52 protein-coding genes (1 of these 52 running past the window's edge) are annotated in these 57,671 nt (G+C 68.7%); 32 read left to right on the top strand and 20 right to left on the bottom strand.

Annotation, left to right across the window (positions count from 1 at the left end; genetic code table 11):
- From IPV09_RS02775 to IPV09_RS02755, 5 genes are all read left to right on the top strand, one after another.
- Positions 1–1,212, top strand: the 3' portion of a protein-coding gene (locus IPV09_RS02775; RefSeq protein WP_207473536.1) for a multicopper oxidase family protein. 255 nt of this gene lie to the left of the window's left edge; the window shows 1,212 of its 1,467 coding nt (coding positions 256–1,467); its start codon lies off the left edge, out of view; its stop codon occupies positions 1,210–1,212.
- Between the two features lie 278 nt (positions 1,213–1,490).
- Positions 1,491–2,084 (top strand): DUF305 domain-containing protein, encoded by a 594-nt coding sequence (locus tag IPV09_RS02770; RefSeq protein WP_242681154.1) that lies wholly within the window; start codon positions 1,491–1,493, stop codon positions 2,082–2,084.
- A 678-nt stretch (positions 2,085–2,762) separates the two neighbouring features.
- Complete coding sequence (locus IPV09_RS02765; protein WP_207473535.1) at positions 2,763–3,086, top strand: hypothetical protein; 324 nt, start codon at positions 2,763–2,765, stop codon at positions 3,084–3,086.
- A gap of 104 nt (positions 3,087–3,190) precedes the next feature.
- Positions 3,191–3,604: a helix-turn-helix transcriptional regulator gene (locus tag IPV09_RS02760; protein ID WP_207473534.1), complete on the top strand. Its 414-nt coding sequence runs from the start codon at positions 3,191–3,193 to the stop codon at positions 3,602–3,604.
- A gap of 29 nt (positions 3,605–3,633) precedes the next feature.
- The gene (locus tag IPV09_RS02755) at positions 3,634–5,538 is read left to right on the top strand and encodes a heavy metal translocating P-type ATPase (protein ID WP_370590197.1); all 1,905 of its coding nucleotides are present in this window, start codon (positions 3,634–3,636) and stop codon (positions 5,536–5,538) included.
- A 476-nt stretch (positions 5,539–6,014) separates the two neighbouring features.
- Here the strand turns inward: IPV09_RS02755 and IPV09_RS02750 are convergent, their stop codons facing one another.
- The gene (locus IPV09_RS02750; protein ID WP_207473532.1) at positions 6,015–6,404 is read right to left on the bottom strand and encodes a heavy metal-responsive transcriptional regulator; all 390 of its coding nucleotides are present in this window, start codon (positions 6,402–6,404) and stop codon (positions 6,015–6,017) included.
- Positions 6,405–6,484: 80 nt separating this feature from the next.
- Between IPV09_RS02750 and merA the strand changes: the two genes are divergently transcribed.
- On the top strand, positions 6,485–7,915 hold the full coding sequence (gene merA / locus IPV09_RS02745; protein ID WP_207473609.1) for a mercury(II) reductase: 1,431 nt from the start codon (positions 6,485–6,487) through the stop codon (positions 7,913–7,915).
- 83 nt (positions 7,916–7,998) lie between these two features.
- Here merA and IPV09_RS02740 read toward each other — a convergent pair whose 3' ends face one another.
- Positions 7,999–8,433, bottom strand: coding sequence for a hypothetical protein (locus tag IPV09_RS02740; protein ID WP_207473531.1), 435 nt, complete (start codon positions 8,431–8,433; stop codon positions 7,999–8,001).
- A 5-nt stretch (positions 8,434–8,438) separates the two neighbouring features.
- Positions 8,439–9,245, bottom strand: coding sequence for a prolipoprotein diacylglyceryl transferase family protein (locus IPV09_RS02735; protein ID WP_207473530.1), 807 nt, complete (start codon positions 9,243–9,245; stop codon positions 8,439–8,441).
- Positions 9,246–9,855: 610 nt separating this feature from the next.
- On the opposite strand from IPV09_RS02735, the gene IPV09_RS02730 reads away from it, so the two are divergent.
- From IPV09_RS02730 to IPV09_RS02685, 10 genes are all read left to right on the top strand, one after another.
- Complete coding sequence (locus tag IPV09_RS02730) at positions 9,856–10,911, top strand: type II glyceraldehyde-3-phosphate dehydrogenase (RefSeq protein WP_207473529.1); 1,056 nt, start codon at positions 9,856–9,858, stop codon at positions 10,909–10,911.
- A 70-nt stretch (positions 10,912–10,981) separates the two neighbouring features.
- Entirely contained in the window at positions 10,982–13,393 is a 2,412-nt protein-coding gene (locus IPV09_RS02725; protein ID WP_207473528.1) for a cation-translocating P-type ATPase, read from the top strand.
- Between the two features lie 159 nt (positions 13,394–13,552).
- Positions 13,553–14,161 (top strand): EamA family transporter, encoded by a 609-nt coding sequence (locus IPV09_RS02720; RefSeq protein WP_207473527.1) that lies wholly within the window; start codon positions 13,553–13,555, stop codon positions 14,159–14,161.
- A gap of 124 nt (positions 14,162–14,285) precedes the next feature.
- Positions 14,286–17,057 carry a heavy metal translocating P-type ATPase gene (locus IPV09_RS02715; protein WP_242681153.1) on the top strand — a complete coding sequence of 924 codons (2,772 nt, stop codon included), beginning with the start codon at positions 14,286–14,288 and terminating at the stop codon, positions 17,055–17,057.
- Between the two features lie 22 nt (positions 17,058–17,079).
- Positions 17,080–17,406, top strand: a complete 327-nt coding sequence (locus IPV09_RS02710) for a metal-sensitive transcriptional regulator (protein WP_242681152.1) — start codon at positions 17,080–17,082, stop codon at positions 17,404–17,406.
- A gap of 47 nt (positions 17,407–17,453) precedes the next feature.
- The gene (locus IPV09_RS02705) at positions 17,454–17,768 is read left to right on the top strand and encodes a glutaredoxin (RefSeq protein WP_242681151.1); all 315 of its coding nucleotides are present in this window, start codon (positions 17,454–17,456) and stop codon (positions 17,766–17,768) included.
- Complete coding sequence (locus IPV09_RS02700; RefSeq protein ID WP_207473523.1) at positions 17,758–18,714, top strand: cytochrome c biogenesis CcdA family protein; 957 nt, start codon at positions 17,758–17,760, stop codon at positions 18,712–18,714. Before IPV09_RS02705 ends, IPV09_RS02700 begins: the two co-directional genes overlap by 11 nt.
- 2 nt (positions 18,715–18,716) lie before the next feature.
- On the top strand, positions 18,717–19,337 hold the full coding sequence (locus IPV09_RS02695) for a peroxiredoxin (protein WP_207473521.1): 621 nt from the start codon (positions 18,717–18,719) through the stop codon (positions 19,335–19,337).
- A gap of 65 nt (positions 19,338–19,402) precedes the next feature.
- Positions 19,403–21,010: a peptide chain release factor 3 gene (locus IPV09_RS02690; protein WP_207473520.1), complete on the top strand. Its 1,608-nt coding sequence runs from the start codon at positions 19,403–19,405 to the stop codon at positions 21,008–21,010.
- An 80-nt stretch (positions 21,011–21,090) separates the two neighbouring features.
- Entirely contained in the window at positions 21,091–21,882 is a 792-nt protein-coding gene (locus IPV09_RS02685) for a polyprenol monophosphomannose synthase (protein WP_207473519.1), read from the top strand.
- 79 nt (positions 21,883–21,961) lie between these two features.
- Here IPV09_RS02685 and IPV09_RS02680 read toward each other — a convergent pair whose 3' ends face one another.
- Together IPV09_RS02680 and IPV09_RS02675 are read right to left on the bottom strand one after the other, a co-directional pair.
- Positions 21,962–22,411: a DUF2231 domain-containing protein gene (locus tag IPV09_RS02680; protein ID WP_207473518.1), complete on the bottom strand. Its 450-nt coding sequence runs from the start codon at positions 22,409–22,411 to the stop codon at positions 21,962–21,964.
- Between the two features lie 6 nt (positions 22,412–22,417).
- Positions 22,418–23,017, bottom strand: a complete 600-nt coding sequence (locus tag IPV09_RS02675) for a hypothetical protein (RefSeq protein WP_207473517.1) — start codon at positions 23,015–23,017, stop codon at positions 22,418–22,420.
- Positions 23,018–23,159: 142 nt separating this feature from the next.
- On the opposite strand from IPV09_RS02675, the gene IPV09_RS02670 reads away from it, so the two are divergent.
- Positions 23,160–23,729: an RNA polymerase sigma factor gene (locus IPV09_RS02670; protein ID WP_242681166.1), complete on the top strand. Its 570-nt coding sequence runs from the start codon at positions 23,160–23,162 to the stop codon at positions 23,727–23,729.
- Positions 23,722–24,399: a hypothetical protein gene (locus tag IPV09_RS02665; RefSeq protein ID WP_207473515.1), complete on the top strand. Its 678-nt coding sequence runs from the start codon at positions 23,722–23,724 to the stop codon at positions 24,397–24,399. Before IPV09_RS02670 ends, IPV09_RS02665 begins: the two co-directional genes overlap by 8 nt.
- A 6-nt stretch (positions 24,400–24,405) precedes the next feature.
- On the opposite strand, the gene IPV09_RS02660 is transcribed toward IPV09_RS02665, so the two are convergent.
- Entirely contained in the window at positions 24,406–24,987 is a 582-nt protein-coding gene (locus tag IPV09_RS02660) for a hypothetical protein (RefSeq protein WP_207473514.1), read from the bottom strand.
- Positions 24,988–25,100: 113 nt separating this feature from the next.
- Here IPV09_RS02660 and ald point away from each other — a divergent pair, with 113 nt between their 5' ends.
- Entirely contained in the window at positions 25,101–26,222 is a 1,122-nt protein-coding gene (gene ald, locus IPV09_RS02655; RefSeq protein WP_207473512.1) for an alanine dehydrogenase, read from the top strand.
- Between the two features lie 313 nt (positions 26,223–26,535).
- Here ald and IPV09_RS02650 read toward each other — a convergent pair whose 3' ends face one another.
- The 5 genes from IPV09_RS02650 to rpsF all read right to left on the bottom strand — a co-directional run bounded on the left by IPV09_RS02650 (position 26,536) and on the right by rpsF (position 29,018).
- Positions 26,536–27,177, bottom strand: coding sequence for an AzlC family ABC transporter permease (locus tag IPV09_RS02650; RefSeq protein ID WP_207473511.1), 642 nt, complete (start codon positions 27,175–27,177; stop codon positions 26,536–26,538).
- 90 nt (positions 27,178–27,267) lie between these two features.
- Complete coding sequence (gene rplI / locus IPV09_RS02645; RefSeq protein ID WP_207473510.1) at positions 27,268–27,714, bottom strand: 50S ribosomal protein L9; 447 nt, start codon at positions 27,712–27,714, stop codon at positions 27,268–27,270.
- A gap of 23 nt (positions 27,715–27,737) precedes the next feature.
- A complete protein-coding gene (gene rpsR / locus IPV09_RS02640; RefSeq protein WP_207473509.1) occupies positions 27,738–27,977 on the bottom strand; it encodes a 30S ribosomal protein S18 in 240 nt (79 codons plus the stop codon).
- A gap of 84 nt (positions 27,978–28,061) precedes the next feature.
- Positions 28,062–28,601 (bottom strand): single-stranded DNA-binding protein, encoded by a 540-nt coding sequence (locus tag IPV09_RS02635; RefSeq protein WP_207473508.1) that lies wholly within the window; start codon positions 28,599–28,601, stop codon positions 28,062–28,064.
- A 126-nt stretch (positions 28,602–28,727) separates the two neighbouring features.
- Positions 28,728–29,018 carry a 30S ribosomal protein S6 gene (rpsF, locus tag IPV09_RS02630; protein WP_207473507.1) on the bottom strand — a complete coding sequence of 97 codons (291 nt, stop codon included), beginning with the start codon at positions 29,016–29,018 and terminating at the stop codon, positions 28,728–28,730.
- 202 nt (positions 29,019–29,220) lie between these two features.
- On the opposite strand from rpsF, the gene IPV09_RS02625 reads away from it, so the two are divergent.
- A complete protein-coding gene (locus tag IPV09_RS02625; RefSeq protein WP_207473506.1) occupies positions 29,221–30,525 on the top strand; it encodes a CAP domain-containing protein in 1,305 nt (434 codons plus the stop codon).
- Between the two features lies 1 nt (position 30,526).
- On the opposite strand, the gene thrC is transcribed toward IPV09_RS02625, so the two are convergent.
- The 3 genes from thrC to IPV09_RS02610 are packed head-to-tail and all read right to left on the bottom strand — an operon-like array spanning position 30,527 to position 33,182.
- Positions 30,527–31,987, bottom strand: a complete 1,461-nt coding sequence (gene thrC, locus IPV09_RS02620; RefSeq protein WP_207473504.1) for a threonine synthase — start codon at positions 31,985–31,987, stop codon at positions 30,527–30,529.
- Positions 31,988–31,996: 9 nt separating this feature from the next.
- A complete protein-coding gene (locus tag IPV09_RS02615) occupies positions 31,997–32,491 on the bottom strand; it encodes a hypothetical protein (protein ID WP_207473503.1) in 495 nt (164 codons plus the stop codon).
- A 34-nt stretch (positions 32,492–32,525) separates the two neighbouring features.
- Complete coding sequence (locus IPV09_RS02610) at positions 32,526–33,182, bottom strand: 4a-hydroxytetrahydrobiopterin dehydratase (protein WP_207473502.1); 657 nt, start codon at positions 33,180–33,182, stop codon at positions 32,526–32,528.
- A 169-nt stretch (positions 33,183–33,351) separates the two neighbouring features.
- Between IPV09_RS02610 and IPV09_RS02605 the strand changes: the two genes are divergently transcribed.
- Positions 33,352–38,877 carry a carboxyl transferase domain-containing protein gene (locus IPV09_RS02605; protein WP_370590191.1) on the top strand — a complete coding sequence of 1,842 codons (5,526 nt, stop codon included), beginning with the start codon at positions 33,352–33,354 and terminating at the stop codon, positions 38,875–38,877.
- A 132-nt stretch (positions 38,878–39,009) separates the two neighbouring features.
- Here IPV09_RS02605 and IPV09_RS02600 read toward each other — a convergent pair whose 3' ends face one another.
- From IPV09_RS02600 to IPV09_RS02590, 3 genes are all read right to left on the bottom strand, one after another.
- Positions 39,010–39,651: a hypothetical protein gene (locus tag IPV09_RS02600; RefSeq protein WP_207473500.1), complete on the bottom strand. Its 642-nt coding sequence runs from the start codon at positions 39,649–39,651 to the stop codon at positions 39,010–39,012.
- Between the two features lie 343 nt (positions 39,652–39,994).
- Positions 39,995–40,369, bottom strand: coding sequence for a rhodanese-like domain-containing protein (locus tag IPV09_RS02595; protein ID WP_207473499.1), 375 nt, complete (start codon positions 40,367–40,369; stop codon positions 39,995–39,997).
- Positions 40,369–41,763, bottom strand: a complete 1,395-nt coding sequence (locus IPV09_RS02590) for a glutamyl-tRNA reductase (RefSeq protein WP_207473498.1) — start codon at positions 41,761–41,763, stop codon at positions 40,369–40,371. The genes IPV09_RS02595 and IPV09_RS02590 overlap by 1 nt, the downstream gene beginning before the upstream one ends.
- Positions 41,764–41,869: 106 nt before the next feature.
- On the opposite strand from IPV09_RS02590, the gene hemE reads away from it, so the two are divergent.
- The 11 genes from hemE (at position 41,870) to hemL (ending at position 54,459) form a co-directional block, all read left to right on the top strand.
- Positions 41,870–42,973, top strand: coding sequence for a uroporphyrinogen decarboxylase (gene hemE, locus IPV09_RS02585; protein ID WP_207473497.1), 1,104 nt, complete (start codon positions 41,870–41,872; stop codon positions 42,971–42,973).
- Entirely contained in the window at positions 42,970–44,442 is a 1,473-nt protein-coding gene (hemG, locus tag IPV09_RS02580; RefSeq protein WP_207473496.1) for a protoporphyrinogen oxidase, read from the top strand. The genes hemE and hemG overlap by 4 nt, the downstream gene beginning before the upstream one ends.
- On the top strand, positions 44,439–45,113 hold the full coding sequence (gene hemQ / locus IPV09_RS02575) for a hydrogen peroxide-dependent heme synthase (protein WP_207473494.1): 675 nt from the start codon (positions 44,439–44,441) through the stop codon (positions 45,111–45,113). The genes hemG and hemQ overlap by 4 nt, the downstream gene beginning before the upstream one ends.
- A gap of 16 nt (positions 45,114–45,129) precedes the next feature.
- Complete coding sequence (locus tag IPV09_RS02570; RefSeq protein ID WP_207473492.1) at positions 45,130–46,353, top strand: ferrochelatase; 1,224 nt, start codon at positions 45,130–45,132, stop codon at positions 46,351–46,353.
- Positions 46,354–46,361: 8 nt separating this feature from the next.
- Entirely contained in the window at positions 46,362–47,312 is a 951-nt protein-coding gene (hemC, locus tag IPV09_RS02565; protein WP_207473606.1) for a hydroxymethylbilane synthase, read from the top strand.
- 42 nt (positions 47,313–47,354) lie between these two features.
- Positions 47,355–49,682, top strand: coding sequence for a RecQ family ATP-dependent DNA helicase (locus IPV09_RS02560; RefSeq protein WP_207473490.1), 2,328 nt, complete (start codon positions 47,355–47,357; stop codon positions 49,680–49,682).
- Positions 49,683–49,690: 8 nt separating this feature from the next.
- Positions 49,691–50,260, top strand: a complete 570-nt coding sequence (locus IPV09_RS02555) for a hypothetical protein (protein WP_207473488.1) — start codon at positions 49,691–49,693, stop codon at positions 50,258–50,260.
- Positions 50,261–50,493: 233 nt separating this feature from the next.
- On the top strand, positions 50,494–50,997 hold the full coding sequence (locus tag IPV09_RS02550) for an RNA polymerase sigma factor (protein WP_207473486.1): 504 nt from the start codon (positions 50,494–50,496) through the stop codon (positions 50,995–50,997).
- Entirely contained in the window at positions 50,990–52,075 is a 1,086-nt protein-coding gene (locus tag IPV09_RS02545; protein WP_207473484.1) for a hypothetical protein, read from the top strand. Before IPV09_RS02550 ends, IPV09_RS02545 begins: the two co-directional genes overlap by 8 nt.
- A gap of 66 nt (positions 52,076–52,141) precedes the next feature.
- Entirely contained in the window at positions 52,142–53,146 is a 1,005-nt protein-coding gene (gene hemB / locus IPV09_RS02540) for a porphobilinogen synthase (protein ID WP_207473482.1), read from the top strand.
- The gene (gene hemL / locus IPV09_RS02535; protein ID WP_207473481.1) at positions 53,146–54,459 is read left to right on the top strand and encodes a glutamate-1-semialdehyde 2,1-aminomutase; all 1,314 of its coding nucleotides are present in this window, start codon (positions 53,146–53,148) and stop codon (positions 54,457–54,459) included. Before hemB ends, hemL begins: the two co-directional genes overlap by 1 nt.
- A gap of 102 nt (positions 54,460–54,561) precedes the next feature.
- Here the strand turns inward: hemL and IPV09_RS02530 are convergent, their stop codons facing one another.
- The 3 genes from IPV09_RS02530 to IPV09_RS02520 all read right to left on the bottom strand — a co-directional run.
- Positions 54,562–56,094 (bottom strand): carboxyl transferase domain-containing protein, encoded by a 1,533-nt coding sequence (locus IPV09_RS02530; protein WP_207473479.1) that lies wholly within the window; start codon positions 56,092–56,094, stop codon positions 54,562–54,564.
- Positions 56,091–57,257 (bottom strand): CoA transferase, encoded by a 1,167-nt coding sequence (locus IPV09_RS02525; RefSeq protein ID WP_207473477.1) that lies wholly within the window; start codon positions 57,255–57,257, stop codon positions 56,091–56,093. The genes IPV09_RS02530 and IPV09_RS02525 overlap by 4 nt, the downstream gene beginning before the upstream one ends.
- Before the next feature lie 34 nt (positions 57,258–57,291).
- On the bottom strand, positions 57,292–57,671 hold a 380-nt coding region (locus IPV09_RS02520; protein ID WP_207473475.1), incomplete at its 5' end, for a hypothetical protein.

The raw sequence follows: 57,671 nt of genomic DNA, 5'->3' as shown, positions 1-57,671 counted from the left end.
GCGGGCGACTTCCTCCGCCTGACCCTGGACAATCAACTGCCGGTCGACACCTCGATCCACTGGCACGGCATCCGGTTGAACAATCACGCCGACGGTGTGCCCGGAATGACGCAGGACCCGATCGCCACCGGACAGAAGTACGTCTACGAATTCACCGCCCCCGACCCGGGCACGTACTTCTTCCATCCGCACGTCGGCGTCCAGCTCGACCGCGGCCTGTACGCCCCACTGGTGATCGATGACCCGGCCGAACCCGGTGCCTACGACGACGAGTGGATCGTGGTGCTGGACGACTGGGTTGACGGCACCGGAAGCACGCCGGACGATGTGCTCGCGAAGCTGATCGCCGACGGCGGGCCAACCACCCGTGGCATGGGCGGGATGGACCACGGAGGACATGGCGGGCAAGGTGAACAACCGTGGGGTGATGCCGGCGACGTGACCTACCCCCACTTCCTCATCAACGGCAGGGTGCCCAGCGCGCCGCACGCCTTTGCGGGCAAGCCCGGCCAGCGCATCCGCCTGCGAATCATCAACGCCGCCGCCGACACCATCTTCACCGTGGCCCTGGGTGGGCACCGGATGACCATCACCCACACCGACGGATTCGCGGTCGTCCCGCAGGAGGTGGGTGCGTTCTACATCGGCATGGGCGAGCGTTACGACGCGGTCGTCACCCTGGGTGATGGGGTGTTCCCGCTGGTCGCGCGACCGTTCGGGAAGAAGTCGGGTGGGCAGGCGATGGCCCTGGTCAAGACGGGATCCGGCGCTGCTCCTGCCGCGGGGGTGTCCCCGTCCGAACTTGCAGGCCAGGTGCTGACCGGGTCGGAACTGAAGCCGCACGAGTCGTCCACCCTGCCGGGACGGGCGGTGGATGCCAAGGCCGGTCTGACCCTGCAGGGTTCGATGAAGCCCTACCAATGGGGCATCAACGGTGCCCGCTTCGGCGAGAACGAGCCACTGAACGTCAAGGCCGGCGAACGCTTGCGCCTGGATGTGATGAACATGACGATGATGACTCATCCGCTGCACCTGCACGGCCATACCTTCGCGCTGCCGTCCGGCCTGCGGAAGGACACCGTTCTGCTCGCGCCGATGCAGTCGATGCCGATCGAATTGGATGCGGACAACGCTGGCTCCTGGGCGGTGCACTGTCACAACATCTACCACGCCGAGGCGGGCATGATGATCGCCCTGAACTACGTCGAATGAGGTCGCCAGTTGTCCCATACCCATGGTGGTACAGGCATTCATTACAGCTCGCAGGTGTCGTCATCGAGCGAACCTTCGGTGAAGGTTCGGTGAAGACGTACCGTGTCTAGCTAGTCACGTCCTCCCCGTCGACGGACTCCAGGTTGCCATCCTTCATCGAATCTTGACCTGATCTAGACGAACCCTTGTGAAGTGGAGGTGAAGACTTGCGCGGCTGCTCGCAACCCCAACGGGGGAGCGTCAGTTCTCGCCCGTCCATCCGATGAAGAGGAATGACCATGAACCGCATTGCACGCCGCCTCAGCGCCAGCGCCATCGCGCTGGCAATGGCAGGAGCGCTCGCCGCCTGCTCCGATTCCAACGCAAGCAATCCCGCCGCCGTGCCCAGTTCCAGCAACTCCCCATCCTCAGCCCCCTCGAACGAGGCAGCTCGTGCCGGTGATGTGATGTTCGCCCAGATGATGATTCCGCATCACCAGCAGGCCATCGAGATGGCCGACATCGCCTTAGCAAAGACCACCGCGTCCCAGCAGGTTCGCACGCTGGCCACTGAGATCAAGTCGGCCCAAGATCCGGAGATCAAGACGATGGAGGGCTGGCTCAAGGACTGGGGCGAGTCCGGACCCGCCGCCACCATGGACCACGGGTCTGGGGGAATGATGACCAAGGCTGAAATGGACGCCCTCACTGCAGCTGAGGGTGCGGAGTTCGACGGCCTATGGGTGGAGCTGATGATCAAGCATCACGAGGGTGCAGTCACCATGGCCGAGGAGGTGCTGACGACCACGCAGAACCCCGAGGTGAAATCACTCGCCGAAACGGTGGTGAAGGCACAGACAGAAGAGATCGCCCGCATGAAGACGATGTCCTGACCCAGGTGTGGTGCGCGCCAGCGTGGCTGGCTGGGAAGAGTGACCCTTGATACAAAGAGTCCACTTCACAGAACGTTGACCGTTCCAGGGGTGGCGTCCAGACGCCTGATGGCAGGCGTCGAACGCCGCCCTCAGATTGTCGCCGCGACGTCAACGCCGCCGTCGTCCGCAGGAACGTTCGCCACGGTTCATCAGTCCCGGCCGGCCGATCGCCGCGGCCGATCGCAGCCGCGCGGGGATTGGGAGGGCGAGCTCATCAGCGGTCGCGGTGAACTCTCGACGATCGGCACGCTGGTGTGCCGGCACAGCCGCTACATCAAGCTGCTCCACCTCCTCGGCCGCCGTACCGCCGAGGAACTCCTCAGTGGCCTGCACACCTTGGCGCTGTGGGTGTCGCGCAGGCTGCCTTGGAGCGGTGGAGTGGCGGTCTCGAATGGATCAGCACAAAGGCACGTGGCCTGCGCGGCACCGAGTTCACTTTCCTGGCCCCGGAGTACATGAACGCACAGAGCCGAACGCCAGGCAAAACCCGATCCGGTCAGGATGTGGGACATGATCGCCTTGAAGTATGTCGAATGAAGTCACGATTCTTGACGAATACCAGACCGTGACTACGTCAGACATGAATGCCTGGTGGACATAATTGAACTACTTCATCCGAACGGCCAGGGAGCAATCATGACCCACCACACGCCACAGCAGGACCAGGCCCATCGCCACGACGGCAGCTTTCCAGACGAGCGTGGCGGAACCACCTCTTGGGGGGCACCGGACGCGGGCCCCCGTCCGGAGGCCTTGGGCACCCAGCACGCATCACACACCGGTCACAAGTGGTGGGTGCATCTGTTGATGTGCGCCCCCATGCTGGCGATCGTGGTCTACCTGATGGCGACCGGCGCTGCTGGCGGGGGCGTCATCCTCTATGCCTTGGGGTGCATGGTCATGATGGCCGTGATGATGCTGTTCATGAACCACTCCGGCCGCGCCGGCCACGGGCACTGACGATCCCGTCCCGCTGCCGTCGACATCGTGGTCGGCGGCAGCTTCGCCTGTGAACCACAAGTCCCAGCCTCACGCGACCGTCCCCCCGGTGCTAGCATCGAGTTATGACGATGATAACCCCACGCGGCGATGCCACTTCGCTCGACGACCTGTCGGTGGCTGCGGCGTTCTTCCATGGATTGTCCGATCCGTCCCGGCTGGCGATCCTCCAACACCTGACGTTGGGCGAGCACAGGGTTCGCGATTTGACCAAGCACCTCGGGTTGGCCCAGTCAACGGTGAGTGCCCACCTCGCCTGCCTGCGTGAGTGCGGGTTGGTGGAGTCGCGGCCCGAGGGTCGCGCCTCGGTGTTTTCGCTGGCGGGCGCCCCGGAGTTGCTCGCGGTGCTGGCGGCCGCGGAGCGTCTCCTCGAGTCAACCGGCCAGGCGGTGGCGCTGTGTCCGAACTATGGCATCGGCACCACCACGAACCCCACCCCTGAACAGTTGAAGACACACCAGACGAGGGCTCAGCGATGAGCGGACGCAACCTTGAAGTAGGTGAGGACATCGAGAGCGCGTGCGGGTGCGAAGCACCAGCCGGATTGGCCTCTGAGGATGATGAAACGGTAAAGCGCGTGTGGCAGGTTCGCGACATTCAGTTCGGGCTCGCCTCTGCTGCGTTGTTGCTTGCGGGCTTCGTCTCTGGGCTGTTGGGGTGGGAGTCAACCGAGCTGGTGTTCAGCGCCACCGCGCTCCTCGTGGGAGCGTCGACGTTTGTGCCCGGAGCTCTAAGGCGGCTGGCCCGCGGCAAACTCGGGGTCGGCCTGCTGATGACGATCGGGGCCGTCGGCGCCACCGCCCTCGGCCAGATCGAGGAGGCCGCGATGCTGGCCTTCCTGTTCTCACTGGCAGAGGGCTTGGAAGAGTACTCACTGACAAAGACCCGACACGGGTTGCGAGCGCTGCTGGATCTGGTTCCGCGAGAGGCGACCGTCCGACGCGACGATCGGGACGTGGTGCTCAGCCCCGATGACCTGGTGGTCGGGGACCTGATGATCGTGAGACCCGGCGAACGGGTAGCGACGGACGGTGACATCATGGCCGGCAGGACGGTGCTGGACACCTCCGCCATCACTGGCGAATCAATGCCAGTCGAGGCCGGTCCAGGAGATCAGGTGTTCGCCGGTTCGATCAACGGATCAGGTGTTCTTGAGGTGACCGTGACCGCGACGGCCTCGGACAACTCCCTCGCGCGCATCGTGCACATCGTCGAGGCCGAACAGTCTCGGAAGGGCGCTACCCAACGACTGGCCGACCGCATCGCCAAGCCACTGGTCCCGGGAATCCTCATCGCCGCCGCCCTCACCGTCGTTGCTGGGTTCCTGCTCGGGGAGCCCGCTCTGTGGTTCCAACGCGCCCTGGTGATGGTGGTGGCGGCGTCCCCATGTGCGCTGGCCATCTCAGTGCCCGTGACAGCGGTGGCGTCCATCGGAGCGGCGAGCCGCCGTGGGGTCCTGATCAAGGGGGGCGCCGCGTTGGAGACACTCGGCAACGTCCGCACCATCGCGTTGGACAAGACCGGCACCCTGACCCGCAACCGCCCAGCCGTGGTTGAGGTGTTCTCCGCCGACGGATACTCCGCCGCCGAGGTGATGGGCCTGGCTGCCTCACTGGAGGTCCGCAGCGAACACCCCCTGGCCAGAGCGATCCTTGCCGAGGTCGACGACGTGCGCCCGGCCGACGGCGTGACGGCCGAGGTGGGATCCGGACTTGCGGGCAACCTCGACGGGCGCAGCCTGCGGCTCGGACGTCCTGGTTGGATCCACGCCGGCCCACTCGCCCCCGACGTGACCCGCATGCAGGGAACGGGTGCCACCGCCGTCATCGTAGAAGTTGATGGGGCCCCAGTCGGCGTGATCGCCGTCCGAGACGAACTCCGGCCCGAAGCGCCCGGGGTCATCGCGCACCTCCAGGCCGACGGATACAGAATTGTCATGCTCACCGGGGACAACGACGCCACGGCCCGCACCATCGCCCGAGAGGCCGGGATCAGCGAGGTGTACGCAAACCTGCGCCCTGAGGACAAGTCGGCGATCGTCAACCAACTCCGCAGGCGCGGGCGCTCCACGGCGATGGTCGGCGACGGCGTCAACGACGCCCCCGCGCTTGCCACCGCCGACCTCGGCGTGGCGATGGGGGCGATGGGCACCGACGTCGCCATCGAGACCGCTGACATCGCTCTCATGGGCGACGACCTGCGGCTAGTGCCCCACGCCCTCGACCACGCGCGCCGGACCCGCCGGATCATGCTTCAAAACGTGATCCTCTCGCTCGCACTCATCAGCATCCTTATCCCGTTGGGGCTCTTCGGAGTGCTGGGGCTGGCGGCCGTGGTGCTCGTCCACGAAGTCGCTGAGGTGTTCGTGATCGGCAACGGTATCCGCGCAGGCCGCGCCGCCGCCCTGCCTTGATCACAGCGCCCGAACTCCGGACAGACCAGAAGGTGATCTTCGCATGAGCAATACCCACGACCATGCCGACACCAACCAGACGGCCAACCGGGGCAGACTGGCGATCGCTTTCGGGATCACAGGTGGTCAACGATGCCCTCGGATCAGTCGCAGTCATCATCAGCGCGATCACCATCTCGCTCACGGGTGGACCCGGATTGACGCCCTCGCGGGCGTGTTCATCGCTTCCCTCATCGTCCCCCGTGCCATCTCGATCCTCAAGGAAGCGGGTGGGATCCTCCTGGAATCCACACCAAGTGGTCTGGATCTCGATGACGTCCGTCGCCACATCCTGAAGGTCCCCCACCTGGCACTTCGAGGTGAGCGTCGAGCACTCCACGTTTCAGATCGAGCCACCCCACGCACGGCGCTCTGGAGCGCAGATCACACCACTGATCAGACGCTGAGTCGCGACTGGGTGTGTATGCGTCAAGTGCTCACAGGTACCGGCAGACTTGCCCGGGCGAACAGGTGGCGGGATCTGCAGCGCCGGCGTCGTCGAGCAGACGGACGACCGTCGCGCGCAGCTCCTGCAGCTGGGCGATTTGCCGATCGATGTCCTCGAGGTGGGTCGCCAGCAGGTCGGTGACGTGCCAACACGGGGCCTGGCCGCCGTCGCGGATCTGGAGCACCTGCCTGATCTGGGCAAGGGTCAGACCCGCCGCCTGGCCGCGGCGGATGAAGTCAAGCCGACCAAGCACCTCTTCGCCAAAGTCGCGGTACCCGCCGGCGGTGCGGTCCGTGCCAGGCAGTAGCCCAGCCTGCTCGTAGAACCTCAGGGTCTTCGTCGTGGTCCCGGCCACGTGGGCCACCTCACCGATCCGCATGTGCACCACCCTCCCTTGACCTTCCATTGCACTGGAAGGTCAAGGATAGTCGTGACGAGAGGGAGGCCCACATGAAGGCCATGGACACCACGTACGACCTGGCAGTGATCGGATCCGGTGGCGGCGCATTTGCCGCGGCAATCCGCGCCACCAACCTTGGCAAGAGCGTGGCGATGGTGGAGCAAGGCACGATCGGCGGCACCTGCGTGAATACCGGTTGTGTTCCGTCCAAGGCGCTGCTCGCAGCCGCGGAGGCCCGGCGCGTTGCACTCGACGCAGCCCGCTTCCCCGGTCTCACCGCAACGGCGGGCCAGGTCGACATGGCCGCACTGATCGCCGGTAAGGACGAATTGATCGGTACCCTGCGAAGCAAGAAGTACCTTGATCTCGCCACCGACTACGGCTGGGACCTGCACCGAGGCGGTGCTGTCTTCACCGGCGCCGCCGTGGACCCGCAGCTGATGATCACCGCCCCCAGCGGTTCGAGCTGGACAGTCCACGCGGACCAGTACCTCATCGCCACTGGCGCCGCGCCGTGGGCACCACCGGTCGACGGACTTGAGGACAGCGGCTACCTCACCTCAACGACCGCGATGGAGCTCGACCGGGTCCCCGAGTCCCTGCTGGTCATCGGCGGCGGATCCGTCGCGCTCGAGCAGGCCCAGCTCTTCGCCCGCCTGGGCTCCAAGGTCACCATGCTTGTCCGCTCTCGCCTCGCCTCGGGCGAAGAACCCGAGGCCTCTCAAGCCCTTCAAGAGGTTTTTGCCGACGAGGGCATCCGCGTGATACTTCAGGCAGTCCCAACGGCGGTCCGTCGCGACAGGGCCACAGGTGAAGTCGTTGTCACCGCCACGATGTGCCGCGATAGCCAGGTACTGGCGGCCGCTGAACTGCTCGTCGCCACCGGTCGAAGGCCGGTCACCGCAGCGCTCGGCTTGGATGCAGTCGCGGTGGAGGTAGGCGACCTCGGCGAGGTCGTCGTCGACGACCATTTGCGCACCACCAACCCACGGATCTGGGCCGTCGGCGACGTCACCGGCCACCCGCAGTTCGTCTACGTCGCCGCCGCCCACGGCACCCTCGCCGTCGACAACGCCCTCATGGGCGCCAATCGACGGATCGATTACCATCACCTGCCCCGCGTCACCTTCACAAGCCCGTCCCTCGCCGCCGTCGGAATGACCGACAAGCAGGCCCGCCAGGCTGGTATCAGGTGCGACTACCGCGTCATCTCGTTGGAGCACGTACCGCGCGCCATTGTGGACAGGGACACGCGGGGCCTGATCAAGATGGTTACCGACGCCGACACCGGCCGCATCCTCGGGATCACGGCTGTGGCGCAGCATGCCGGGGACATTGCGGCTGCCGGTGTCTACATCCTCGAGGCCGGTATGACCGTGGACCAGGTCGCAACCCTCTGGAGCCCCTACCTGACCATGGCCGAAGGCCTCAAACTCACGGCTCAGTCCTTCACCGCGGACGTCGCCAGGCTCTCCTGCTGTGCCGGATGATGCTGGCAGGCGGCCCCCTCAGGTCAGGCGGCAGTCCAACCTGGACGCCTTCTTCGTGGATCGGTCGCTCCGAGGCGGTCGGTCTATCTCGAGGGCGAGGCACTGTGATGCCCCGAGTGTTCCTCGGAACTGGTGGCGCTGGCGCTGGCCCCCGGTGGAGGGGTGCCCGGCTCGGTGGAGGCGGCGGAGTTGAACAGCGGGCCGATCACGAACGCGGACAGGGCGAACAGGGCGGTGAACACAACCACCCCGATCGCCGGGGCAGTCCAAGTGCCGAACCGGCGACGCAACCGCCGCAGTAGCGGGATGCTCAACAACAAGCCAGCCACGTACAACACCGCGTTGCCGAAGAAGCCGGTCAGGATCGCAGCCCCGGCAAGGAACCCGATGTGATGCATCACGTGCGGAGCCAGCCCCATCAACGCTCCGATGACGGCTCTCGTGCCGGCCCACAGGCCGCCCCAGAATCCGCGACCAGAACCTGTCGCCCCGGCAGCGGTGCCGATGGTCGTGTCCATGACGTTCACCGCCCCACGGGTTCTGGGCTGAGGACAGCGGATTGCGCTTCGCCTGCAACGACTGGGTCGGCGTCATGGCCAACCCCGCCAAGGATGAGGACAACGCCGACCACGACGCTGCCGAGGCCGATGAGCTGCGCTTCGGTCAGACCGAACAGGACGCGTTGGTTGACCCGAAGGATCTCGGCGAAAAGACGAGCCGCGCCGCTGAGAAGCAGGTAGGACCCGAAAACCGCCACCGGTCGGAGCCGGCGCCCCAGCACCCAGAGGACGCCGGCGATCAGGAATGCCCCGGCTGCCTCGTACAACTGCACCGGATGCACGGGAACATCCACCGGCACGGCACCATCGGGGAAGGCCATCCCCCAGGGCAGATCTGTCGGCTTGCCGTAGGTGCCGTCACCGGCCAGAAAGCAACCAATCCGGCCTATGCCGTAGGCCACCGACAACGGCGCCGCCATCGCCCCCGCGACCAGCGCCAGCGGCAGACCATGGCGCCGTGTCATCACCACCACCGAGATGGCTCCACCGATCAGACCGCCGTACCAGACGAAGCCCGACCCACCGAAGTGATGCCAACTGAAATTGGCCAGGTTCGCGACGACGAAGTACACCTTGGCACCGACGAACCCCCACACGGTCGCCCACACGGCAATGGAGTGGGCAAGGTCCTTGTCAAAGCCCAGCCGCGTGAAGGCGCGGCCCAGGAGGAAGGCACCCGCCAGTAGGGCCAATGCCTTGCTCACCCCATAGGACTGAATTCCCACACCGAATATCGAGAACAGCTCCGGCCACACAACGAACTCCCTCACCTCGAGACTTGTCAGGGCGCCGCAGGGTTGGCCGCGACGGCCTCTTCGACCAAGAGTCACCCGGTCACATGAAGTCACAGGTCGGAGCCGGACAAGGTTTGGTCAAGATCTTCATGGCCCCGGCATTCGTCGAGGCCACCTTGTTGCTCGGAACGGTCTACGCGTTGTTGGGCATGTGGGCCACCGGCAGACGGAGAAACAAGCGCGGTTGCACCTGGTCGACACGTGACTTTCCTAACCCTCGACCCCTCCGGGTTCGAACTGACCCAATGCCCGGCGCCGCCCGAGCCGGATCCCGCCATTACATGCACCACCACAGTCCCAGTGGACAGCGGCCAAGGAATCTTGACCGAAACCTGACCTCCTCGGTGTCGTTTCCCCACATCATCGGGCCTACCCTCGGGTATACCCCCCCAGGGTAATGGGTCGGAGTTCAAGCCGACCAGAGGAGAAGGGATGCTGTGGCTGGTCCTAGCTAGGGGCTTGTATTGCCGCCTCGTCCACCACGGCAGCGAAATAGCGCGGCGCTTGATCCTTCCCGACCGAACCGACCGACCGCGACACAAGATTCAGAAGACACAAGGCACGAAACAAGCACTGGAGGCTTTTTATGAGTATCAAGGTTGCCGTCAACGGCTACGGAGTGATCGGCAAGCGGGTCGCGGACGCCGTCCGCGCCATGCCCGACATGGACCTCGTCGGGGTGGCGGATGTCGCCTCGGACTGGCGGGTGCGCACCGCCGTCGGGCTCGGCCTCGACGTGTTCGCCGCCACCCCGCAGGCGGGCACCGCGATGCGGGCGGCCGGGGTGCCTGTGGCCGGCACACTGCCGGACTTGCTCGGCCGGGTGGACGTGATGGTGGACACCACTCCGAAGAAGGTCGCAGCGAGCAATCTCGACGCGTACAAGGCCGCCGGAGTCAAGTCCGTCTTCCAGGGCGGGGAGTCCCACACCACGACCGGGCATTCCTTCGTCGCCCAGGCCAACTACGCCACCGCGCTCGGCCGGGACACCACCCGGGTGGTCTCGTGCAACACCACCAGCATCGTGCGCGTGCTCGGGGCGCTGAGGGACGCCGACCTGCTCGCCCGGGCCCGCGGGGTCCTGATCCGGCGGGCCACCGACCCGGGCGCGTCCCACCAGGGCGGCATCATGAACACCATGGTTCCCGAGGCCTCCATCCCGTCCCACCAGGGCCCGGACGCCCGCACTGTCCTGCCCGACCTGGACGTGGTCACCATGGCCGCGAAGGCGGCGCACACGCAGACCCACAATCACTACTGGACCCTGCAGCTGACCCGGTCGGCCACCCGCGAGGAGGTCCTCGACGCGTTGCGCGCTGCCCCGCGCATCGCGTTCATCCGCATGGCCGACGGCCTCACGGCACTGAACACCACGGTCGAGCTCATGCGGGACCTTGGCCGGCCCCGCGGGGACATGTGGGAGGTCGGAGTGTGGGAGGACGTCCTGACCGTCCAGGGGGACGAGGCCTACCTCACCTACCAAGTTTTCAACGAGGCAATCGTCGTCCCCGAGACCATCGATGCCATACGCGCACTGGCCGGCACCGTGACCGACGGCTCCACCTCGATCAAGATGACTGACGAGGCCCTGGGGATGCGCCGGGAGTTCCTTCCCGCCCCGGTCCGGGCAACGACGGCCTGAGACCCGACGGACGGGACGCCGCCCGTCGACGCACGACCTGTCGGCCAAGCGGCCGGAAAGGAACCCGATCATGAAGAGTCAATCCACGGTCCTGGAGGCCGGTGGCCTGCACTGGGCCACCTCGGAACCGGTGCTCGAGAAGACGTTACTACAGCTGCCCGGCGTGCTCGGAGTCGAGGCCAGCGCCGTCTCCCAGACGGCGACAGTCACCTACGACCCGGACAAGACCTCGGTGGCCGAGCTGGTCGGCTGGGTCACCGATTGCGGCTACCACTGCACCGGACAGTCCGTGCCCGACCACATGTGCCACCCGATGGCCGAACCGGCCCCGACCGCGGGCCCCGACGCCCACGCGGGGCACGCGGCCGGCCACGGCGCCGCTGAGGACGAGGCTGGCGGCTCCGCGCAGGCGGCGATGGGCCACGGCGGTCATGGTGGGTCGATGGAGGACATGGCCAGGGACATGCGGAACCGGTTCCTGGTTGCCTTGATCCTGGCTATCCCCATCACGATCTGGTCCCCCCTCGGGCGTGATGTGCTGGGGGTGAACCCGCCGCTGGCGTTCGGGCTGCGCGACGACGTGTTCACCTTGATCCTGTCGCTGCCGGTGGTGTTCTACTCGGCGTGGATCTTCTTCGACGGCGCCTACCGGGCGCTGCGGGCGAAGACGCTGGACATGATGGTCCTGGTGGCGGTCGCCGTTGGGGCTGGCTGGTTGTACAGCCTGGTGGTCACCCTCACCGGCGGTGGTGAGGTCTTCTACGAGGCGGTCACCGTGCTGACCACCTTCGTGCTGCTGGGGCACTGGCTGGAGATGCGAGCCCGGGGCGGCGCGAACGACGCGGTGCGCACGCTCCTGCAGTTGGCCCCTTCCCAGGCTCTCGTGATTCGTGACGGACAACCCCTGGAGGTACCCACCGCCGAGGTTGTCGTCGGCGATCTGCTGCTGGTGCGGCCCGGCTCGAAGATCCCCACCGACGCGGTGGTGGAGGAGGGAGAGTCTGGGGTCGACGAGTCGATGGTGACCGGAGAGTCCATGCCAGTGGAGAAGGCGCCGGGCGCGGAGTTGATCGGCGCCTCGATCAACACCACCGGCACCTTGCGGGCCCGGGCCACGAAGGTCGGTGCGGACACCGCGCTGGCGCAGATCGTGAAGATGGTGCAAGAGGCACAGAACTCCAAGGCACCCGGGCAGCGCCTGGCCGACCGGGCCGCGTTCTGGCTGGTGTTCGTCGCCCTCATCGGCGGCACCGTGACCTTCACGGTGTGGATGCTCGCCGGCGTGGGTGTGCCAGTGGCGATGCTGTTCGCGATCACCGTCGTGGTCGTCACCTGCCCCGACGCCCTGGGGCTGGCCACACCGATGGCGATCATGGTCGGCACCGGGCTCGGCGCCAAGCGGGGGGTCCTGTTCAAGAACGCCACAGCGCTGGAGGGGACGGCCCAGATCGACACGGTGGTGATGGACAAGACCGGCACCCTGACCAAGGGCGAGCCGGAAGTCACCCACGTCATCGCGGCGGGGATAAGTGAGGATGAGATGCTGGGGCTGGTCGCCGCCGTCGAACGCGAGTCGGAGCACCCCCTGGCCCGCGCGATCGACAGCCATGCCGCCGAGCGCGGCGTTCCGGTGCTTTCCGCGAGCGAGTTTCTCAACGTCCCCGGCCATGGGGCGACAGCCACGGTCGACGGCCGCCGGGTCCTGGTGGGCAACCTCCGCCTCATGATCCGAGAGAACGTCGACCTCGGCGATCTCGCCGCGAGGCGGGACGAGTTGGCCGCATCGGGGCGCACGGCGGTGCTCGCCGCGGTGGACGGGCGCGCGGTTGGTGTCATCGCATTGGCCGACGCGGCCCGGGACACGGCCGCCGCAGCTGTCGCCGCCCTGCACGAGTCCGGGATTGAGGTCGTCATGCTGACCGGCGACAATGAGGCCACCGCCCTGCGCATCGCCGAGCAGCTCGGCATCGACACCGTCATCGCCGAGGTCCTGCCCGGGGACAAGGCCGACAAGATCGCCGAGTTGCAGCAGGCGGGGAAGACGGTCGCAATGGTGGGTGACGGCGTCAACGACGCCCCGGCGTTGGCCCAAGCCGACATCGGCATCGCGATCGGTGCCGGCACGGACGTGGCGATCGAGACCGCGGACATCGTCCTGATGCGCTCCGATCCCTTGGACGTCTCCGTCGCACTGCGCATCGGCAAGGGCACCGTGCGGAAGGAGCGCCAGAATCTGGTCTGGGCGGTCGGGTACAACGCCATCGCGCTGCCCATAGCTGCGGGCGTGTTCTACCCCGCTTTCGGCCTGATGCTGCGTCCCGAGATCGCAGCTCTGACAATGTCGGGTTCCACGGTCATCGTCACAATCAATGCGCTGCTGCTGAAACGGTTGCGGCTTCCCGCGCAGCAAGCCCCCGCCGCGCCCCAGGGCGCCATCCGAACGCCGGAACCGACGGCACCTGCGCCGGTCGGCGTCCCCTGACACGGCTCGGCGTGGACATCCCCCTTGGCACCACCGCTCCGGCCGCCTCGGCGGCCGGAGCGGTTCCCCTGCGGCCGAAGCCGTGGCGGATGCTGTGGATCACCGCGGCCTGGGCACCGGTCGACCCCCAGTGGCGCTCGTGCACCGTGACTGATCACGGTGCTGGGCCTTGTGAACGTCACGGTCACCTTCGCCGCGATGTTCGCCGGCGTCGCCGGCGTCGCGGGCGGCGCGGGCGGCGCGGGCGGCGCGACCGGCACTTCGGCAGTGCTGGCGAACGCCCAGCCCCTGCTGATCCTCCTGCCCGTCTGGTATCTCTACGGAGAGAGGCTCTCCCTACGGACTTCGGCCGCGCTGGTCGTCGGCTTCGCCGGGCTGGTCCTCGTCGCGCTGCCCGGCGGCGGGGGCAATGGAGCGGCGCTGTCAGTACTCGCCGCGGCCGTGGGGGGCGCACCGGTAATCGCCTGGACGCCGCGCTTCGTCCTGTCACTGGCGTTCCTGGCGGCGGTGGGCACCGCGGCGACCACGGTGGCGTGGTTCACCGAGGCCCGCCGCAGCCGACTCGACGCCCTGACCACGTGGACGTTCCTGACGCCGGTCCTCGGTATCGCTCTGGCGGCCGTCGTCCTGGGGGAGCGCCCCGGCGGGTGGACCAGCGTCGGCCTGGCCACGGTGCTCGTGGCCATGTGGATCGCCCTGCGACCACCACGCCGGACCCCCACGCCTGCGGCGGTGACCGAGGACGTGCCGACCGAAGGAGAATCGTGACACACCGACGGTTCTTGACCAAAGCTTGACCCCATCGAGGTCGTTTCCTGCCATGACCACGGTTATCCTCGGGATATACCCCCCCAGGGTACTGAGGGGGAGTCGACGGGAATTGGAGATTGTGATGCTCTGGCTGGTCATAGGTGGGGCAGTCGTCCTGACCGGGCTGCTGTTGTGGTTCTTTTTCGGTCCGAAAAGGGCCGGCAGAGTCCGCATCGAGGACGGTGTTCAGGTGGTCAATGTGACCGTCGACGGCGGCTACAGCCCCGGGGTGATCGACGGGGTGCGCACCGGGATGCCGATGCGGATCCTGTTCGACCGTAAAGAGGGGGGTGAGTGCACGTCGCGGGTGGTCATGCCGGACTTCAAGATCAACGCGAGCCTTCCCGCGTACAAGACAACCGCCGTCGAGTTCACCCCCACCGAGGCTGGCGAGTTCCGGTTCGCGTGCGGCATGAACATGGTCTCCGGCCTGATTCGCGTCACTGGCGACGCCCACACCACCCCAGCACCCGGCACCACGCCGGAGCACCATGCGCAGGAAACCGCCTCTCCGCCGGCCGCGCTGTCGACGGGCGACGCTGATGACGATGAGCAGGAGCGGGCCGACGAGATCCGGGACCTGACCCGCCGGGTGATCATCGGCGCGATCCTCACCGCGCCGACGCTGGTCGCGGTGATGGCCGCTGAGCTGTTCGGCGCCACCTGGGTGCCTGAGGTTCTGATGAACCCGTGGCTGCAACTGGCGCTGATCACCCCGGTGATGCTCTGGTCGGGGTGGCCGATCCACCGCGTCGGGTGGCGTGCCCTGTCGCACCGCACCGCGGACATGAACTCGCTGATCACCCTCGGGACTGTCGCGGCATTTGGCTACAGTTTGCTCGTCACCTTTGTACCTGGCGTCCTTCCCGTGGAACTGCGTCAGGTGTACTTCGAAGCTGTGGGTGTGATCATCACTTTGATCCTGCTGGGCCGGCTTCTCGAAACGAAGGCGAAGGCCGGCACCGGCGAGGCGATCCGCAAACTCATCGGGCTGCAGCCCCGCACCGCCCGCGTCCTGCGCGACAACGACACCGAAGTCGAGGTCCGCGTCGAGGATGTCGTCGTCGGCGATGTGATCCTCATCCGCCCGGGCGAGAAGATGCCCGTCGACGGTGAAGTCGTCAGCGGTTCCTCCGCCGTCGACGAGTCCATGGTCACCGGAGAATCTATCCCCGTCGCCAAGTCCGTCGGCGACCCCATCATCGGGGCCACCATCAACGCGACCGGTGCGCTGCGCTACACCGCCACCAAGGTCGGCTCCGACACCCTGCTCGCCCAGATCATCAAACTGGTCCGCGAAGCCCAGGGGTCCAAGGCCCCCATCCAACGCCTGGTGGACAAAGTGTCCAGCTACTTCGTGCCCGCCGTCATTATCATCGCGGTCTGGACCCTGGCGATCTGGCTGCTCGTGGGTCCCCCACCTGTTTTCGTGTTCGCCCTCGTCGCAGCCGTATCGGTGCTGATCATCGCCTGCCCGTGCGCCCTCGGACTCGCCACCCCGATGTCGATCACGGTCGGCACCGGGAAGGGAGCCGAACACGGAATCCTGATCCGCTCCGCCGAAGCCCTAGAAACCGCCCACAAGCTCGACACGATCATCCTCGACAAGACCGGCACCATCACCCGAGGTGTGCCGGCTCTCACCGACGTCGCCACCGTCGGAGGGATCGATGAGAACCGCCTGCTCGCCTGGGTCGCCGCCGTGGAGAAAAGCTCCGAGCACCCCTTGGCGTCCGCGATCATCACCGGCGCGACTGACCGCGAGCTCACCCTGGCCGACGTCACCGGCTTCGACTCGATCACCGGACAGGGCGTCCGTGGCGTCGTCGACGGCCACGAGGTCCTGGTGGGCAACCGTCGGCTCCTCGCCGAGTCCGGCGTGCCCACAGACGTGTTACTGGCCCTGCATGATGCGCTGGCCGCTGGCGGCAAGACCCCGATGCTGGTTGCCGTCGACGGCCTTCCAGCGGGCATCGTGGCCGTCGCCGACACCATCAAGGACGGCTCCCGCGACGCAGTCGCGGCCCTGCAGGAGCGCGGTATCGAGGTCATCATGATGACTGGCGACAACCGGGCCACTGCCGCCGCCATCGCCTCTCAGGTGGGGATCCGTCGCGTGGTCGCAGAAGTGATGCCGGCTCACAAGGCTGCCGAGGTCCGCCGCCTGCAGGACGAGGGCAAGGTCGTCGGCATGGTCGGCGACGGCATCAACGACGCCCCGGCCCTGGCCCAGGCAGACGTGGGCTCAGCCATTGGCACTGGCACTGATGTGGCCATCGAGTCCTCAGACATCACCCTGATCTCCGGCGCGCTGTCCGGGGTGGTCACCGCGGTCGACCTGTCCAGGGCCACCATGCGAAACATCAAGCAGAACCTGGTCTTCGCGTTCCTGTACAACATCCTGGGCATCCCGGTGGCCGCCGGCCTGCTCTACCCCTTCTTCGGCATCCTGCTCAGCCCCATGGTTGCCGCCGCAGCCATGGCACTGTCCTCCCTGTCGGTGGTCACCAACGCCAACCGTCTCCGCCGATGGACACCACATTCCATCGGCGCGGCCACCCAGAACCTCAGCGCTGACCCGTCCATCGTCGAGATCGGAGGCGCGACCCCCTCTACCGGCCACACCCAACCCAACCCGAAGGAAGCAACCATGTCCCTGTTTGGCAAGAAGAAGCATGACTCCAGCAAGGTCGTCGACCCCATCTGCGGCATGAAGATCGATCCCTCCACAGCAGCCGCGCAGCGGGAGCACGAGGGCACCACCTTCTACTTCTGCTCCGCCCACTGCGCCGCGACGTTCGACGCAGACCCCCACCAGCACGCTCACGGGCATGTGAGCGGCAGTCACCACTGATCCCCACCAAGCGACATTGGCGATGAGCATGCCCGACTCTGGAACGGACCGGCGCATGCTCATCGCCCGTCTATCCCGCATCGAAGGCCAGGTCCGTGGCCTGAGCCTCATGATCACCAGGGACGCTGCCTGCGTCGACATCCTCACGCAGGTAAGCGCCGTCACCCACGCGCTCGACTCGCTCGCTCTGAAACTCCTTGACGATCACCTTCGCCGATGCGTGGGGCAAGCTGACACTGATGCCTCTGCGCTGACCGGGCAAGCGCACGAGGCCGCGCTCGCCACGGCGGGACTGCTCCACCGACCCGCGAGCGTGACCGAACTCACACCCCCCCTGATCGAATCTTGACCCTCGCTTGATCGCCCGCCCGGGACGACCGAGGAAGCATGTTGAGCGTGAATCGTCATTCAACACCCCCCGTCCGCGACACGGCCATCGCCACGCGGCCGGCCATCACCCTGGTCACCAGCGAAGGATGCCACTGGTGCGAGGACACCCACGCGGATCTGGACGAGCGCGCGGCCAGCGGAGTCCTGCACCTCGACGTGGTGCCCGCCGACTCAGAACGAGGACGCGCACTGCTGTCGGAACACCGGCCCCAGATGTTCCCCCTCGTCCTGCTGGACGGCGCGTTCTTCAGTTCCGGCAGGATGCCGCGCCGGAAGCTGGACCGCGCGCTCGCCTCGAGAGGTGCGGTTCATGGGATCTGAGCTGCTCGCCACCGGCAGCATCCTGGCCGCCTTCTTCGCCGGGGCGGTCGCCCTGTTCGCGCCCTGCTGCATCGTCTTCCTGGCGCCGTCCTACCTGGCTGCGGCGGTGAAGAACAACCGCTGGCGTCTGTTGCCACTCACGTTCGTCTTCGCCGGCGGTCTGGCCCTCGTCCTCGTCCCCATCACGCTCGGCGTGAGCCTGCTGGCTGGCGCCATCGCCAAGTACCACCAGGTGCTCTACTGGGCTGGCGGCCTGCTCATGATCGCGCTTGGCCTGCTGGCCCTGAGCGGCCGGATGTGGTCGATGCCGTCGGTCCTGCGGGCACCGGACGCCACCCGCGGTGACACCGCCACGTTCTTCAGCCTCGGCGTCTTCTCGGGCATCGCGTCCAGTTGCTGCGCACCTGTTCTGGCCGGCGTGATGACGTTGTCGGCGCTGTCAGGTAACCCCGCCGGCGGCTTGCTGCTTGGGTTGGCCTTCGTGTTCGGCATGGTCGTGCCCCTGTTCGTGATGGCGCTGGTGTGGGACGCGGCGCGGGTCCGGGAACGGGGCTGGGGCAAGGCGCGCCCGATCCGGCTGAGCGTGGCGGGCCGCACCTTGCGCACCAACTCGGTGAACCTGCTGGTGGCCATCACTTTCATCGTGATGGGCGTGTGGGTGATCACCCTGGCGGGCGCGGCGACGATGACCGGCACGGGGAACTGGTTCCAGCGGGCAGCCGGCGATGGGGTCACCGGGGCCGCACAGACCACTCTGCGGTGGCTGTCCCCGGTGCCCGAGCCGCTCCTGGGCATCGGGTTGCTGATGCTGGTCGGCCTGTTCGTCTGGTTCACCCTGCGTGACAGGCGACGTCCAGCCACGCCGACCGGACCGGACACCGGACCGGACACCACGGCAGCGGAATCACCGTCCTGCCACGACACCACAGCTGCAGCGAGGGACTGACCATGTCAACCAAGGACACCACCACCACCAGCCGACGCGAGCACCTCCACGGATTGCAGGTCCAGCAGGCGTCGCGCCAGAGGCGTCTGCAAGTGTGGATGCGGCTCGTCACCGGCGTCGTCACCCTGGCCATCATCGGAATCGTGACCTATGGCCTGTGGAGTGCCCAGCCCGAACAGGGTGAGGCCTCGGGCAAGGCACCCGGGTTCAGCCTCGCCACGACGGCTGGCACGACCGTGTCGCTGTCGGACTATCGGGGCAAGCCGGTGCTGCTGTACTTCAATGAAGGCGCCGGATGCGGCTCGTGCACGCAGCAGATGGCGGCCATCGAGAAGGAGCCCGGCTTCAAGCAGGCTGGAATCGTCGTGCTGCCGATCGTGATGAACACCCGCGAGCAGATCCAGCCCGACCTGGACACCTTCTCGGTCACCACCCCGTACCTGCTGGACGACGGCACCGTGTCAAAGGCCTACGACACCCTCGACAAGGGGATGCACCCCGGCCTGCCGGGTCACGGATTCGTCCTCATCGACGAGGACGGGAACAAGCTGTGGCACGGCAACTACCCGTCCATGTGGCTCGAACCGGGCTCGCTGCTGCAGGAGGCCACCAGTCGGCTGTGAGCCGGGTGGGCGGTCCCCTGCCGCCACCGGCGTATGCTGGGCGACTGGCGAAAGGAGCCCATCGCGTGGCACACGGCTCGCATGCAGCAGACGAGGCATCGACCCGTCGCACCTTCGCGGTGATCAGTCACCCCGACGCCGGCAAGTCCACCCTGACAGAGGCGTTGCTGTTGCACGCCCAGGTGATCGGTGAGGCCGGCGCCACCCACGGCAAGGCGGGACGCCGCGCCACCGTGTCGGACTGGATGGACATGGAACGCGCTCGCGGCATCTCCATCAGTTCCTCGGCGCTGCAGTTCAGCCATGGCGGTGCGCTGTTGAACCTGGTGGACACCCCCGGCCACGCAGACTTCTCCGAGGACACCTACCGGGTGCTCACCGCCGTCGACTGCGCAGTGATGCTGCTGGACGCCGCCAAGGGCATGGAGACCCAGACCATGAAGTTGTTCGAGGTGTGCCGGGCGCGGCGCATCCCGATCATCACCGTCGTCAACAAGTGGGACCGCCCCGGCCTGGAGGCCCTGGAACTGTTGGACGAGATCCAGGTGCGCACGGGCATGCGTCCCACTCCGCTGACCTGGCCCGTCGGCATCGCCGGCGACTTCCACGGTGTGGTCGACCGCGCCACCGGCGACTTCATCCGGTTCACCCGCACCGCGGGCGGCAGCACCCTGGCCGGGCAGGAACGGCTCGATCCGCAGGAGGCACTGGCCGAGATCGGCCAGGACTGGACGACCGCCCAGGAGGAGCACGAACTGCTGTCGGCCGACGACTACGACCATGACCAGGACTCCTTCTTGGCCCAGGACTCGACCCCGGTGCTGTTCACCGCCGCTGCCCTCAACTTCGGCGTCGGCCAGTTGCTGGACGTCCTGGAACGCCTCGCCCCCTCTCCCAGCCCCCGTCCGGACACCCAGGGCCGGGTCCGCGAACTCGACGCCCCGTTCAGCGCCCAGGTGTTCAAGGTGCAGGCCGGGATGGACCGCGCCCACCGCGACCGCCTCGCGTTCGCACGGGTCTGCTCAGGCAGCTTTGAGCGCGGTGAGGTGGTCACCCATGCCCGCACCCGACGCGGTTTCGCCACAAAGTACGTGCACAGCGTCATGGGTCGCGGGCGCGAAACCCTGGACACCGCTCACCCGGGCGACATCATTGGCCTGGTCAATGCCGGCGACCTGCGTGCCGGGGACACCCTCTACACCGGTCCGGCGGTCAGCTTCCCACCCATCCCGCCCTTCGCCCCCGAGCACTTCCGGGTGGCGAGCCCCCGAGACCCGTCGCGGTACAAGCAGTTCCTGCGCGGCATCGACCAGCTCGACCAGGAGGGCGTCATCCAGGTGTTGCGCTCCGAGCGTCGTCCCGGCAACGCGCCGATCCTCGCCGCGGTGGGCCCGATGCAGTTCGAGGTGGCCTCCCACCGCATGGAGAGCGAGTTCAGTTGCCCGGTGCTGCTCGAGAACCTGCCCTACACCCTGGCCCTGGCCACGACCGCCGCCGACGCCCCCGTGGTGGAACAACGCCAGGGCGTCGAGGTGGCCGCCCGTTCCGACGGGGTCCTGCTGGCCTTGTTCGCCGATGAATGGCAGGTGAAGTGGGTCAGGCGTGATCATCCGGAGGTGCTGTTGGAGACCATTGGCCCAGGACTGCCCCCCGGGACCGCGCCCCGGCAGTGAAAGGCGATGCGCCAGCGCGCCGAGACACCGCGGCCCGGTAGCGTGGGGCCGAGGCAAACCGCCGCTGGAAGGAGCACGACATGGCTGATGAGTACCCCGGTCTGGGCAAGGTGCTGGTGATCATTCCCACCTACAACGAGGTCGAGAACATCGAGCCGATCGTCAGGCGGCTGCGCACGTCGGTGCCCGAGGCCCACATCCTGGTGGCCGACGACAACTCCCCCGACGGCACCGGCCGCCTGGCCGACGACCTCGCCGCCGCCGACGACCACGTCCACGTGAACCACCGTCGCGGCAAGGAGGGGCTGGGTGCCGCCTACCTGGACTCCTTCGAGTGGGCCCTGGAACAGGGCTATGACGTGGTGGTGGAGCACGACGCCGACGGGTCCCACCAGCCCGAGCAACTCCCCCGTCTGCTCACGGCCCTGGTCGAGGGCGCCGACATGGTCAAGGGGTCGCGCTGGGTGCCGGGCGGTTCCATCGTGAACTGGCCCAAGTCGCGCGAGTTCCTCAGCCGCGGCGGCTCGCTCTACATCCAGGTGATGCTCGGCATGCCGATCAAGGACGTCACCGGTGGGTTGAATGCCTTCAAGGCACCGGTGCTGCGCGACATCATCAGCGGCGGTGCCATTGACCGCCAGGGCTACGGCATCCAGCGTGACCTGACCTGGAACGCCTACCGCAAGGGCTACCGGATCGTCGAGGTGCCGATCGACTTCATCGAACGCGAACGCGGCGACTCCAAGATGGGCAGTCACGTCGTCAAGGAGGCCATCAAGACGACCACCCTGATGGGTCTGCGGCACCGCACCTCACAACTCAGGAACCTCTTCGGCGCGTTGCGTGGGCGACGCTCCATCGGCACCCCCTGACCCCCTCCATGAGTTGTCCACAGGGTTGTCCACACCTGGGGAGAACTACACCGGTGTCATTCACCCACGCCGCGCCCCGCTAGGTGCCCCACACCGCGGCCGCGCCGGCATGGCCCGTCAACCCCACCAGGACGAGACTGACGACCGCGGCGACGACCGTCGCAGCCCCGCTGACCCGAACCAGGGTCACCTTCCGGTCCTCGCCCCGGTGCCGGGTGGCCCAGGTGAACCCGGCCAGGGACAACGCCAGGACGAGCGTCGGCCAGGGCGTCCAGGCGCCGAGCGCCATGTGCCGGGCCACCCGCGCCGAGTTGGTGAGCGCGAGGTCCTCGGCCAGTGCCTGGCCCGAGATCCGGGCGACGATCGCCGAGGCGGCCCCCGCCGCCGCGAACGCCACCGTCAACCAGCCATAGGCGGGGCGCAGTCGGGGCAGCGCGACCACCAACAGTGCGCCGAGTGCTGCCAACGGCACCAGGATGACGACAGCGTGCACCACCAGGGGGTGCAGTGGCAGCCCGAAGACGTTCATCGTCGGCTACTTGATCGGTTCGCCGTCGCGGTCCAGCACGTACCAGACGCCCTGCACCTTCTGGCCGGTGGCGTCGCCCGGCTTGGCGTCATTCATCCAGTAGTACAGCGGCCAACCGTTGTAGGTCGCCTGGACCCGGCCGTCGGCCCTGGTGAACGAGCCGAGCTTCGAGTCATCGACGCCCGCACCTTCGGTCGGGACGCCGATCAGTGGCGGCCAGGCGACCAGGCACTGGCCCTCGCAGGCACTGGTGTTGGCGCTGTCCTTGGTGAACATGTACAGGGTCATCCCCGCGCCGTCGACCAGGATCGACCCGAGCGGGTTGTCGGCCATCTTCAGGGCCAGCACGGCGCCGGCGGCGGGCGACGCGGTGGTGGACGCGTCCGTGCTGCCCGAGGTCTCGGAACTGGAGGTCTGGGAACTGGAGGTCTGGGACATCGATGACTCGGACGACGTCTGCGCCGTGGTCGTGGTGGACTGGACCGACGTGGACGGCGCCGCCGTGGCCGCCGGGTCGGCGGAGTCGGCCGAACAACTGGCGAGCGCGAGCACGGCGAGGGTGCACCCGGCGGCGAGGATGCTGCGGAATGCTGACGGACTGGGCATGGTTCCTCCTTGATGAAGGACGGCGCGCTGCGCGTCGCCAACCCCGGGAAGGGGGTTGTCAGTGATACGCGTGAAACGGCGCGAGAGATTGCGTCCCGAGGCAATCCCTGCGGGCACCCCGGACGTATCACCTCATGTGACGATGTTCTCGCTGGCCGACCGGGCGCCGGACGCTGCCCTGGTGGCGGGCCTGGCGGTCAACGATGAGCAGGCCACCGTCGCCTTCGTCCGACGGTTCGAGGGACCGGTCTTCGGGGTGGCGGTCTCGATCACCCGCGATCGCGGACTGGCCGAGGACGTCAGCCAGGAGGCCTTTCTGCGGGCATGGCGTGCCGCCCAGACCTATGACCCGCGCCGCGGGTCGGTGCTGACCTGGTTGTTGACCATCACCAGGAACCTGGCCATTGACGCACTGCGGGCGCGGCGGGCCACGCCCACCGACCGCGACCTGCTCGAACAACTGGTCTCGACCACCCTGCGTGGGCGGGCCGAGGGTGACATCGGCGTCCACCTCGAGGCGGTGGAGGCAGCACGGCAGGTCTCGCAGCTGCCGGTCGAACAGGCCCGCGCCGTCATCCTGGCCGTCATCGGCGGCCACACCGCCCAACAGGTCGCCGACCACGAGAACATTCCGCTGGGCACCGCCAAGACCCGAATCCGTACCGGCCTGCGGCGACTGCGACGTTCCCTGGAGGTGGGCGACCATGACTGAGCAGCATCCCCCGTTCGACGACCTCGTGGCCCTGGCGCTGCGCGACGTCCCCACGGAGCAGGCCGCAGCCCTGAACGACCACCTGGCTGGCTGCGGCAGTTGTCGCGGGCAGTACGCGTCCATTGACCTGGACGTGCAACAGGTGCTGGCGGCGACCCCCGCGATCGCCCCGCCCGCAGGCTTCTCCGGGCGGGTGCTCGACCGGATGGGACTCTCGGATCCCCCCGCCACGCCCCTGGCGGCTGCCACCCACCGGGCGCCTGCCCGCGGGCTCGGACGTAGGACCGCCGCGCTGCTGGTGGCGGCGGCGATGCTGGTGGGTGCCCTGCTGGGCGTCGGCGGCACCCTGCTGGTGCGCTCCCCCGGGCCCGCTGAGCCCGCACAGGTGGCATCGGTGCCGTTGCTCACCAATCAGGGCGCCCAGGTGGGCAACGTCGCCCTGCTCACCCTGGACGGACGCCAGCAGGTGGTTGTCAGCATCACGGCAGGACGCGCCGGGCTCACCTACGACTGCGTCATCGTCGACCGGGCCGGGCTTCGACGCAACGCCGGCAGCTACACGATGGACGACCAGTCCGCGTCCTGGGTCGTGCCCGCCCCCGCATCGGGGCTGCAACGCGTCGAACTGGTGACCGCGTCCGGCAAGGTGTGGTCCAGCGCCGGGTTCTGAGGGTGCTCAGGACCAGTCGTTCAGGGTGCTGCGGGCGGCCTCGACCTCGGCCAACAGGTCCTGGGCCGGACGGCGTCGGGTCACCGGGTGCGCCATGATCACGGCCACGGCGGACGACGCCCGCGACGCAGCCCGCCTGACCCGGTAGGTCTCGGGGTGCCAACAGGGCCCCAGCACGCTGTAGCCCAGATCTGCCAGCGCCGTGAACATCGTCCGGTACGGCCCGACCTGGTGGGGCTGATCGACCAGTGACTGGTTGGTAACATGCTGCAACTCGAGCAGTTCGAAGTACAGGTGACGGCGGTCCTCGGCCGCCTGCTCGGTGTCGACCCGCCAGGGGTGGGTGAGCACCCCGACCGCGGTGCACAGGGTCAGCGCCGCGGCCACCAGGACCATCAGCCGGACCCGGAATCGTCCTGCGGTGTAGGGACCGTAGAGCACCGTGAAGGCACCCAGTCCGGTGTGCAGACCCGACCGCGCATCGCCCACCCACGCGGCGACGAAGACCGGTCCGGCGACCGCGATCGCTGCTTTCAGCGCGACCGGCCACCGACCGGACACCTTGTTGATGGCCAGCACAGGATGCACAACCGAAGTGTGCCACCGCGCGTCGGGCGTCGTCCGGTGCGCACCCACTCGCGGGGTGGCAGGATGCAAGGGCAGCACCCACCGACAGCACACCACACCATTCAGGAGACGCCATGCGGATCGCCGTCCCGCGCGAGGTCAAGGACCAGGAGAACCGGGTGGCGCTGACCCCGTCGGGTGCCCACCACCTGGTCGAGCACGGGCACAGCGTGGCCGTCGAGGCCGGGGCCGGCGTCGGGTCGCACTTCACCGACGAGGAGTACCGTTCGGCCGGGGCCGACATCGTCGCCGACGTCGACTCCCTGTGGGGTGAGGCCGAACTGGTGCTGAAGGTCAAGGAGCCGGTCGCCGAGGAGTACGGCCACCTGCGCCAGGGTCTGACCCTGTTCACCTACCTGCATCTGGCCGCCGACAAGCACCTCACTGAGACGCTGATGAGTTCCGGGGTCACCTCGTTGGCCTACGAAACCGTCCAACTGCTCGATGGGTCGTTGCCGCTGCTGGCGCCGATGAGCGAGATCGCCGGTCGGCTGGCGCCTGCTGTCGGCGGCTACCACCTGCTGAGTTCCCAGGGCGGACGAGGGGTGCTGCTGGGCGGTGTGCCCGGGGTGGCCCCGGCCAATGTGGTGATCCTGGGCGGCGGTGTCGCCGGACGTCGGGCCGCCGAGATCGCCCTGGGCCAGCGCGCCCACGTCACCGTGCTGGACATCAGCCTGCCCACGCTGCGGGCGATCGACCAGCAGTTCGGTGGTGCCGTGCGCACCATCGCCTCGAACCTGATGGCTGTCACCGAGGCCGTCGCCACCGCCGACCTGGTCATTGGTGCGGTGCTGGTGCCGGGTGCCGCCGCCCCGAAGTTGGTCACCAACGAGGACGTGGCCTCCATGCGCGAGGGCTCGGTGCTGGTCGACATCGCGATTGACCAGGGCGGCTGCTTCGAGGACAGTCATCCGACCACCCACACCCATCCGACCTTCCGGGTGCACGAGTCGCTGTTCTACTGCGTCGGCAATATGCCCGGCGCGGTGCCCCGGACCTCGACCTCGGCGCTGACCAATGCGACCCTGCCCTATGTCACCTCCCTGGCCGACAAGGGCTGGCGGATGGCCTGCGCCGGTGACCCGGCGCTGGCGTTGGGCCTGTCGACGCATGCGGGGGTGTTGACCAACCAGGCCGTGGGCGGTGCCCACCACCTCGACCACGTCGAGCCCGAAGCGGTGCTCCGTTCGTCCTGACCCGCACCGGGCTCAGGGCAGGCCGAGTGCCCGTCCCAAGGCCACGGAGGCCGCGCCCAGGACCACCACCAGGATGAACGGCGCCCGCAACCGCAGGGCGACCAGGGCCACCACCACCGCCAGGATGCGGGAGTCGAGCGCCAGCGAATGCCCCTGGTGAGCGCATTCGTGGCGATCAGGGCGCCGAGCAGTCCAATGGTCATGGCCGAGGTGACCGCCACCATCGTCCGGTTCTCGAGCAGCGATTCCGGCAGCAGGTACCCGGCCAGTTTGGTGGCGAAGGCCACCAGGCAGGCCAGCAGGATCCACCAGGTCATCGGGCGCACCGCCAGCCGAGCAGTCCGGCGACCAGCGCCGCCACCAGGATCGGGGTGCCGAGCGGCAGCCAGGGGGTGACCAGCACCGCCGCCAGCGCCGCCAACCCGGCGATGGACCAGGCCTCACGATTCTTCAGGCGTGGCCACAACAGCCCGACGAAGGCGGCCACGGCGGCCCCGTCCAGACCCCAGGCGGCCGTGTCGACCCGGCTGGTCGCCAGGGCGCCCGCCAAGGTCAGCAGATTCCAGCCGAGGAAGACCCCCCACCCGGTCAGCGCGAACCCCCTGGCCCGGTCCCGGCCCCGCGGCTGGGACATGGCCACCGCCACCGACTCATCAATGCTGACGTGCGCGGCGAGCACCCGACGCAGGCCAACCGGGCGCAATTCGGCATTCATCTGCGCCCCGTAGACCGCATTGCGGATGCCCATCAGCGAGGCGGCCGAGACGGCCGCCCAGCCACCACCACCCATGGCCGCGACGAAGGCGAACTGGGAACCGCCGGTGAACATCAGCAGGCTGAGCAGTTGGGTCTGCACGATGGACAGGCCGGCCGCCACGGCCAAGGCACCGAACGAGATGCCGTAGAGGCTGGTCGCCACGGCCACCGAGAGCGCGGTGCGGGCAACAGAGGTCATCCGGGTGAGTCTAGAGGTGCCCACTGGGGACCGACCAAAATCGGGCCCCGTCTCCGAGTGGAGACGGGGCCCGATTCAACAACGAGTCGATCAGACAGCGACAACCTGCAGCGCGATGTGGGCGGTGACGCCCTCGTGCAGCTTCAGGCCCACGGTGTGGGTGCCGACGGTCTTGATCGGCTTGCCGATCTCGACGGCGCGCTTGTCGACGGCAGGGCCGCCGGCCTTCTTGACCGCCTGGGCGACGTCGGCAGCGGTGACCGCTCCGAACAGTCGGCCGGTGTCGCCGGCGTTGACCGGCAGCTCGACGGTGAGGGCCTCGATCTGGGCACGCACTTCCTGGGCGTGCTCAATACCGCGGATCTCGCGAGCGTCACGGGCGCGCTTGATGCCATCGATCTGCTTCTCGGCGCCACGGCTCCACGCAATGGCGTGACCGTTGGGCACCAGGAAGTTGCGGCCGTAGCCGTCCTTGACCTCGACGACGTCACCGGGGATGCCCAGCTTTTCGACCGGGCTGGTGAGAATGAGCTTCATGGTCTGTCCCTTTCTCAGCGTTCTCAGCGCGCGGTGGATGCGTAGGGCAGCAGGGCCAGTTCGCGGGCGTTCTTGATCGCGATGGCGACCTTGCGCTGCTCCTGGACCGACAGTCCGGTGACTCGGCGTGCGCGAATCTTTCCACGCTCCGAAATGAACTTCCGCAGGGTTGCGGTGTCCTTGTAATCGATCTTGCCGATCTTGACCGACTTCATCGGGACAATCTTCTTCTTGTTCACAGGCTTGCGCTGTGGACCGGCCATTGTGGTGCTCTCCTTCTGAAAGCCCGGCTCACGCCGGAATGTGCCTAGTCCCCCGGGGTGGGGGTTTGGACGGGGATGGGTGGATCAGAACGGGGGCTCGTCGCTCTGGGCCTGGGCCCAGGGGTCATTGCCGCCGCCACGGTTGCCACCCTGGCTGCCAGAGGACGACCAGTTGTCACTGCCGCCGCCCTGCTGATTGCCGCCGCTCCAGTTGCCGCCACCATTGCCGCCGCCACCCTGCTGGCCGCCCCCGGAACCGGAGGAGGTGCGGGTGACCTTGGCGGTCGCGTAACGGAGCGAGGGACCGACCTCGTCGACATCAACCTCGAAGACGGTGCGCTTCTCACCCTCGCGGGTTTCGTAGCTGCGCGACTTCAGGCGACCGGTCACGACGACACGCATCCCCTTGCTCAGGGACTCGGCCGCGTTCTCGGCTGCCTGGCGCCACACCGAGCAGTTGAGGAACATGGCATCGCCGTCCTTCCACTCGTTGGTCTGACGGTCGAAGTTCCGAGGGGTCGAGGCCACCGTGAAGTTGGCCACAGCCGCACCCGAAGGGGTGAACCGCAGATCAGGATCGGCGGTGAGGTTGCCGATCAACGTGATGGGAGTTTCGCCTGCCATGTGTGTCTCCAAGTCGGACGTGGATGAGCTCGTGGGGTCAGCCTGCCATGGCGGGCCGACGAAATCTGTGCCGCGAACTCAGCCTGTGGACAACCTCACGGTCGCCGGGTGGTACTGGGCCGAAGCTCAGTGGGCGTCAGGACGCATCACCTTGGTGCGCGTGATCTGCTCGTCGATCGTCATCAGACGGTCCATCTCCTGGACGACGGCAGGCTCAGCGGTCAGGTTCAGCACGACGTAGGTGCCTTCGGGCTTCTTGTTGATCTCGTAGGCGAGACGACGCTTGCCCCAGACATCAACATTGTCGACGGTTCCCTTGCCATCCGTGATGGTCTTCAGGTGCTTCTCAATGAGCGGAGTAACCTGGCGGTCGTCAACGTCGGGGTCAATGATGACCATGACTTCGTACTTGCGCATCGCGATCTCCACCTCCTCTGGTCTCAACGGCCACGGGTCGATCCCGTGGCAGGAGGGCGATATGCCAAGCCGTCCACCCGGTGGCGGACGACCAAGAGGTCACTCTACCGGTCGCGGTCGCCCCGCTCCAAGCCGACAGACTCCGCCCTGGCAAAAGTCGGCTCGACTAGGGTGAGCCCATCCCCCACCCGTGAGGCCCGCCATGCGTTCCAGAACCTTTCCCCTCATCATCGTCGTCTCCCTGCTCCTCAGCCTGCTGGTCGCCTCCCCCGCCCGCGCCGACCAGTGGGACCAGCACCGCTGGGACGCCACCGTCGCCACCAATGCCGAACGCGCGAAGGCCGGCCTGGGGGCGCTGCGACTCTCGGCGCCGCTGAACGCCGTCGCCCAGACCTGCGCCCTCGAGGTGGTCAAGCACCTGGACCGCACCGACTCCTTGGCCCACTGCGACGGGACGATCACCACCATCGCCGACTACTCGCAGCGGATGCCCGGTGGGTGGAGTCGCATCGCCGAGAACATCTCCGCCACCACCGCGTCCAATCCCAGCGGCGCCAGCAGCATCACCCAGTTGATGGGCAGCCCCGGCCACCGCGCCAACATCCTGACGCCGCAGTTCAACTACCTCGGGGTCGGGGTGGCGACGTCGTCGACCTCGCGCTGGACCGTCTTTGTCTACAACTACGGTGCCTACGCCAGCTCAGCCGGTCTGACCCCGCTGCTGGGCGCCCCCGGCGGATCGGGCGGGTCGGGCGCCATGGGCGACCACACCGGCGACGGTGTGGCCGACCTGTTCGGCGTGAACAGCGCCGGTGAGCTGCTGCTGTACCGCGGCAGCACCACCGCCAGCGCCCAACTCGTGGGTCGGGTGGGCACCGGCTGGGGCACGATGACCCACATCAGCCAGGTTCCCGACATCTCCGGGGATCGCCAGTCCGACCTGCTGGCCCGCCGCGGCGGCGACCATTCGCTGTGGATCTACCGCGGGGACGGCAAGGGCGGGCTCGCCGCCTGGCGGCAGGCCGGCCAGAACTGGGGTGGCATGGACCAGATCGTCCCGGTGCGGAACCTGGCCGGCGGCACGACCCAGTACGTGGTGGCCCGCCGGGCGTCGGACGGGTCCCTGTTCCGTTACACGCTGACCCCGACCGGGCTCACCAACATCAAGCACATCGGCACGTCCTGGAACGGCATGCGCCAGATCATCGGCATCGGTGACACCACCGGGGATGGCCGGGCCGATGTGCTGGCGATCCGCGGTGACGGCACCCTGTGGTCCTACGCCGGCACCGCCAGCGGCGGCATCGGCGGCGCCAGGCAGGTCGGACGAGGATGGAACGACTTCGTCCGGGCCTTCTCACCGGGCGACCTGTCCGGCGACGGACGCGCCGACCTGGTCGGTCAACGCGCCGATGGCTACGTCTTCGCCTATGCCAACCATGCCGGCTCCTGGTCGCGTGCCCGCCAGATCATGACCGGGGCGCGTGGCCTGCGGTTGATGGCCTGAGTCAGTGGGCGGGGACCCGCTCGGCGATGTAGGCCTTCAAGGCGCCGGCATCGTTGGGCAGGTCGTCGACGTGGCGTTCAGCCTCGAGCAGCCCGGCGAAGCGCTCGGGAACCTCGGGTGAGGCCCCGGTCGCCTCGAGCACCGTGTCGGCGAACTTCACCGGCAGCGCCGTCTCGAGCACGATCATCGGCTCGTCGCCCTGGTGGTCGCGGCCCACGGTGACGCCGTCGGCGGTGTGCGGGTCGACCAGGATGCCGTCAGCATGCAGGCCGCGGATCGTCATCACCCGGTCGGCGTGGTTCGAACTGCCCGAGACGAACCCGAACCGCTCCCGCAGGGTGGCGAACTCGGGGGTCATCGACAGGTCGAACTCCCCCTCGTTGCCGAGTTGCTCGACGAAGCGCTTGCGCAGCCGGGCCACGTCTCGTCCGAGCAGGTCGAAGACGAAACGTTCGAAGTTGGACGCCTTGGAGATGTCCATCGAGGGTGAACTGGTCGCGGCGGTCTCGGACGAGGACCGGACGCGGTAGACGCCGGTGCGGAAGAACTCGTCGAGCACGTCGTTCTCGTTGGTGGCCAGCACCAGCTGCTTGATGGGCAGACCCATCTGACGGGCCACGTGACCGGCGCAGATGTTGCCGAAGTTCCCGGTCGGCACCGCGAAGCTGACCTGCTGGGCGTCCCCGCCCCCGGACGCGCCGGTGACCCGCAGCCAGGCGGCCACGTAGTAGACGACCTGGGCGAGCAGCCGGGCCCAGTTGATGGAGTTGACCGCCCCCAGCCGGTGGCGCTGCTTGAACTCGGCATCGCCGTTGACACTCTTGACCAGGTCCTGGCAGTCGTCGAAGACGCCCTCGATGGCGATGTTGTGGATGTGCGGGTCGTCGATGCTGAACATCTGCGCCTGCTGGAAGGGGGTCATCCGTCCGGCGGGGGTGAGCATGAACACGTCGATGCCGGCTCGCCCGAGCATCGCCTGCTCGGCTGCCGAACCGGTGTCGCCGCTGGTCGCGCCCAGGATGGTCATGGTGGTGCCGCGGCGGGCCAGTTCGTACTCGAACAGGTGGCCGAGCAGTTGCATGGCCATGTCCTTGAACGCTGCCGTCGGCCCGTCGGACAGGTGCGCGAGCCAGATGCCGCCGTTGGCCTCGGAGGATTCGGGAAGTTTGGTGACCCGGACGACCTGGTCGGTGGCGAAGACCTCACCGTTCCAGGCGCGCCCGCAGATGCCGCGCAGGTCCTCGGCGGGGATGTCGTCAATGTAGAGGCCGAGGATCTCGGCGCCAAGCGCGGCGTAGCCGTCCTCGTCCAGGACGCGGCGCCACTCGGCGAGCGTCGCGGCGTCGACCTGCGGGTACTGCTCGGGCAGGTACAGCCCGCCGTCGGGGGCGAGGCCTGCGAGCAGGATGTCGCTGAAGCTGACGGGGGTCTGGTTGAGGTCACGGGTCGAGACGTAGCGCACGCGTCCAGCCTAGTCGAGTGGTCCTTGCTGGGCCTCGCGCGACCGCCGGGACGATACGCCGCTGCGCCGCTGCAGGAGCGCGACGCCGGTCCCGAGCATGCCCGCGGTCACGGCACCGAGGGCCAGCCACGCGCCCGGGCCGGGAATCAGCGTGTAGCAATCACCGACCGGACGTCCCTGGAAGTCCGGCCCGTCCCAGCAAATGCCCTGGCCAATGCTGCCCACCGCACCCCCCACCATCGCGACGGCGATCACCCCCATGCCAAGAGCCACCAGCAGGGCCGGCCAACCACCGGCCGAACGCATCACGAGGGCACTGACGAGGACGAAGAGCGCAGCCAGCACCACCACGACGACCTCACCCAGAAGCGCCTCGGGGCCTTCAATGGTGCGTGCCGTGGGGTCGTCGGGCACCCGCCACGGCAGGAACAGCGCGGTCACCATTGCCGCGATCACCACGCCGGACAGCAGCAGGTGCCACCGGGGGCCGGGCGCTGAGGACATGGGTTCGGTCCGGGTTTCGTGTCTGGCGCCGGGGTCAGGCCGACCGGTCCTGGGCGGTGCACAGGCAGACCTTGTTGCCCTCGGGGTCGGCCAACACCCAGAAGCGTGGGGCGGCACCGTCGTCCACCAGCCTGCCGCCGGCGGCGATCGCGGCCTCGAGGCGGGCCTCGACCTGGTCGCGGGGCACCTCCACGTCGAGGTGGAACCGCTGGCGGTCGGGTTCGGTGCTGTCGGAGTCCTGGAACCAGAGTTCGGGCAACAATCCGTCCGCGTCCTGCACGGCGTCCTCGGAGGCCTCCCACCCGGTCGCAGCCTTCCAGAACGCCAGGGCGGCGGGAGTGTTGGCCGTGTCCAGCGCGAACCCCACATCGGTGATCGCGTCCGAATGCGGTGCCAGACCGAGTTCGTCGGCGATCTGGGTGATGGCGGAGGCGAGATCGAGGTCGCGCTGGGTGATGCCGCCGACGTCGTGGCTGCTGAGGGTGACCGCCACCAGCGAGTACTTCAGCGTGATGTCGGGGTGGTGGTTGGCAGCCTGGGCCGCCTCACCGATGCGGTTGACGAAGGTGAGCCCGGCCATGAAATCGGCGGGACGATACATCGCGCGCAGGCTGCGACGGATGTGCACCCAGCCGGTCAGGCCGGCCGCGGACACGTCGTCGAACCCGAGGCGCTTGCTGGTGTCGTTCATGGGTCCAGCACACCACGGAAGGACGGCGCCGGTCCGCGATCACCCGAATCAGATGGTTGGCCAAGGGTGGTTGGCCACGCTGCATGACCGATCCCACCAAAGGCCCGGCGCAGACCTTGGCCTCGGCCCACAACGGACACCCCGGCCCACAGGTGACAGTGTGGAGAGCGTGACTTCTCTCACTCGAATTGCCATCGTCAACCGGGGCGAGGCCGCCATGCGCCTCATCCATGCCGTGCGCGACCTCAATGCGCAACGCGAGTGGGACGACGCCGCCCCGATCCGCACGATCGCGTTCCACACCGACGTGGACGCCGGTGCCACCTTCGTGCGCGAGGCCGACGAGGCCTACCTGCTCGGCGCGGCCGCCGATCGTCCCTACATTGACCTGGCCCGCCTCGAGCAGGCGTTGGTCGACACCGGCGCCGACGGCGCGTGGGTCGGGTGGGGATTCGTCGCCGAGGACCCCGCCTTCGCCGACCTGTGCACCCGACTCGGAGTCACCTTCATCGGCCCCAGCGCCGAGGCGATGCGCCGACTGGGCGACAAGATCGGGTCCAAGCTGATTGCCGAGCAGGCCGGCGTGCCCGTCGCCCCCTGGTCCAACGGCCCGGTCAACACCCTGGACGAGGCCGTCGCCGCCGCCGGACGCATCGGCTACCCACTGATGCTGAAGGCCACCGCCGGTGGTGGCGGACGCGGGATCCGTCGCGTCGACCGCGACGAGGACCTGGTGGACGCCTACCAGCGCACCCGCGACGAGGCCGAGCGCGCGTTCGGCAATGGCACGGTCTTCCTGGAGAAGATGGTCGGCGGCGCCCGCCACGTTGAGGTGCAGTTGATCGCCGACGGCCATGGCAATGCCTGGGCCGTCGGCGTCCGCGACTGCTCGGTCCAGCGCCGCAACCAGAAGGTGATCGAGGAATCGGCCTGCGCGCTGCTCGATGCCGACCAGGTCGCCGACCTGAAGGCCTCGGCCGAACGCCTGGCGCTGGCCGTCGACTACTCCGGCGCCGGCACCGTCGAGTTCCTCTACCACCCGGGCGAGCGCAGCTTCGCGTTCCTGGAGGTCAACACCCGGCTGCAGGTCGAGCATCCCGTCACCGAACTGGTCACCGGACTCGACCTGGTCGCGCTGCAGTTGCAGGTGGCAGCCGGCATCGGTCTGACCGGTGAGCGTCCCACCGAGCGTGGGCACGCGGTGGAGGCCCGGCTGAACGCCGAGGACCCCGACCACGACTTCACCCCGGCCCCCGGCCGGATCGCCCGGCTGGAGTTCCCCGCCGGCCCCGGCGTCCGCGTCGACACCGGCGTCAGTGAGGGCGACACCATCCCCGCCGACTTCGACTCGATGATCGCCAAGATCATCGCCTACGGCTCCGACCGCAACGAGGCCCTGGCCCGTCTGCGCCGTGCCCTGCTCGAGACGACCGTGGTCATCGAGGGTGGCGCCACCAACAAGAGCTTCATCCTGGAACTGCTGGACGCCCCCGAGGTGCTGCGCGGCGAGCCGGCCTGGGCCGACACCAGCTGGATCGACCGCACCATGGCCGACGGGGGCCTGGTCGCCGACAGGCACGCCGGGGTGGCGCTCGTGGCCGCCGCCATCGAGCTCTACGCCGAACAGGAGCACGACGAGATCGCCCAGCTGCTCACCACCGCCCGCGGCGGTCGTCCCCAGCTGACCCACGAGCCCAGCCGCAAGGCCGAGCTGAAGCTGCGTGGAGCCACCCACACCCTGCACGTCAGCGGCACCGGGCTTGGCCGCTACCAGGTCACCCTGGACACTGCCGCCGGGCCGGCCTCGCTGGTGGCCCAGTTCGACCGCGTCGACGGCGTCCATTCCCGGCTGCGCATCGGGACCACGACCTATCGGGTGGTCACGGCCTCCCACGGGCCGACCCAGCTGGTGGAGGTCAATGGCATCACCCACCGGATCAGCCGGGACGAGGGCGGCGTGCTGCGCTCCCCCGCGCCGGCGCTGGTCGTCGGCACCCCCGTCGCCGTCGGTGACGTCGTCGCCGCCGGGGCCGCGGTGGTGGTCCTGGAGGCGATGAAGATGGAGGTGGCGCTGCGCACCCCCGTCGAGGGCCGGGTGAAGGAACTGCTGGTGCGCACCGGCACCCAGGTCGGGACCGGCGAACCGCTGGCACGGATCGAGCCCCTGGGCGACGACACCGCCGCCCCCGCCCAGACCGGCGCCGATGTCGAACTGCCCACCGACCCGGGCACCCCCCTGGACGACGCGGCCCGGGCCGCGCAGGCCCACGACCAGCTGCGTGACCTGCTGCTCGGCTACGACCCGGCAGACGGCGGCGTCAAGGCCGTGGTCGCGGCGGCCCAGTCCGGGCGCGCAGCGCTGGCGGCGTCCGGGGTCGACCCGCTCGAGGCCGAGATGGGTCTGGTGACCCTGTTCACCGACCTGGCCGAGTTGACCCGTGACCGCCCCGCCGACGAGGAGCAGCGCTCGGAGCTGCGCGTCCACAGCGCCCGGGAGCACTTCCACACCTTCCTGCACACCATGGACGCCGAGCGGGGCAACCTGCCCAGCCATTTCCGGGCCAAGCTGCTGCGGGTGCTGGCGTACTACGGCGTCGACGAGCTGGATCGCACCCCCGAACTGGAACGCGCCCTGTTCCGCATCTTCGTGGCCCAGCGCACCAGCACCGACGTGGACATCGTCGTCGCCCTGTTGCAGACCTGGCTCACGCTGCCGGCCCCCGACGAGGAAAAGGCCGAGACCGTCCGCAGCCTGCTCGAACGCCTGGTCCGCACCACCCAGCGTCGCTTCCCCCTGGTCGGGGAACTGGCCCGCTCGGTCCGTTTCGTCTGGTTCGACCAGCCCGCCGTGGACGCCGAACGCACCCGGGTGCTGGCCGGGGTCGCCGACGAGGTGGCCGAGCTGGCACTGCCCGACGCCCCCGACAAGCAGGCCCGCATCGAGGCATTAGCCGCGATTCCCGAACAACTGGTGGGGTTCATCGGCGACCGGCTGCTCGCAGGTCCCAGCCGCGAGGAACCGCTGCTGGAGGTGATCCTGCGCCGCCACTACCAGGACTACAACCTGGCTGGCATCACCCACGTGCCCGGCAACGACACGACCTGGCCGTTGGTCCGCGCCGAGTTCAGCAGCCGTGAGCACGGGCCCACCCGGGTGCTGGTCACCATTGCGACCGCCGCGGAACTGGCCGCCGGCACCGCGTTGGACGAGCGCCTGTCGGCTGAGTTCGCCGATGGGCACGACACCGTGGTCGAGTTGTACCTGGCCGCTGACCCGGTGACCGACCGTGACGCCACCGCCGAGTCGCTGCGCGCGGCGCTGTCCCGGTTGGGCTTCGTCCAGCGTGCCCGCCGGGTGGCGGTGACCCTGGCCCCGCCCGGGCAACAGCCGGTCGAGTACTTCACCTTCCGACCCGAGGAGGCCGGCGGGGTGGACGAGGACGTGCTGGTGCGCGGCGTCCACCCGATGGTGGCCCGCCGCCTGAACCTGTGGCGTCTGCGCGAGTTCGAACTGACCCGCCTGGACGCCCCCGGTGACGTGCTGCTCTACGAATGCGTGGCCCGCAGCAACCCGAATGACCGCCGCCTGGTGGCGATTGCTCAGGTGCGGCAGATGTCGGTGGTGCGCGACCCGGCCACCGGCAAGGTCACCTCACTGCCTCACGCCGAACGGGCGGTGCTGCACTGCCTGGAGTCGATCCGTCGGGTGCGCACCGCCCGGGGCCGCGAGGGGTCCAAGCTGGAGATGAACCACGTCTGGATCACCGTCTGGCCCGCCCTGGACGCGAATCCTGAACAGTTGGCCACCCTGCAGAACCGGATCCGTCCGCTGACCGACGGGACAGGCATCGAGGAGGTGCTGGCCCAGGGTCGCATCGTCAACGCGACCGGACGCAGCCGTCCGGCGGCCATTCGTTTCCGGGCCCGGCCCGGGGGTGGTGCCGGCGCCGACCTGATCGCCCCGCCCACCGAGCCGCTGCAACCCGTCGACGACTACGCCGGCAAGGTCACCCGCGCCCGCCGTCGTGGGCTGGTCTACCCCTACGAACTGGCCGACAGCCTCTCGCGTGGCGGCAGTCTGGTCGAGCACGACCTGGACGCGTCCGGACGACTCGTGCCGGTCGACCGTCCCCATGGCCTCAACACCGCCGGACTGATCGTCGCCGTGGTCACCACGCCGACGACCCTTCACCCCGAGGGAATCACCCGGGTGGTGCTCTGCGGTGACCCCACCAAGGCGTTGGGTGCCTTGTCGGAACCGGAATGCGTGAGGGTGATCGCCGCCATCGACCTGGCCGAACGGATGGGTGTGCCGCTGGAGTGGTACGCCGTCTCCTCCGGTGCCCGGGTGTCGATGGAATCGGGCACCGAGAACATGGACTGGGTCGCGGCAGCGCTGAAGCGGGTCGTGGAGTTCACCCAGGACGGCGGCGAGATCAACATCGTGGTGGCCGGCATCAATGTCGGCGCCCAGCCGTACTGGAACGCCGAGGCGACCATGCTGATGCACACCAAGGGCATCCTGGTGATGACCCCCGACTCGGCGATGGTGCTCACCGGCAAGCAGTCGCTGGACTTCTCGGGAGGGGTTTCGGCCGAGGACAACTTCGGCATTGGCGGCTACGACCGGGTCATGGGTCCCAATGGGCAGGCGCAGTACTGGGCCCCTGACCTGGCAGCCGCCCTGGACATCGTGCTGGAGCACTACGAGTACACCTACGTCGTGCCCGGTGAGTTGGGCCCCCGTCGGGCCCGATCGAACGACCCAGTGGACCGTGACGTGTCCGACTTCCCGCACCCGGGGGATGACTTCGCGACGGTCGGTCAGGTGTTCTCCGCCGAGCACAACCCCGACCGCAAGAAGCCCTTCGACATTCGCACGGTGATGCAGGCCGTCGCCGACGCCGACGCCGACATGCTGGAGCGGTGGGCCGGCATGGCCGACGCCGAGACGGCCGTGGTGGTCGACACCCGCCTGGGTGGCCATTCGGTGACGCTGGTCGGCATCGAGTCGCAGCAGATCACCCGCGGCGGCTTCCCCCCGACCGACGGTCCGGACACGTTCACCGCCGGCACCCTGTTCCCACGCTCGTCCAAGAAGGTGGCCCGGGCCATCAACGCCGCCTCGGGGAACCGTCCGCTGGTGGTGCTGGCGAACCTGTCCGGCTTCGACGGGTCGCCCGAATCAATGCGCAACCTGCAGTTGGAGTACGGCGCCGAGATCGGCCGGGCCATGGTCAACTTCCGTGGTCCGATCGTGTTCGTGGTGATCTCGCGCTACCACGGCGGCGCCTTCGTGGTCTTCTCGAAGCGGTTGAACCCGGACATGACGGTGCTGGCGCTGGAGGGTTCCTACGCGTCGGTGCTGGGTGGTGCCCCGGCGGCGGCGGTGGTCTTTGCCGCCGAGGTCAACAAGCGGACCAGTGCCGATGCCCGGGTGGCTGCCCTGGAGAAGCGCATCGCGGCGGCCGCCCGCCCGCAACGAGGCGCCCTGTCGATCGAGTTGGCCGACCTGCGGGCCGAGTTGCGCGCCGAGAAGATCAACGAGATCGCCGCCGAGTTCGACAGCGTGCACAGCATCCACCGTGCCGTCGAGGTCGGGTCGGTCGATCGGGTGATCAGCGCCGCCGAGCTTCGTCCGGCGATCATTGCGACCATCGAGCAGAAGCTGGCGGCCAAGGCGGCGGGCGCCTGACGCTGTCGGTGGCTTGGCGGCATACCTGCACCTGACGCGTGCGGTTGCCCCTGTTTCGAAGCAGGGGCAACCGTCTGGATCGCGGGCAGGTGGCGTCAAGGCCAGGCCTGGGGTTGCACTCTGTCCAGTCCCCTAGCAGCGGAGAAGTGGTGACTCGGGCGCCGACAAGCTGGCCATCATGTGGGATCCGTAGATGGCCATGTAGGTAACTGGTGGCACCGAGCGGCTGCCGATCTCCAGCACGTCGAGGCGCACCTCCTCGTTGTTCAACCACTCGGTGGAGAGGTCCTGCCCCCGACTCAGACAACCCAATACAACGCGTTGGGACCACAACCCTCGTCGCTGCTCAAGGCTCACCTCACGATCCCGGGTCGCCCCCAGGGGCAACGGCCGAATCCGAACGGCCATGGTGCCCCCTGGGGAGGTCAGGATCTGAGTCGGTGCAAGCGGACGACTCACGATCGTGCCCGTGAGCCATACCAGGGCCAGCACTGCCACCAGACTCATGCCGACCCGCCCCCACCGCAGCAGCACCACTCCTGAGGTGATCGCCAGCAATACCAGGGCGCTCCAGAACGGTGCGGCGTCCAGGATCCGTTGCGCCATGACCGGGGCACGCCAGGCTTCGTGCAGGAATCGAAACGCCAACAAGAGCACCAGAGGCGTGATGACGCCGAGCCCGATCAACAGGCCGCCTACCAGGGTGTGCGAACGGCGCCTCGCCCGGGATGGGACCCCCACTCCATCGCTGTCCACAGGCTTCACGACAGTCACGCCCTACTCCTCGACATCGGGCCCGCGGGGACGGGTATTCGTTGCGCGGGTGCGCAAAGTTCAGGCTTCTGGTCCTCAGTGTGCCTGAATCTCATGCCGATGCGCACGAGATTCAGGTGGGGGCATAGGGGTGGCGAGCAGAAGCTGACAGCCAAGGCGGCGGGCACCTGATGCGGTTTGGGTGGCCTGGCGGCACAGCTGCACCAGACGCGTGCGGTTGCCCCTGTTTCGAAGCAGGGGCAGCCGTCATGATCGCGGGCAGGTGGCGGTGAGCCGGGGCCCGAGGGGCGACGATCGCGCGGCGAGTCGGGGATCGCGGGCAGCTGCGCTGTGAACCGATGCCTCAGCGGCGGCGGTCGCGCGGCGGGCCGGGGATCAGGTACTGACCCGCGTCGCGCCAGCCTCGCACTCCACCGGCGACGAATTCGGCGTGGTAGCCCTTGTCGCGCGCGGCCTTGACGGCCAGCGAGGCCCGCAGTCCGTTGTCGCAGATGAAGACCATGGTGCCGTCGGGTTCAGCCAGCGGGTCATCGCCGTGAACCGCGGTCCACGGGTCGTCGGCCAGCAGTTTCGGGTCCACCAGCCGGGCGCCGGGAGCGTGACCGGCCACGTACTCACGCAGCGAACGCACGTCGACCAGCACCCCGCCCTTGGCGAGCAGGTCGAGCGCGGTGGCGACGTCGATGCCGCCCTCGGGTCCCTTGAATCGCCAGCCCATCAGCGCACCTCGTCCTCAGCGGCGTCCTCAACCAGGTCCGGCGCGTCCAGGTCCAGCTCAAGCGCCAGGTCCGCGGTGCCCAGCAGGTCGTCGGGGTGTGCCTGGAACAGGGGCAACGCCTCGGCGTCAATCACCGCGACCGCGTCGGCGTCGTGGATGTCGATGCCCATCACCGTGTGCAGCGCCTTCAAGTAGGCCTCGCTGGTGCCGGCCTGGGCGTGGGCCTGCGCATTGACCGTCGGGGCATGCAGCACCTTGCGGTAGACGCGACGCAGGGAGCGCTCCACCTCGGCGATGGTCTCCTCCGGCAGCCGTCCACGCAGCGCGGTCACCTCGTCCTGAATGAGCCCACGGACGTAGCCACGCATCCGCACGATCACCGGGTCAGCGCTGCGGGCCCGGCGACGGGTCTCGAAGCGTTCCACGCCGTCGGCGATGACCTGGTCGGCCTCGGCCAGGGCCGTCTGGCTGACCCCGGACAGACCCATGGCCAGCGAGTTCAGGCCCAGCACCGTGACCCCGACCAGATCGGCGACCCCGTCGGCGACATCGGTCTGCAGCGCCATGTCCATGATCACCAGCGGCTGCTGGCGTCCGGCGAGGGACTCGGGGGTCACCACCGGACGTCCCTGGCCCGAGCAGGCGATCACCACGTCGGCGGTGCGCATCCAGTCGTTCACCTGCTCGGCGGTCACGTGCGCGAAGGCGTAGTTGTCGACGCTGCCGGGGCGGCGGCCCGATGGGGAGTGCACGCCCACGTCGCTGACCCGTCGCAGCGCCAGTTCGGCGGCCACGACCCGGCTGTAGGCGCCTGAGCCGATCACCAGGACCCGCGCGCCACGCAGGGTGCCGCATCCCAACGTCGCTGCGGCGGTGTCCAGCACCACCTCGGCGCTGGAGCGTCCGGCCTGGCCAATAGTGGTCGATGAGGTGACGCGCTTGGCGGTGCGCAGGCTGTGCTGGAACAACTCGTTCAGCATCGGGGTGGTCGACTGTGCGTGCAGGGCGTCATTGAAGGCGGCGCGGACCTGGCCGGTGATCTCGGCCTCGCCCAGCACGATCGACTCCAGTCCGGACGCGACCCGGAACAGGTGGTTGGCGACGGGTTTGCCGGTGCGCACCTTGAAGCTGGTGATCACGGTTGGACGGTCCCAGCCGGTGACGTCCTCCAGTGCGGAGACCACGACGTCCAGACCGTCATGGAAGCGTTGCGCCTCGACGTAGATCTCGACCCGGTTGCAGGTGCTCAGGATTCCCCAGCCGTCCAGCGGCATCAGCTCGTGGCACTCGTTGCGCCGCCGCAGCCGCTCGTCCAGCCCCTTCGTCGCGGCCGAGAGGTCAGCCAACCGGCCGAGCGACAACTCGGCATGACTAGCAGTAAGAGCCAACAGCACCGCCCCATTCTAGGCGGCGTCCGGCGGCTTCGTGACCAACCGGACATGGCGACCGGCTTCGGCCCCGGTTCGTGGGATTACCGCCGGTGAGGGAGAATGACCCCAAATGACCGAACTTGCCTCTTCTCACCCCTGGATCGCCCACGACACCGCCGCATCGGCGCTGGTGCGTGCCGCGACCGGCGCCCCGTCCACCCATACCCCGGTGTGGTTCATGCGTCAGGCCGGCCGTTCGCTGCCGGAGTACCGCGCGGCCCGTGAGGGCACCACCATGCTCGACTCGTGCCTGCGCCCCGAGCTGGCGGCCGAGATCACCTGCCAGCCGGTCCGTCGCCACGGCGTCGACGCCGGCATCTTCTTCAGCGACATCGTGGTGCCCATGCGCCTGGCCGGCATCGGCGTCGAGATCGTGCCGGGCACCGGCCCGGTCGTCGAGCACCCGATCCGCACCGAGGACGACATCGCCGCGCTCGAGTCGCTGCCGTCGGCGGCCTACGACGAGGCCCTGGAACCGATTCGCCAGGCCATCGCGCTGACCGTCGCCGAGCTTCGGGCCACCCCGCTGATCGGATTCTGCGGGGCACCGTTCACGGTGGCCTCCTACCTGGTCGAGGGTGGCCCCAGCCGCGAATACCTGCACACCAAGGCCATGATGTACTCACGTCCCGACCTGTGGAACCGGCTCGCGGCGTGGGTTGCTGACCGCTCCGGACGCTTCCTGCGGGCCCAGGTGCTGGCCGGGGCCAGCGCCGTGCAGTTGTTCGACTCGTGGGCCGGCGGTCTGTCACTCGAGGACTACCTGACCCACGTCCAAGGACACTCGCGGTCCGTCTTCGACCACGTCACCGACCTGCCGGTGCCGCGCATCCACTTCGGGGTGAACACCTCCGAACTGCTGCCGGCGATGCGCGCGGCCGGAGCGACCGTCATGGGCGTCGACCATCGCCTGAGGCTGGACGTCGCCAACGAGCGCCTGGGCGGCAGCATCCCGCTGCAGGGCAACCTCGACCCGGCGCTGCTGTTCAGTTCCGCCGAGGCCCGCGAGGCCGGTATCCGGACGGTGCTGGAACGCGGCGCCCATGCGCCGGGCCACATCTTCAACCTTGGTCACGGGGTGCCGCCCAGCACCGACCCGGCCGTGCTGACCGACACGGTGGCGCAGGTGCACGAGATCTCGGCAGCCACCCGCCGCGCCGGGGGGTCGGCGTGACCGCCGTCGTCATCGGCGGCGGCATCGCAGGACTGGTCACCGCCTGGCAACTGGCCCGCCACGGCGTCCAGGTTGAGGTCTACGAGTCAGCCGGACACCTCGGCGGGGCGCTGGTCTCCCACCACGTCGCCGGACTGGAACTGAACTCCGGCGCCGAGGCGTTCGCCGTCGCCAACGACCACGTCTTCAGCCTGGTCGATGCCCTGGGGCTGGGCGAGCACGTGGTGCACCCCCGTACCGGCACCTCCTGGATCCTCAATGTGCGCGGCGCCTTCCCTTCCCCGGTCGGTGGTTACCTGGGCATCCCGTCCAACCCGCTGGCTGAGGACGTGGTGCGGGTCATCGGCCGGGAGGCCGCTGAGCATGCCATGGCTGACGCGATGATGGGCCCCGAGGCCGGCTACCGTCCCGGCATCTCGCTGGGCGAGTACGTCAGCAACCGGATGGGACGATCGGCGCGGACCCTGCTGGTCGAGCCCGTCGCCGGCGGCGTCCACTCCACCTCCCCCGACCTGTTGGAACTCGACTCAATCGCGCCGAAGCTGCACCCGGCGGTGCTCGAGCACGGCTCGCTGCAGGCCGCCATCAAGGGCCTGCGCACCAATGCCCGTCCTGGGGCAGCGGTCGCCAGCCTCGCACCGGTGATCGACCTGCTGCCGCGGACCCTCGCCGAGCAGATCCGTCTGGCCGGGGGCCGCTTCCACACCCGGGCAAACGTCCGCAAGGTCGTCCCCGCCAAGGGCGGCGGCTGGACCGTGGTGCTGGACGACGGCACCGTCCACGCCGACCAGGTCGTGGTGACGACCCCGGCGCAGGTCACCCAGCGGCTGTTGGCCGAGGTCACCGACGTCGCCGAGTCGATTCCGGCGCTGCCGTCCTCGCCGGTGGCCTTGGCCACCCTGGTCGTCGACGACGAACGACTCGACGCCTCGCCCCGCGACAATGGCGCGCTGGTCGCCTCGCACACGCCCGGCATCGTGGCCAAGGCGCTGACCCATGCCACCGCCAAGTGGGACCACATTCGCCGGGCGGCCGAGGAGTCCGCCCCGGGTCAGCACCGCCACGTGCTGCGGCTCAGCTACGGACGATCCGGCGAGCCGGTGCCGACCCCCTCCGAACTGCCCGACCTGGCGCTGAACGACGCCCGCCGCATCCTGGGCGTCCACCTGCCCCGCGAGGCCGTGGTGGCGGTCGACCTGACGCTCTGGGGCGCAACCATGACCCAGGCTCGTCCGGGCCACCAGAGTGCACTGCAAGAAGTGGCCGGACGGCTCTCGAACCACCCCGGGCTGGCCATCACCGGCGCCTGGATGGCCGGCACCGGCATCGCCGCCATCACCAACCACGCCCGCCGCGTCGGCGACTACCTGACCGGGTTGAAGCCCTTCCATCCGGTCAGCGCGGCAGCACCCGTCCAACCCCACAGCACACGGCCGACCGACACCCCCACCACTGAGGAGCCAGCATGACCGAGGTAGCCCAGCAGATCGCCTACACCGAGTACGCCGTCTACTCCAAGATTGCCGGGTCAGGCATGGCCGAGCAGTCGATCGCCGCTGAACTCGAGCACTGGACCGCCCGCCTGGCCGAGCTGGGGGTGACCCTGCGCGGCGTCTACGACGTCACCGAGTTCAAGCCGGAGTCCGACGTGATGATCTGGACCCACGCCGAGAAGCCGGAGGCGTTGCAGGCCGCCGGGCAGTTGTTCCGCGGGCTGGGCCTGGCCCAGGGTTTGACCCGCGCCTGGACCGCGGTTGGTGTGCACGTGCAGGCCGAGTTCACCAAGGCCCACGCGCCGGCGTTCATGTACGGCAAGCAGCCCAAGAAGTGGGTCACCGTGTACCCCTTCGTCCGCAGCCACGAGTGGTACCTGCTCGACGAGGACGAACGTTCGCAGATGCTGCGCGAGCACGGCATGGCCGGGCGGAAGTTCCCCGACGTGCTGGCCAACACCGTGGGCGCATTTGCCCTGGGCGACTATGAATGGCTGTTGAGTTTCGAGTCGGACGAGCTGATCGAGCTGGTCGACATGATGCGCGACCTGCGCTACACCAAGGCCCGGTTGCACGTGCGCGAGGAACTGCCGTTCTACACCGGACGCCGCGTCGGCGCCGCTGACCTGACCGTCCTGCTGGGCTGAGAAGAAGGAGTGCACCATGACTGTTGAACCCGAACTGGCACCCTCGGCCATTGATGCGTCGGTGACCCACGACGTGCCGGTGGCGACGACCACGGGCGTGGCGGGCGTGGTCGCCGACTACGACGCCCTGCTGCTGGCCAGCTTCGGCGGCCCCGAGGGGCAGGACGACGTGCTGCCCTTCCTGCGCAATGTGACCCGCGGCCGCGGCATCCCCGACGAGCGGCTCGAAGCCGTCTCGGGGCACTACCGGGCGCTGGGCGGCGTCTCGCCCATCAACGAGCAGAACAAGGCACTCCAGGCGGCGCTACAGGCCGAGCTGGCAGCGCGCGGCATCGATCTGCCCGTGCTGTGGGGAAACCGCAACTGGGCCCCCTACACCGGCGAGGTGCTCCGCGAGGCCCATGCGGAGGGGAAGCGGACGGTGCTGGGCCTGGCCACCAGCGCCTACTCGTCCTACTCCGGGTGCCGCCAGTACCGCGAGGATTTCGGCATCGCCCTGGCCGACCTCGCTGCAGACGGCATCACTGACCTGCGGGTCGACAAGTTGCGCCACTACTTCAACCTCGAGGGGTTCCTGGCGCCGGTCGCCGACGGCGTGGTCGCCGGGGTGCAGCAGTTGATGTCCGGTGGACGTAGCGCCGACGAGCTGGTGGTGATGTATTCAACCCACTCCATTCCGGATGCGATGTCGGATGCCTCGGGCCCGACCGACACCCGTCGTCCGGGGTCGGGCGGCTGGTACGTCGCCCAGCACCAAGCGGCGATCGACTGGGTGCACGCCCGGGTCCAGGCCGAGCTGGGGGTCGAGTTGCAGCAGCAGTTCGTCTTCCAGTCCCGGTCGGGCAACCCGCGCCAGCCGTGGTTGGAGCCCGACATCAGTGACGCCATCACGGCTGCCGCCGAGATCGGGCGCACGGGGGTGGTGTGCGTGCCGATCGGGTTCGTCAGTGATCATGTAGAAGTGGTGTGGGACCTGGACACCGAGGCCGCCGAGACCGCCGCCGACTTGGGCCTGGACTTCGTCCGGACGCCGACCGCCGGCACCGACCCGCGGTTCGTGGCCGCCCTGGTCGATCTGGTCGAGGAACGGCTGGGACGCCGCGGACCGGTCGAGACGGTGACACGTTTCCCGGCGACCCCGGACGTGTGCGGTGTCGCCTGCTGCGTCGGAGCCCGGGTCAAGCCGACGGTGGCCGGTGCCGATTCGGCGGCCGACTGCGCTGGAGCTGCTGCCCTGTGACCGGGACCATGATCAAGATCGGCACCCGGGCGTCGGTGCTGGCCCGCACGCAGTCGCAGATGATCGCCGATGCGTTGGGCGCACCGGCCGAACTGGTGTTCATCAGCACCGAGGGCGACGTCAACCAGGCGCCGCTGGACCGGATCGGTGGCACCGGCATCTTCGTCTCGGCGGTGCGCGATGCCCTGCTGGACGGCGAGGTCGACCTGGTCGTGCACTCGATGAAGGACCTGCCGACCGCACCGGCACCCGGCATCACGCTGATCGCAGTGCCGCCGCGGGAGGACCCACGTGACGTGCTGTGCGCCGCCGGCGGACAGGGCCTGGCCCAGTTGCCGCTTGGCGCGAAGGTGGGCACCGGATCGGCGCGGCGGGCGGCGCAGCTGCTGGCGGCGCGTCCCGATCTTGAGGTGACCGGGTTGCGCGGCAACATTGACACCCGACTGGGCCGGGTGCGCGGACATGTCGGCCCAGGGCGAGAGGCTCCCCGCGGGGGTGCAGGGGGTCGTCCCCCGCAAGATGATCTTGATGCGGTGGTGCTGGCTGCGGCGGGACTGTCGCGGGCGGGACGCTCGCAGTACGTGACCGAATTCCTGGACCCGTCGGTGATGCTGTCGGCGGCAGCCCAGGGCGCGCTGGCCGTGGAGTGCCGTTCCGACGACCTCGACTCGGTGGCCGCGCGGCTGGCCGCCGGTCTGGACGATCCGCTCACCCGGGCGTGCACGGTGGCCGAACGATCCTTCTTGTCGACGCTCGAGGCGGGCTGCACCGCCCCCGTCGGCGCCCTGGCCACGGTGGTCGACGGCGTGCTGACCCTGCGCGGGCTGGCGATCAGCACCGACGCCTCGGTGCGTTTCGACGGGGAGTTGGCCGGGCCCGTTGCCGATGCTGTCGGCATAGGCGTGCGGCTGGCTGAGCAGTTGCTGGCCGAGGGCGCCGGCGTCGTGCTGGCGAAGTAGCAACGTGCAGACATTGTCCCCCTGCGGTGCGAAGGTACAGCCATGAGCGATCCGTACTGGTTGAGCGAGCCGCCGCCCGATCCGGAGGACCTGCCACCCGACGACGCCTACTGGGCGCCGGACGACGACGTGCCCGGGGATGGTCCGCCCACGCCCGCCTCGCGGACTGCCGCCGCGCCGCTGCCGCCGGCGGTCGCGGTGCAGCGCTCGTCCGAGGGTTTGCGTGACGAGGCCCTGGGGGTGCTGCGTGACCTGACCGGTCGGGCCGACGCGCAGTTCCACGACGGCCAGTTCGAGGCGATCGAGGCGCTGGTGGCCGGCCACCGCCGGGCGCTGGTGGTCCAGCGCACCGGGTGGGGCAAGTCGGCGGTCTATTTCATCGCGGCACTGTTGCAGCGCCGGGCCGGGTCCGGACCGGCGCTGATCGTCTCGCCGCTGTTGGCATTGATGCGTGACCAGGTCGCGGCTGCCGAGCGGGCCGGGGTGCGGGCAGCGGCCATCAACTCGGCCAATGTCACCGAGTGGCGCGACATCGAGGGGTTGCTGGATGCCGATGCCCTCGACGTGTTGTTCGTCTCGCCGGAGCGTCTGGTCAATCCCCGGTTCCGCAGCGAGCAGCTGCCCCGACTCGTCGCCGGGTGCGGGCTGCTGGTGATCGACGAGGCCCACTGCATCAGTGACTGGGGGCACGATTTTCGTCCCGACTACCGCCGCATCCGTGACCTGATCGCCGAGCTGCCGACCGGCGTACCGGTGCTGGCCACCACGGCGACTGCGAATGCCCGGGTGGTCGCCGACGTCGAGGAGCAAATGGCGGCCGGTGGGCACGAGGTGTTCACCCTGCGCGGTGCGCTGGCGCGTGACTCGCTGCGCCTCGGCGTCCTCGACGTGGGCACCCCCACCCGGCGGCTGGCCTGGCTGGCCGAGCACTTGGATGCGCTGCCCGGCAGCGGGATCGTCTACTGCCTGACCGTGGCGGCCGCCGAGGATGCGGCCGCGTTGCTGTCGAAGTCCGGGCACCGGGTGCTGCCCTACACCGGACGCACCGATGCTGCCGAGCGGATGGCCGCCGAGGAGGCGTTGAAGGCCAACGAGGTCAAGGCCCTGATCGCGACCTCGGCGCTGGGAATGGGCTTTGACAAGCCCGACCTCGGTTTCGTGGTGCATCTGGGGGCGCCCAGTTCGCCGGTCGCCTACTACCAGCAGGTCGGACGCGCCGGGCGCGCAACGCCCAGCGCCGACGTACTGCTGTTGCCCGGTGTCGAGGACCGCGAGATCTGGCACTACTTCGCCACGAACGCCATGCCCACCCAGCGCAAGGCCGATGCGGTGCTGGGAGCGCTGGCCGAGGCGTCCGGACCGCTGTCGGTGGCCGCGTTGGAGGCCCGGGTCGACATCAAGCGCAGCCCGCTGGAGCTGCTGCTGAAGGTGCTGGCCGTCGACGGGGCCGTCGAGAACGTCACCGGCGGCTGGGTCGCGACCGGGGCGCCGTGGACCTATGACGCCGAACGCTACGAGCGGATCGCGGCGGCCCGGGTGGACGAGCAGGACGCCATGCTCAGCTATGAACGGCTGGCTGCCGATGTCTCGCGCACCGACCAGGGCTGTCGGATGGCCTTCCTGACCGCCGCGCTGGACGACCCCCAGTCGGCGCCGTGCGGGCGTTGCGATGTTTGCGCCGAGCCCTGGTACCCGACCGTGATCACCGTGCCCACCCTGGAACAGGCGCAGGCCTCGTTGGACCACGTCGGGGTGCCGATCCCGGCCCGAGCCATGTGGCCCTCGGGTCTGGACACCCTGGGGGTGCTGGCCGACGGCAAGCCGGTCAAGGGCAAGCTCAAGGCCGAGGACCTGGTCGAGGAAGGTCGGGCGGTGGCCCGGCTCACCGACCTGGGCTGGGGTGGGCCACTGCGCGAACTCTTTGCCCCCGATCGTGAGGGCCGGCCCGTCGATGCCGAGGTGCCAGCCGAACTGGCGCGCGCGGTCGTGCGGGTGCTGGCCGGGTGGGGCTGGGACGAACGTCCGGTGGGCGTGGTGTGGGTGCCGAGCCTGGGCCGTCCGCGTCTGGTGGAGTCGCTGGCCACTGGGGTGGCCACCGTCGGTCGGCTGGAACTCCTGGGACCGCTCGAGCTGTCACCGTCCGCCGAGACGTTGCGGGGGTCGACCAACAGCGCCTACCGGGTGCGCGACGTGTGGGACCGGTTCCGGGTCGGGCCCGAGATGGCCTCCCGTCTGGCGAACCTGGGTGGGCCGGTGCTGCTGGTCGACGACCTGGTGGATTCCCGGTGGACGCTGACCGTGGCCGGGCGACTGTTGCGGCGCGCCGGGGCGAGTGCCGTGCTGCCGCTCGCACTGGCGTCGGTGGGCTGAGGGTGCGCATGGGTGTGTGGGTCGGACGGATCCTGGTCACCGCGCTGATGGCGTGGTGGTTGGGCTGGTGGCTGACCCTGGAAACCTTCGCCTGGCAGGACTCCGACGGGCAGAGCGTAGTGCTGCTCGAGGCCACAGAACGGTTCGGTTCGACCGTCGTGAGCCCCATGACCTACTACGACACGGTGGCGGTGGACCTGATCGCGACCCGAGCACATCTCACGTCTCTGACGATCTGCGTCGTGCTCCTGGTCTTGCGGATGGCTCTCGGGAACCGCATCACTCGAATGTGGACCTGGGCATCGATCGTCGCGGTGGTGCTCACCTGGATCTATCTGGCGGTCGCCGTCGCTGGTCGTCTCGACGGAGTCGTCGTGGGCACACCGCTGGACCTCGTGTCAGGCCGGTCATCGCCCGACCTGTCGGGGGCATGGCCAACAATCGCCATCCTCATGGTGCTCACAGCGATGCCGGTGCTGGTCACGGTGGTCTGGTTGTACCGGAGACCGCTGGGCACGCGTCTGGGTTCGGCAGCCACGGACCTCGAAGGAACCTTGGCCGAGGCAACCTCCACCTGACGACGCCGGTGTCTGGCGACGGGGCTGGCGTGACGGATGGAGTACGTGACAGGACGCCCAGACCTTGTCGCATCTGAGACTCACACCACCACAATCCATCGCCGGTCCCGTCGGAGCATCTTCCGTCGGGCCATTGGCATGCCCTGGCCGCGGCGCGAGGAGATAGCCTTCCCGACAGATGTTGCGAATCGGGGTCCTGGATCGTTGTCAGGGGCATGGAGGCAATCGGGCAGATGGCTGAACCCATCGACGCCAGCGCGAACTCAGGCGCATGGACGACCGAGCGCCGCGCCGCGCTGCACCGATTCGCCCGTCATGTCACCCACGACCCGGGGCTGGCCGATGACGTCCTGCACGACGTGCTAGCCACGGTCCTGACCTCCGGACGAAGATTCTCGAGCGAGGCCGACGAGGATCGATTCGTCCGGCGGGGCATCATCAACCGAACGATCGACCTGTCACGTCGTCGGCGCAGTGAAACCACCGCGCTGCATCGCTGGCATGCCTCCCACCGGGACGACACCCCCGCGCAAGGACATCCACACGACATGGCTGCGGCGCTGTCCGAACTCAGCCCACGAGCCCGGGCCGTGCTGGCCCTGCGCTTCGGGGAAGACCTCAGCTATGACGACATCGCCGAGCGCCTGGGTGGTTCGCCGGGCCGACATCGGATGACGGTCTCCCGGGCAATCAGAAAGCTACGAACCCTGCTCACGAAGGACGACGGCCATGAATGAACTACAGGTCAACAACGACCAGACCCGTGAAGAGTCCGACAATCCCGACATTGTCGACGCCCTGCGTGCCCATTACCGGGACGAGTACCCCGCAGGCTCCGCCGGGCTCGTGGCGTTGGTGTCTCCCCCACAACGACGCTGGTGGGTGGGGCTGGGAGTGGCGGCTGCCATAGTGCTGGTGGCCGCCCTCGTAATCCCGAGGTTCCTTGATGACCGCAGCGTGGTCGCAGAGCCGCCCGGTGGCGAGGAATGGGTCTGGGTGAGTCATATGGGCATGCAGGTCGAGGTTCCGGCCTCATGGCAGTTCGACATCGGTGCGTGGTGCGACCGCGTAGGGACACCGAAGGGACCACACGTCCTGCTAATGGATAACTGGACTCCCCACCCCGCGATCCTGTGTCCACCGGCGCCAGATCCGCAGCCAGATCAACCACCCGTCCTTGACTTCACCGAGCCGGTCGGGCCGATCAGTCCCGCGTGGGCAGAATTTCCGCACACCATCGTCTCATTGGCACACGTCATTGGTTCCTACCGCTTGACCGTTCATTGGGGGCAGGATTACCAGATCCAACACCCCGAAATCACTGACATCGCAGCGAGGATCATCAGCTCAGCCTCCACGGTCACCGCGGACGACAACAATGGATGCCCCAGCGCTCCGACAACGACGCTGACCTCTGGGCTCACCGATCTGCCCGAGCCCGACTCGGTGGCGGTGTGTCAGTACGTCCGCTCGTCGCTGTGGAGCTCACGCAAAGTCAGCGCGCACGGTGTACACAACTTGTCCCAGGAACTGCGTCTTTTGGGGTCCCAGCCCGTCCATCCAACCGGCGAATCGTGTCGGGTCCTCGACCCCGAGGTCGTGATGCTGCACTTGAACTCAGGGTCCAAGCAGTACGTGGTCCAGATCAACTACCAGGCCTGCAGCGACACCGGCGTCGTGATCGCCGACGGCAACCACGGCATGAGCAAGAAGCTGTGCGAACAGGTCTTCGTGATGCCCACCACGAACTCCCATATGGCCGAGCCCCTGGCCCGACGCTGCGGCTTCCCCGTCCCGACCGGCCGACCGACCTGATCACCCCCTCGCGTGACGGGTAGCGTGGGTCCGGTGGGGACAGCGCCCACGCCCGAGGAGTTGATCATGAACAGTCTGCCCGTCCGTCCGCGCCGCCTGCGCCAGTCCGCGCCGATGCGTGCGCTGGTCCGCGAGACCACGCTGCGCCCGTCTGCGTTGGTGCTGCCGGCCTTCGTCCGCGAGGGCATAGGTGAGCCGCAGCCGATTTCGTCGATGCCCGGAGTCGTCCAACACACCCTGGACTCCTTGGTCGCTGAGGGTCGCCGAGCCATCGAAGCCGGCATTGGCGGCATCATGCTGTTCGGGGTCCCCCAGGACAAGGATGCGGTGGGTTCCGGGGCGATCGACCCGAATGGAATCCTCAACCTCGCCACCGCTCGGCTTCGCGAGGCGTTCGGCGACGACCTGTTGATCATGACCGACCTGTGCTTGGACGAGTTCACCGATCATGGTCACTGCGGCGTGCTGGACGACCGGGGTCGGGTCGACAATGACGCCACCCTCGAGGTTTACGCGCAGATGGCGATTGCCCAGGCCGAGGCCGGCGCACACCTGGTCGGCCCGTCGGGAATGATGGACGGCCAGGTCGGGGTGATCCGTCAAGCACTCGACGGCGACGGCTTCGACGAGGTCACGATCCTGGCCTACACCGCGAAGTACGCCTCAGCGTTCTACGGGCCCTTCCGGGAGGCGGTGAACTCGTCCCTGCAGGGCGACCGGCGCACCTACCAGCAGGACCCGGCGAACCTGCGCGAGTCCCTGCGCGAACTCGAACTGGACGTCGCCGAGGGCGCCGACATCGTGATGGTGAAGCCCGGCATGCCCTACCTGGACGTGCTGGCCCGCATCGCCGACGTCTCGCCCGTGCCGGTGGCGACCTACCAGGTCTCGGGCGAGTACGCCATGATCCAGGCCGCCGCCGAACGCGGCTGGATCGACCGGGAGCGCATCATCCTGGAATCCCTGACCGGTTTCGCCCGCGCCGGGGCCGACGTCATCCTGACCTATGCCGCGATCGAGGCCGCCCATTGGCTGTATGAACCCCACCGGCTGACCGAAGGAGCACGATGATGACCCGACCCAAGCCGCTCAAGCGCAGCGCCGAGCTGTTCGCCCAGGCCCAACACCTGATTCCCGGCGGCGTCGACTCGCCGGTCCGCGCCTTCGGGAGCGTCGGCGGCACCCCGCCGTTCATCAGCCACGCCCGCGGGCCGTACCTGTACGACGTGGACGGCAACGAGTACGTCGACCTGGTCTGCTCGTGGGGCCCGATCATCCTGGGTCACGCGCACCCGGCTGTCCTGGAAGCCGTGCACGCGGCCGCCAGTCGCGGGCTGAGCTTCGGCGCACCGCACGCTGGTGAGGCCGAGCTGGCCGCGGCGATCGTCTCGTTGATGCCGGTAGAGAAGGTGCGGCTGGTCAACTCGGGCACCGAGGCGACCATGAGCGCCATCCGGGTGGCTCGCGGCGCGACCGGACGCGACAAGATCATCAAGTTCGCCGGTTGCTACCACGGCCACTCCGACGGCCTGTTGGCCGAGGCCGGCTCGGGCGCTGCCACCTTCGCCATCCCCGGCTCGGCAGGCGTCCCGGTGGCAACCGCCGCCGACACCATCGTGGTCCCCTACAACGACCCCGATGCCGTGCGGGTCGCGTTCGAGGCCCATCCGGGCGAGATCGCGGCGATCATCACCGAGGCAGCACCGGCCAACATGGGGGCCATCGTGCCGGGGCCCGGCTTCAACAAGTTCCTGCACGACGTGGCCCACGAGCACGGCGCGCTGCTGATCAGCGACGAGGTGCTGACCGGGTTCCGCTCCTCGTCCCAGGGCTACTGGGGCATCGACGGCGCCCAGGAGGGCTGGGTGCCCGACCTGTTCGCCTTCGGCAAGGTGATCGGCGCCGGTCTGCCACTGGCCGCCTTCGGTGGACGGGCCGAGCTGATGGACCTGCTGGCACCCGCGGGCCCGGTCTACCAGGCCGGCACCCTGTCCGGGAACCCGGTCGGCACCGCGGCCGGCCTGGCCCAGCTGAGACTGCTCGACGATGCGTTGTACCGCCGACTGGACCGCACCGCCGAGACCCTGAAGCAGGCCTGGACCGAGGCCCTGTCGGCCGCCGGCGTACCGCATCGGGTGAACAGCATCGGCACCATCTTCTCGGTGTTCTTCACCGACGACGAGGTCACCGACTACGCGAGCGCCAAGCGGCAGGACACCACGGCCTTCGCCGCCTTCCATGCCGAGATGTTGGCCCAGGGCGTCTACCTGCCACCGAGCGCCTTCGAGGTCTGCTTCGTCTCCGATGCCCATGACAGCCGGGCCCTCGACCGGGTGGTGTCGGCGCTCCCCAGGGCAGCGCAGGCGGCGGCGCGCGCGTCCTGAGCGGTATCCGATCAACCCCACGCCCTACCAGTGGCGAGTTCTCCACGTCAGTTCGGTGGACAACCCGCCACTGTCGCATGGGTCAAGAGCTGTCGCAGTGATTCAGAGGCCGAGCCGGCGATACCTCCCCATCCTGGCCGCCATCCGGTCCGACTGGTCCATCGCGACCAGGGCCGCCGCCTCGTTGCTGATGGCCGCGGCCATCCGGTGGGCGAAGGCCTCGGGCTCGTCGGCGGCATCGGGCAACTCCGCCACGATCCGGTCGACGATGCCGGCCGCCTTGAGGTCGCGCGAGCGGACCCCTTGCTGTGCAGCCAGCTCGGGAGCACGGTCCGGGGTCCGGTGCAGGATGGCCGAGGCCCCCTCGGGGGGTAGCGGCGACAGCCACGAGTGCTCGGCACAGATGACGGTGTCGGCCGGCATCAAGGCCAGCGCCCCACCGCCGGTGCCCTGCCCCAGCAGCACGCAGATGGTCGGCACCTCCAGGGTGACCAGGTCATTGAGGCAGCGGGCAATCTCACCGGCCATGCCGCCCTCCTCGGCCTCCTTGGACAGTGCCGCCCCGTTGGTGTCGATCACCGAGATCAACGGGATGTTCAACTCCTTGGCCAACCGGATGCCGCGCCGCGCCACCCGCAACCCCGAGGGCTGCAGCGGCGCGTCCGAGAATTCCTGGCGACGGTCGTGCCCGAGCACCACGCAGGGCAGGCCGTCGAACCGGGCCAACGACAAGGTCATGGAGCGGTCATGCTCCCCCGCGCCGGTCCCGTACAGCGGCAGCGACGGTTCGGCGCCCACCCGCAACAGGGTGCGAATGCCGGGACGATCCGGACGTCGGGACTTCAGCACCGACTCCCAGGCCGGCACGTCGGTGGTTGGCTCCACGTCCAGGCCAGGCACCTCGGAGGGCACCTGGTGGTCGGCCGGCGCCATGATGTCCAGCAACCGCGAGGCCACCGCCCGCAACTGCTTGGGCGCCAGCACGGCATCGACGAGTCCGTGCTCGAACAGGTTCTCGGCGGTCTGGACACCTTCGGGGAACTGCTCGCCGTACAGCGCTTCGTACACCCGCGCGCCGAGGAAGCCGATGGTCGCCCCCGGCTCGGCGACGGTGACGTGCCCCGTCGACCCCCACGAGGCGAAGACGCCGCCGGTGGTCGGGTGGCGCAGGTAGGTGATGTAGGGCAGGTTCGCCAGCTTGTACTCGGCGACCGCAGCGGTGATCTTGACCATGGTCACGAACGCCGGGGTGCCCTCCTGCATCCGGGTGCCACCCGAGGCGGTGCCGGCGAACAGCGGCAGCCGCTCCCGGGTCGCCCGTTCGAAGGCTGCCACGATCCGCTCCGCAGCGGCCTGGCCGACCGACCCGGCCAAGAAAGAGAACTCCGAGGCCACGGCGGCCACCCGATGACCATTGATGGTGCCCTCACCGGTGAGCACCGCCTCGTCCTCGCCGGACTTCGCGGCGGCCCGGGCCAGGTCGTCGGCGTAGGCGGAGCCGGCTTCGGCGACGACCAGCGGCGCCTCGTCCCAGCTGCTCCAGCTGCCCTGGTCGAAGACCTCGGCGATCAGCTCCCGGGCCGAGGGCCGCTTCGGCTTCACGGGCGCGCCTCCGGCAGCAACCGTCGCGCTCATGACGCGTCCTCGGCCAACCACTGGCGGATGGACTCGTTGTGCTCACCCAGCAGCGGCGGTGCCAGCGGCTTCTCGCGGCCACCCGAGTACGGGTTGTCGTCGTAGCGCAGCGCCGAGCCCGGCAGGGTGGTGGGGCCGAGCACCGGGTGGTCGACCTCGTAGAGCAGGTGCTGGCTGGCAACCTGGTCCCAGGTGTAGATCTCGTCCAGAGTCCGCACCTTGCCCGCCGGGATGCCGGCCTCGGCCAGCTTGGCGAGCACCTCCTCTCCGGTGAACGGGGCGAAGGCAGCGTTGACGACCTCGATCAGTGCATCCCGGTTGGCCACCCGCTCGGGGTTGGTGGCGAACCCGTCGCGGTTCGGGTCGAGTCCGAACAGGGCGGTGAACGTCTGCCACAGCTTGTCATTGGCGACCGAGATCTGCACCGCGCCGTCGCTGGCCTTGAACAGGCCGTAGGGGGCGATCGCCGGGTGGTGGTTGCCCTGGGCCCGGCCGACCTTGCCGGCGACGGTATAGGCGGTGCCCTGCAGCGCATGGACACCGACGACCGAGGCCAGCAGGCTGGTGCGCACGTGGCGTCCCACACCGGTGCGCCCCCGTTCGTGCAGTGCGGTCAGCACCCCAAAGGCGCCGTTCATGCCCGAGAGCAGGTCGGCGATCGGCACCCCCACCCGCTGCGGGTCGTCTGGCCCGGATCCGGTCAGCGACATCAGACCGGCCTCACCCTGGGCGATCTGGTCGTACCCCGGACGTCCGCCCTCGGGTCCGTCGTGACCGAAGCCCGAGATCGACAGCATCACCAGGCGCGGGTTGATCTTCTGCAGTTCGTCGAAGCCGAAGCCGAGGCGCTCCATCACGCCGGGGCGGAAGTTCTCGACCAGCACGTCGCCGCGGCGCACCAGTTCGGTGAGCACCGCGCGTCCGTCCTCGCTCTTGAGGTCGAGCGTGATCGACTCCTTGTTGCGGTTGGCCGCCAGGTAATAGGTGGAAATGTCCTCGTCCGGCCCGACGAAGGGAGGGCCCCAGCTGCGAGTCTCGTCGCCCTGCGGCGCCTCCACCTTGATCACGCGGGCACCCTGGTCGCCCAACATCATGGCGGCGTGGGGCCCGGCGAGGGCGCGGGACAGGTCGATGACGAGGATGTCGTCCAGGGGGCTGGTCACAAGGGCTCCTTGGTGTGGTGGTGGCTATTCGGGGTCAGGGGGTTTGGTGAGTGTAGGGCGCTTCGAGCAACCCTGTGCAGGCCAGGGCGGCCGCGCTCGGGTCGGAGTGCAGAATCGCCTGGGCGAGCAGTTCGAGTCGTCCCCGCAGCGCCGAGGAGTCCGGCGGGGGCGGCGCGGCGGCGGCGAGTCCGTCGTCCAGGTCGACCAGCAGCGACGAGTCGGCGAGCCGCTTGATGCAGCGCCAGGTGTCGTCGAACAACCGCGGACGGCCGTCGGCGGCGAGCAGGGCGGCCTTCAGCGCCGGCCGGGGGTTGGCGGCGGCGGCGCGGGCCAACCCGGCCAGGATGGCCTCGCGGGCGCTCAGCACGTCGTGGGCGGGTCGGCCGACCAGCGCGATCGCGGGCATCGCCTCGG

The sequence above is a fragment of the Tessaracoccus sp. SD287 genome, assembly GCF_017355265.1.
Taxonomy (GTDB): Bacteria; Actinomycetota; Actinomycetes; order Propionibacteriales; family Propionibacteriaceae; genus Aestuariimicrobium.
The sequence above is the reverse complement of the archived record's forward strand: the minus strand, read 5'-3'. Positions and strand labels throughout refer to the sequence as shown.

Excerpts from the sequence above, each read along its gene's own strand:
- IPV09_RS02770 (WP_242681154.1), top strand. The coding sequence starts at position 1,491 with ATGAACCGCATTGCACGCCGCCTCAGCGCCAGCGCCATCGCGCTGGCA.
- IPV09_RS02765 (WP_207473535.1), top strand. The coding sequence starts at position 2,763 with ATGACCCACCACACGCCACAGCAGGACCAGGCCCATCGCCACGACGGC.
- IPV09_RS02760 (WP_207473534.1), top strand. The coding sequence starts at position 3,191 with ATGACGATGATAACCCCACGCGGCGATGCCACTTCGCTCGACGACCTG.
- IPV09_RS02750 (WP_207473532.1), bottom strand. The coding sequence starts at position 6,404 with ATGCGGATCGGTGAGGTGGCCCACGTGGCCGGGACCACGACGAAGACC.
- merA (WP_207473609.1), top strand. The coding sequence starts at position 6,485 with ATGGACACCACGTACGACCTGGCAGTGATCGGATCCGGTGGCGGCGCA.
- IPV09_RS02740 (WP_207473531.1), bottom strand. The coding sequence starts at position 8,433 with ATGGACACGACCATCGGCACCGCTGCCGGGGCGACAGGTTCTGGTCGC.
- IPV09_RS02730 (WP_207473529.1), top strand. The coding sequence starts at position 9,856 with ATGAGTATCAAGGTTGCCGTCAACGGCTACGGAGTGATCGGCAAGCGG.
- IPV09_RS02725 (WP_207473528.1), top strand. The coding sequence starts at position 10,982 with ATGAAGAGTCAATCCACGGTCCTGGAGGCCGGTGGCCTGCACTGGGCC.
- IPV09_RS02715 (WP_242681153.1), top strand. The coding sequence starts at position 14,286 with ATGCTCTGGCTGGTCATAGGTGGGGCAGTCGTCCTGACCGGGCTGCTG.
- IPV09_RS02710 (WP_242681152.1), top strand. The coding sequence starts at position 17,080 with ATGAGCATGCCCGACTCTGGAACGGACCGGCGCATGCTCATCGCCCGT.
- IPV09_RS02700 (WP_207473523.1), top strand. The coding sequence starts at position 17,758 with ATGGGATCTGAGCTGCTCGCCACCGGCAGCATCCTGGCCGCCTTCTTC.
- IPV09_RS02695 (WP_207473521.1), top strand. The coding sequence starts at position 18,717 with ATGTCAACCAAGGACACCACCACCACCAGCCGACGCGAGCACCTCCAC.
- IPV09_RS02685 (WP_207473519.1), top strand. The coding sequence starts at position 21,091 with ATGGCTGATGAGTACCCCGGTCTGGGCAAGGTGCTGGTGATCATTCCC.
- IPV09_RS02680 (WP_207473518.1), bottom strand. The coding sequence starts at position 22,411 with ATGAACGTCTTCGGGCTGCCACTGCACCCCCTGGTGGTGCACGCTGTC.
- IPV09_RS02675 (WP_207473517.1), bottom strand. The coding sequence starts at position 23,017 with ATGCCCAGTCCGTCAGCATTCCGCAGCATCCTCGCCGCCGGGTGCACC.
- IPV09_RS02670 (WP_242681166.1), top strand. The coding sequence starts at position 23,160 with ATGTTCTCGCTGGCCGACCGGGCGCCGGACGCTGCCCTGGTGGCGGGC.
- IPV09_RS02665 (WP_207473515.1), top strand. The coding sequence starts at position 23,722 with ATGACTGAGCAGCATCCCCCGTTCGACGACCTCGTGGCCCTGGCGCTG.
- ald (WP_207473512.1), top strand. The coding sequence starts at position 25,101 with ATGCGGATCGCCGTCCCGCGCGAGGTCAAGGACCAGGAGAACCGGGTG.
- IPV09_RS02650 (WP_207473511.1), bottom strand. The coding sequence starts at position 27,177 with ATGACCTCTGTTGCCCGCACCGCGCTCTCGGTGGCCGTGGCGACCAGC.
- rplI (WP_207473510.1), bottom strand. The coding sequence starts at position 27,714 with ATGAAGCTCATTCTCACCAGCCCGGTCGAAAAGCTGGGCATCCCCGGT.
- rpsR (WP_207473509.1), bottom strand. The coding sequence starts at position 27,977 with ATGGCCGGTCCACAGCGCAAGCCTGTGAACAAGAAGAAGATTGTCCCG.
- IPV09_RS02635 (WP_207473508.1), bottom strand. The coding sequence starts at position 28,601 with ATGGCAGGCGAAACTCCCATCACGTTGATCGGCAACCTCACCGCCGAT.
- rpsF (WP_207473507.1), bottom strand. The coding sequence starts at position 29,018 with ATGCGCAAGTACGAAGTCATGGTCATCATTGACCCCGACGTTGACGAC.
- IPV09_RS02625 (WP_207473506.1), top strand. The coding sequence starts at position 29,221 with ATGCGTTCCAGAACCTTTCCCCTCATCATCGTCGTCTCCCTGCTCCTC.
- IPV09_RS02615 (WP_207473503.1), bottom strand. The coding sequence starts at position 32,491 with ATGTCCTCAGCGCCCGGCCCCCGGTGGCACCTGCTGCTGTCCGGCGTG.
- IPV09_RS02610 (WP_207473502.1), bottom strand. The coding sequence starts at position 33,182 with ATGAACGACACCAGCAAGCGCCTCGGGTTCGACGACGTGTCCGCGGCC.
- IPV09_RS02595 (WP_207473499.1), bottom strand. The coding sequence starts at position 40,369 with ATGGGCTGGCGATTCAAGGGACCCGAGGGCGGCATCGACGTCGCCACC.
- hemE (WP_207473497.1), top strand. The coding sequence starts at position 41,870 with ATGACCGAACTTGCCTCTTCTCACCCCTGGATCGCCCACGACACCGCC.
- hemQ (WP_207473494.1), top strand. The coding sequence starts at position 44,439 with ATGACCGAGGTAGCCCAGCAGATCGCCTACACCGAGTACGCCGTCTAC.
- IPV09_RS02570 (WP_207473492.1), top strand. The coding sequence starts at position 45,130 with ATGACTGTTGAACCCGAACTGGCACCCTCGGCCATTGATGCGTCGGTG.
- hemC (WP_207473606.1), top strand. The coding sequence starts at position 46,362 with ATGATCAAGATCGGCACCCGGGCGTCGGTGCTGGCCCGCACGCAGTCG.
- IPV09_RS02560 (WP_207473490.1), top strand. The coding sequence starts at position 47,355 with ATGAGCGATCCGTACTGGTTGAGCGAGCCGCCGCCCGATCCGGAGGAC.
- IPV09_RS02555 (WP_207473488.1), top strand. The coding sequence starts at position 49,691 with ATGGGTGTGTGGGTCGGACGGATCCTGGTCACCGCGCTGATGGCGTGG.
- IPV09_RS02550 (WP_207473486.1), top strand. The coding sequence starts at position 50,494 with ATGGCTGAACCCATCGACGCCAGCGCGAACTCAGGCGCATGGACGACC.
- IPV09_RS02545 (WP_207473484.1), top strand. The coding sequence starts at position 50,990 with ATGAATGAACTACAGGTCAACAACGACCAGACCCGTGAAGAGTCCGAC.
- hemB (WP_207473482.1), top strand. The coding sequence starts at position 52,142 with ATGAACAGTCTGCCCGTCCGTCCGCGCCGCCTGCGCCAGTCCGCGCCG.
- hemL (WP_207473481.1), top strand. The coding sequence starts at position 53,146 with ATGACCCGACCCAAGCCGCTCAAGCGCAGCGCCGAGCTGTTCGCCCAG.
- IPV09_RS02530 (WP_207473479.1), bottom strand. The coding sequence starts at position 56,094 with ATGAGCGCGACGGTTGCTGCCGGAGGCGCGCCCGTGAAGCCGAAGCGG.